Consider the following 57671-nt stretch of genomic DNA (forward strand, 5'->3'; position numbering starts at 1 on the left):
GCTGGCCGACCTGCTGGGCACGGCCTCGCTGCAGTTCGTGGCGGGCACGGCCGACCTGCACTACCGGGTCGACCTGCGCTATGACGACGGCCGGCAGCGCCAGGCAATGGTGTTCGCGCCCAATGCTCCGGCCAGCGCCGACGACGGCGCGACGCTGCTGTCGCCCACCGGATGGCTGCGCGTGCGCGACGCCGCGGGCGCATTGGCGGCTGACGCGGCGTGCGGCACGGAATACCAGGCGGCCTTCGATGCCGCCGTGCAGGCGGTGCGCAGCCACGACTGGGGCGCGCGGGCCCCGCATTTCCAGCGCCTGGATATCCGTGTCGACCTGCCCGGCATGGAATTCGACGCCGGCGGCGATGCCGGCCTGGTCAGCACCTATGAAGCCCTGCATGAAGACCTGTACTTCACCCTGATCGAATTCTTCCAGCGCCATGCCGGCCTGCCGCCGGGCGACCGCCGCCTGCAGCCGGGCCAGATCGTGCCCGACGTGCGGCCGGCCGAAGGCCCGGCGCGCGTACGGGTAGCCACCCGGGCGTTCGACGCGCCCGGGCCGGAACCCGCCGTGGCGCCCCTGCCGCTGGACAGTGTCGAGGCGCCGCTGGCGCCGGCCCAGATCGCCGCGCACCTGCAGGCGCTGGGCGGCGCGCCGCTGCACGCCACCTCGCGCCAGGGCCGGCCCGTGCCGGGCACCTATCTGGAAGGGCCCGGGCCGGCGGTGTTCATCTCGGGCGGCCAGCATGCGAACGAAACCTCGGGCGTGGTGGGCGCCCTGCGCGCGGCTCAGGCGCTGTGCGCGGCGGGCGGGGCGCATTTCGCGCTGGTGGCCTGCGAAAACCCCGATGGCTATGCCCTGCACCGCGAGCTGTGCGCGCACCACCCCTGCCACATGCATCATGCCGCGCGCTACAGCGCCCTGGGCGACGACGTGGCCTACCGCGCCGGCGCCCCGCTGCTCGAACAGCAGGCCCGCCGCACCGCGCTGGCCCGCAGCGGCGCGCGGCTGCATATCAACCTGCACGGCTATCCCGCGCACGAATGGACGCGCCCCCTGTCGGGCTACCTGCCGCGCCAGTTCGAATCCTGGACCCTGCCCAAGGGCTTTTTCCTGCTGCTGCGCCACCACCCCGGCTGGAGCCAGCCGGCGCGGCAGCTGATGGATGGCATCAGCGCGCGGCTGGCCCAGGTGCCCGGCCTGGCGGACTTCCATGCGCGGCAGGCCGCGCGCTACGAGGCGCATGCGCTGGAAAAAGGCTTCGACACGCAGCACGGCATTGCCTGCGTCGTGACCGAAAGCGACCAGGAAATGGCGCCGCTGTCGCTGATATCCGAGTTTCCCGACGAAACCGTCTACGGCGCCGCCTTCCGCTACGCGCACACGGTGCAAATGGAAACCGTGCTGGCGGCCGTGGCGGTGTATGCGGACCTGGTGCGCGCGCGCCCGGACCTGCTGGCGCCGTACGCCCGGTAACACCTGCGCAGCGCCGATCGCGCTATTTTTGAAGGCGCTTTTGCGTTCAGGAGCCCGCATGAAAACCATCGCGCCGCTTTATCTGCTGGCCGCCGCCGTGCTGGCCGGCTGCGCCGCCCCCCACGATCCGCCGCAGCCGCCCGCCAAAGAAGGCCCTGCCCTGACCGACGGGCACAATGCCCGCAATTCGCTGGACTGGGCCGGCGCCTACGAAGGCACCCTGCCCTGCGCCGACTGCCCCGGCATCCAGACCCGCCTGGTGCTGACGCCGCACGGCGGCTACGAACTGCAAACCCGCTACCTGGACCGCCAACCGCACCCCAATATCGTGCGCGGCACATTCAGCTGGCAGCCCGACGGCAGCACCATCCGCCTGGACAAGGCCGGCGACGAGCAGCGGTATTTCGTGGCCGAGGGCCGGCTGATCCAGCTGTACCAGGATGGCTCGCGCCCCAGCGGGCCGCTGGCGCCGCACTACGAACTGACGCAGGTGCGCTAGCCGGCGCGCGGCGGCGGCACGCCGTGTCGCGCCCGCCAGGCGCGCAATGCTTCGCGATAGCGGTCCATGGCCTCGTCGTACAAGTCGTAAACGCAGGGGATGCAGCCGCTTTGGCAGCAATCGCCCGGGGCGGGCGCCTCGGGCGGTACGGGTTCGGGGTCTGGCGCGGGCGGCGTGGCGGCAGTTTTTTCAGCGGTAGTCATTGACGCCATTATCGCGCCCCCGCCGCCAGTGGTAATCTGGCTGCCGGATTCTGTACACCCCGCCATCATGTCCGACACCCAGTTCTGGCGCGACGCGCAATTGCCCTACGCGGAAAGCCGCCGCGCCGTGCACAGCCGCGCCTGCTACGTTGCGCACACGCACGACACCGTGTCGATCGGCGCCGTGGATGGCGGAGCCAGCGTTTTCTGCAGCGGCGGCCGGCGCCATCGGCTGCGCCCCGGCAGCCTGGTCATGGTGCCGGCGCATTGCGCGCATGCCTGCAACCCCGACGCCGGCGCCGCCTGGAGCTACCAGATGCTGCACCTGGATGCCGGCTGGACCGCCGACCTGCTGCGCGAAACCGCCCCGGACGCCTGCCTTCCCGGCCAGGCCTGCATCAGCGATGCGCCATCGGCCTACCGCCGCTTCTGCCAATTGAACATGCTGCTGTTCTCCGATGCCGCGCCTGCCGACAAAGAAGCGGCGCTGGTGCTGTATATCGGCGGCCGTTCGTGGCTGGGCCGCCCGCCGCGCGCCCCGGGGCCGCGGCTGCCCGCGGCGCGGCTGCAGCACATCGTGGCCCTGCTGCGGCGGCCCGGCAGCCAGGCGCTGCCCCTGGCCGGGCTGGCCGCGGCGGCCGGCATGAGCCGCTATCAATTCATACGCGCCTGCCGCGATGCCACCGGCATGACACCGCATGCGTATCAACTGGACCTGCGCATCGTGCAGGCGCGCCGCCTGCTGCGCGGCGGCCACAGCCTGAGCCGCATCGCGCAGGACCTGGGCTTTGCCGACCAAAGCCACTTCCAGCGCGCGTTCAAGGAACGCGTGGCGGCCACCCCGGGCGCCTACCGGCGCGCGGGCGGCTGAAGCACAGGCCCGGGGGCCTGGGCCCGCACTTTTCTTCAATACTTGCCCACCGCAAGCCGCCAGAATGCCCTCGGCATTCAGAGAGGCGGCATGGCATTTTCCTGGCAGCAATTCATCCTGGTGGCGGGCGCGCATTTTCTGGCGCTGCTCAGCCCCGGTCCGGATTTTTTCCTGATCGTGCGCGGCGCGCTGCTGCACGGCTGGCGCAAGGCGGCCGCGCTGTGCCTGGGCATTGCCGCCGCCAACGGCGTATTCATTGCCCTGGCCATCGGCGGGTTTTCGGCGCTGCGTCCGCACAGCCCGCTGTTCTACGCGTTGCAGGCTGGCGGCTGTGTATACCTGGCCTGGCTGGGCGGGCTGCTGATCCGCCACGCCCGCCCGGTGGACACGGCCCTGCAGGCCGCGGGCGGCCCGGGCGCCGCCGACGCGCCCCCATGGCACAGGCGTTTCGCCACGGGCTTCGCCTCGGGCATCCTGAACCCTAAGAACGCCCTGTTCTACGCCAGCCTGTTCTCGCTGCTGGCCGGCGAACACACCACGGGCGGCGTACAGTTTGCTTACGGGCTGTGGATGTTCGGCGCGGTGCTGGGCTGGGACCTGCTGGTGGCGGCCGGCATCGGCCACCCCGCCGTGATGGCCTGTTTCGCCCGCTACAACGCCGCCATCGAACGGGTCACCGGCGCCGTGCTGCTGTTGATCGCGGCGGGCGGATTGTGGCTGCTGGCCGACGCGGGCATTGCCGGCTGGGCCGGCTCGGCCACCCAGTAACCGCTGACCAGCGCCGCCGGCGGCGCGCTGGCGCTGACCCGCGCCGACACTTCCCACGCATCCATGCGCACGCGCAGGCCGGCATACACCCCATGGCCCGGACCGGCCAGGATGCGCCCGCCGGATTCGATGCCCTCGCCCACCCGGATGGCGCCGTCGGCGATCACGTCGCCGCCCGCCTTGATGCCCCAGCCCGCCTCGAGGTGATCGCCGCACACAACTTCGCCGGCGGCCTGGATGCCGCGCGCCGCGGTGACTTCGGCCTGCGCGCGCAGGTCGCCGCCGGTTTTGATGCCCTGTCCGGCGCGCAGCGCTCCGCCGATATCCAGCCCCTGCCCGGCCAGCACCGCCCCGGCGGCATGCGCGTCCTGCCCGGTGCGGATGTCCCAGCCGGCCCGCAAGACGCCGCCGCAGTCCAGGCGGGCGCCGGCGCTGATGCCCCAGCCGGCCTGGATATCGCCGCCGGCGCGGATGGCGCCGTCGCTGACGATGCTGCCCTGCGCCTCGATGTTGCCGCCGGCCGCGATGACGCTGCCCGCCCGCACGCCCGCCCCGCTGACGATGCGCCCGCCCGCGCGCACCACGGTATCGACGCAGATGCCGCGGCGCGCCACCAGCGTGCCCGCGAACACGATGGCGGCGGCGTCGATGGATTCCACCACCAGCACGCTGTCGGTGGGCCCGAACTGGTCGAGCAGCCAGCAGGCGTCGTCGACGCGCCCGTCGGCCACCAGGGCATCCAGCACGGCCTGATAATCGCCCTGGCCGTTGTGGTCGCGCAGGAACCACTTGTATCCGCTGGCGCAGGGGTTCTTGGCTTTGACGAAGTTCTTGGTAAGTTGCATGGCACTACGCATCAAAAATGGCTGTGGGCCCGGTGCCGCGGCGATGCCGGCGGCAAAGTGGGCCAGGCCCGCGCGCGTGCGGCGTGCGGGCCTGGATGACCAGAAAACAGGGAATCGGAAAGGCGGCGGCCCGCTGGGCCGCGCCGATTAGCCGGGTTTGGCGCGTGCGTAGGCCGAGCGCACGGCCACGTCGTGCGAGCCCACCGGAGTGGGCCGTTGCGTGGCAACCGCTGCGCGCAGCGCGAAAGAGGAAGAGACAAGCCGGGTCATGACGCAGGCATCCTACCATTCGGGCGGCCCGCGTCAAGCGCCCCCGGCGTGTCGGCTACGTCAGCAGCCAGCGAAACGCGCGCCGCAGCTCCGCCGCGCCGTGATCGGTATACCAGCGGCCGTGCGCCAGGATGATGCGCCGCGGGTCCCAGTCGATCATCTGCTGCACCGCCGCGCGCAGTTCGGCGCGGCGGCGCGAAAAGGTCAGCCGCATGTCGCGCGGCATCTGGCCGTCGGGATCCTGCACGCCGCCCAGGCGGGTCAGCCAGCGGGCGAAGGCGGAGTCCAGCTTGGCCGGCTCGAAATTCTCGATCAGGTCGGTAAGAACCAGGGTGCGGCTGCGGTAGTGGAAGAATTCCACTTCGGTCAGGTAGCTGCCGTCGATGGGCAGCGTGGCCAGTTCGGCATCCCAGGGGTAGCCGGCCGCCTGACGCAAGGGCTGCACCGGAAAATCGATGCGCCCGCCGGCCTGTTCCAGCACGCGCGGCGCCACGTACACCGCGGCCTGGCCGAACGCGCGGTGCCAGTCGGGCACCCACCAATAGTGGATGCGGCTGGGGGCCACGATCCAGCGCGGCGCGCCCAGCCGCACGATGGCATTTTGCAGTTCGGGGGTAAGCGCCGTGGGCGAATGAATGAACAGGCCGCCGCCTTCCAGCCGCAGCACTGTCATGCGCGTGGGAAAGCGCATCTTGGGCCAGGGCGGCCCGTAGCGGATGGCCGGGCCGTCGACGATCCAGACCTCGTCGTCCACCGGCTTCAGTGTGTTGACCGGCGCGTACAGCAGGCGGTCGTCATCCATGGGCGGCTCCCGCCGCCCGCCCGGCGGGCCATGCCGCGCCGGGCGGGCGGACACCGTTTACACCACGGTCAGGGTCACGTCGATGTTGTTGCGCGTGGCATTCGAGTACGGGCACACGATGTGGGCGCGCTGCACCAGGTCTTCGGCCTGCTCGCGGGCCATGCCGGGCAGCGAGATCTTCAGCTCGACTTCGATGCCGAAACCGTTGGGGATGGGGCCGATGCCCACCGAGCCGTCCACCGACACATCCGACGGAATGGCAATCTTGTCGCGATTGGCCACGAACTTCATGGCCCCCAGGAAGCACGCCGAATAGCCGGCGGCAAACAGCTGCTCGGGGTTGGTGCCGTCGCCGCCGGCCCCGCCCAGTTCGCGCGGGGTGGTCAGCTTGACGTCGAGCACCTTGTCGGACGACACGGCACGGCCATCGCGGCCGCCGGTGGCCTTGGCATGAGCGCGGTAAGCGACTTTTTCGAGAGACATGGCAATTTCCTTTCAATAAAAGTTCAGGGACAGCGGCGATTCCACCAAAGTACGGCTCGCCGGGGCCGGATACAAGTTGCTAACGATTAAATAGTGCACTACATATTTGACAGCATGATGATTCAACACAATATTCAGCCATTCGCCATCAGGCGGCCGCGCAGGTGATCCAGCTGACCCTTCAGCGCGGCCAGGTCGTCGGGCGCGCATTCGGTGGCGCACAGCACCGACACCGGCACCTGCGCGGCCTTCTGCTTCAGTTCGCGCCCCGCCCGGGTCAGGCCCACAATGACCTGGCGCTCGTCTTGCTCGGCCCGCAGGCGCGTGACCAGGCCGGCGGCTTCCATGCGCTTGAGCAGCGGCGTCAGCGTGGCCGAATCCAGAAACAGCCGGCGGCCGATATCGGACAGCGTCAGCTGGTCTTGTTCCCACAGCACCATCATTACCAGGTACTGCGGATACGTCAGGCCCAGCGGGCGCAGCAGCTTGCGGTACACCTTGTTCATGGCCAGCACCGTGGAATGCAGGGCGAAGCAGAGCTGTTCGTCGAGCAGCAGCGACGGGGCGGTGGCGGGCAAGGAACGGCGGCGATTCATGATGGAATCCATAATACATAGTGCACTATTTAATCGCAAGTTATTTTTTACGCGGCAATGCGGCCGCCAGGCGCGGCCGCTTCAGGCCGGCGGCGTATCGAATGCCCGGTGGTATTGCACGGTGCCCTGCGCGCGCCCGCGCCAGGCCTGCATCATGAAATATTCGGCCGGCACGTCCGGCAGCACCAGCCCGGCATCGGCCCGGAAGCCGAAGCGGCCGTAGTACTGAGGCCGGCCCAGCACCACGCAGCCCGCCGCGCCGCGGCCGCGCAGGCGCGCCAGCCCTTCCATGACCAGCATCGACCCGATGCCGCGCCCCTGGCTGCCCGGCGCCACCGCGATCGGCCCCAGGCCGTACCAGCCCGCCGTGACGCCGGCCGGCCCCGCGATGCTGACCGGCGAGAACGCCACATGGCCCACTACCCTGCCCTGGTCTTCGGCCACCAGCGACAGGGCCAGCGCGCCCGCGGCGCGCAGGGTGTCGATGATCGGGCCTTCGGTGTGCTCGCTGTATGGTTCGTCGCGGAAGGCGTCCTGCGTGACGGAGAAAATGGCGGCAATGTCGGCGTCGGTTTCAGGGCGTAGCAGCATGGCCGGGACATTAACACGGCGCGGCAGTCCGTAGAATAGACGGCTCTACCGCTATCACAGGCACCGCATGGAAACCGAACTCGACGGCCGTTTGCTGGCCCTGCGCCAGACCGTGGCGCTGGCCCTGGCGCTGTCCACCCGCAGCAACCCGCAGGCCACCGAACTGGCGCTGGACATCCTGGCCGAGATGAAGGCCCACGTCGCGCCGGCGCCGGCCGACAGCCCTTTCGAGGCCCCGCCCTGGGCCGGCGGCGCACGCGCGGAACTGGACGATATCGACCGGCTGGTGCGCGCGTTCACACAACAGCCCGGCGACGATTCAGGCCAGTAGCGATTCGCGCGCCGCGCGGCGCAAGGCCTGCGGCGGCTGCCCGTAGCGCCGCACAAACGCGCGGCGCATGCGCTCGGCATCGGCGAACCCGGTGGCGCGGGCCACGGCGTCGATCGTCATGTTGCCCGCCTCGACGTGCGCGCGCGCGGCGTCGGCGCGGATGCGCTCGACCGCCTTGGCCGGCGTCTGGCCGGTTTCGGCCTTGAAGCTGCGGATGAACTGGCGCGGACTCAGGCAGGCCGCGGTGGCGAGCTCTTCGATACTGAGCGGCGCCGTAAGGTGCTGGCCGATGTAGCCCAGCACGCGGCGCATGCGCTCGCTTTGCGGGGCCAGGTCCTGCAGCGCCGAAAACTGCGACTGCCCGCCGGCGCGCCGGTGGTACACCACCATGTCGCGCGCGGCCTGCTGCGCGGCATCGGCGCCCAGGTCTTCTTCGACCATGGCCAGGGCCAGGTCGATGCCGGCGGTAATGCCGGCCGACGTCCACACCCGTTCGTCGCGCAGGTAGATCTTGTCGCTGTCGACCTTGATGCCCGGGTAGCGGCGCTGCAGCTCGGCCGCATGGCGCCAGTGGGTGGTGGCGCGCCGGCCGTCGAGCAGCCCGGCCGCTGCCAGCACGAACGCCCCGGTGCACACACTGGCCAGCCGCGCGCGCCGCGCCTGCGCGGCCAGCAGGAACGCGCGCGCGCCCGGCGTGGCGCCCGTCTGGCGCGGGCCTTCGCCACCCGGCACCAGCACGATATCGGGGCGCGCGTCGCGCCACGGCCGGGTGGCCACCTCGACGCCGGCCGAACTGGCCACCCGGTCGCCGCGCGCCGACACCAGCTGCGGCGCATAGGCCGGCCCGCGCGGGCCGGCCGCGGCTTCGCCGGCAATCTGGAACACCGACAGCGGGCCGGCCATGTCCAGCAGCTGGAATCCGGGAATCATCAGGAAGGCGACATTGATAGGCATGGCAATTTTCAAGGGAAATACGTCATTCACGCCATAGCATCCATCGCTACAGTGAGGCCTGTCAACCCTTGCCTGGTGTCTACATGAGCACGCTTGCCCGCCCGCATGCCGGCCGCCGCAATGCCCGCGTCCTGGCTGTTTGCCAGGGCCTGTACATTGCCGCCATTTCCATCGACCTGACCCTGACGGCGCTGACCGGCCACATGCTGGCGCCCGACAAGGCGCTGGCCACCCTGCCGTTCGCCCTGATCACGGTGGCCGGCGCGGCCGTGACCTGGTTCGCCTCGCTGCTGATGCAGCGCATCGGGCGCCGCGCCGGTTTCGCGCTGGGCGGGCTGGCCGGCATGCTGGGCGGCCTGCTGTCGGTATGGGCCGTATTCCATGCCGACTTCTGGCTGTTCTGCGCCGGCACTGCATTGGTGGGCGTGTTCCAGGCCTTTGCGCAGTATTACCGCCTGGCCGCGGCCGACGCCGTGGCAACGGCCGCCAAGGCGCGGGCGATTGCCGTAGTGATGGCCGGCGGCGTCATCGCCGCGGTGGCCGGCCCCGCGCTGGCGGCCTGGAGCCGCGACCTGTTCCCGCTGGCCACCTTCGCCGGCGCCTACCTGATGGTGGCCCTGCTGGGCGCGGCAACGGTCGCCCTGTTGCTGGCCGCCTATCGCGACCTGCCCGACGTGCCGGCCGAAGCCGCCGGCCCGCAGGAAGCGGCCGAGCCGGCGCGCCCCCTGCGCGTGGTGGCTCGCCAGCCCATCTTCGTGGCGGCGCTGGCCAACAATGTGGTCGGCTCGGTATCGATGATGTTCGTGATGACCGCCGCGCCGCTGGCCGCCGTGGCCTGCCACCACACCATCGACGACGGGGCCAACATCATGCAGTGGCACCTGATCGGCATGTACGGCCCGGCCTTCTTCGCCGGCGCGCTGATCAAGCGCTGGGGGCTGCCCGCCATGCTGGGCCTGGGCATGGCCATCAACCTGGCCTCGGCCATCGTGGCCATCAGCTCGACCAGCCTGCCCGCGTTCTATGCGGCGCTGTTTTTCCTGGGCGTGGGCTGGAATTTCATGTTCGTGGGCGGCACCACGCTGCTGGCGCAGTCGTACCGGCCCGCCGAGCGCGGCCGCGCCCAGGGCGCCGCCGAAATGCTGCGCTACGCCGCCACCGCCCTGGCTACGCTGGCCGCCGGCCCCGCGCTGGACCTGTACGGCTGGCAGGCCGTCAACATCGCCATGCTGCCCGTGGTGGGCCTGGCCGCGCTGATGACAGCCTGGTGGGTGCGCAGCGAACGCCGCGGCCGCGCCGGCCCGGCGCGCGCCACGGCGTGACGCCTGGGCCGGCGGCGCGCGCCGTGCAATCTGTAGTTTAGAATTGCAACATCATGCGCTTGTTCGCCCGCGCCCCATCGCCCATACGCTCGCGCGCCGCCATCTGGCTGGCGCTGTGCGTATTCGCGCTGAAAGCGCTGGTGCCGCAGGGCTTCATGCCCGGCACCGATCCGGGCGCCACGCTGATCCAGCTGTGCTCGGCGGCCGGCCCCATCTGGGTGGAAGGCCCGCACAAGGCCGACCACCACCAGGATGCCCAGCACGCCGAACAATCGGCGGTCTGCCCGGTGGGCGCGGCGCTGGCCGCGCTGCCGCTGCTGTCGTCGCCGGCGGCCGTCGTGCCGGTGGCCACCATTACCCTGCATATCGCCGCGCGCGACCCGCCCGCGCCGGCCGTACACACCCCGCCTGGCGCCCCGCTCGGGGCGCGCGCCCCTCCCATCCTGCTCGGTTAGCGCATGCCATCCCGTCGCCCGCGGCGACGGTCACGCCCTTCTACCGAGAGATTCCATGCCTACCCTTTCCGCCAGGACATCCGTCCTGTCGCGGCGCACGGCCGTTTCCACGGCGCTGGCCCTGTTGCTGGCGCCCGCGGCCGCGCGCGCCCAAGACGCCGGCGGTGCCCCCGTGGCCACCCTGCCCGCCGTTTCCGTATCCGGCGACACGCCGCCGCCCACCCTGCTCGACACCGCGGCCACCGGGTCGTTCCTGCAGCTGACACCGTTCGAAACGCCCGCCAGCCTGGACATCATCACCAACGAACAACTGCGCCAGCGCGGCGACGTGACCGTCATGGACGCCATCACGCAGGCGCCGGGCATCAGCGCGTTCCGCCATCCCGGCAACGGCGGCTCGTCGCTGTCGTCGCGCGGCTTCACCGATTCGAACTCGGTGGCCATTCTGTACAACGGCCTGCGGCAATACGGCGGCCTGGGCCAGACGTTCGTGTACGACCCCTGGTCGGTGGAGCGCATCGAAGTGCTGCGCGGGCCGGCCTCGGTGCTGTATGGCGAAGGCGCCATCGGCGGCGTGGTCAATGTCATTCCCAAGAAACCCACGCGCGGCCCGATCGAAAACGAGATCCAGGCCACCGTGGGCACGCACGACACGCAGCGCCTGGGCTTCGGCAGCGGCGGCGCGCTGGACGACCGCTGGTCGTACCGGCTGGACGTCAGCGGCAACCGCAGCAACGCCGACATGAGCCTGGGCGATTCGAAAAACGCCGCCATTACCGCGGCGCTGCGGCTGGATGTGTCGCCCGAGCTGAACTTCACGCTGACCCAGGCCTATGCCTGGCAAGAGCCCACCCGCTACTTCGGCACGCCGCTGATCGACGGCGAGATCGATTATTCGCTGCGCCACCAGAACTACAACGTGGCCGACAGCAAGATCATCTACCGCGACACCCGCAGCGAATTGCAGGCCGAATGGACGCCCAACGCGGCCACCACCGTGCGCGGCCGCGTGTATTACATCGGCAGCGACCGCGACTACCGCGATGCCGAAAACTACACCTGGCAGCCCGCCAGCGGCCTGATCGAGCGCAGCGCGTACACCGCCATCCAGCACGACCAGTCGCAGGTGGGCGCACGCGCCGACGCCGCCTTCAAGGGCAATCTGTTCGGCCTGCGCAACCAGGTGTCGGTGGGCGCCGAGCTCAACCGCAGCCAGCTCAAGCACACCAATAACTCGCCCTATGGCGGCACCTCGCTGGTCGACCCCTACGACTTCGAACACGGCGAATTCATCAACGAGGCCGGCACCACGCCGCGCTACCGCAACACCGCCAGGCAGTACGCCCTGTTCGCCGAAGACCGCCTGCTGCTGACCGAGCGCTGGTCGGTGCTGGGCGGCGTGCGCTACGACCACATCGACCTCGAGCGCGAGGACCTGGAGGCCAACACCACGGCCTACCGGCGCACTTACACGAATGTGGGCTGGCGTATCGGCACGGTGTACGACGTGCTGCCCACGCTGGCGGTGTACGGCCAGTATTCCGAAGCCGCCGACCCGGTCGGCAGCCTGCTGCTGCTGTCGCCCGCCAACAAAGACTTCGAGCTGTCGCAGGGCCGGCAGGTCGAGGTGGGGGTCAAGCAGACCTTCTGGGACGACAAGGGCGAATGGACGCTGGCGGCCTATCACATCCGCAAGAAAGACCTGGTGACGCGCAACCCCGACGATCCGTCGCTGCGCGAGCAGGTGGGCAGCCAGTCCAGCCGCGGGCTGGAACTGACCGTGGGCGTCGAACTGGCGCGCAATTGGCGGGTGGACTTCAACGGCGCCATCCTGGATGCCCGCTACGACGACTACACCGATACCTCGGGCGGCGGCGCCGTCTCGCGGCGCGGCAATGTGCCGCCCGACGTGCCCGAACGCCTGGCCAATCTGTGGGTCAGCTGGAAATTCGCGCCGCAATGGACCGCCAGCGCCGGCCTGCGCTACGTGGGCAAGCGATATGCGGACAGCGCCAACGAGCTTGAGATGGCGGCCTACACCACCACCAACCTGGCCCTGCAATGGGAAGCCCGGCGCGACCTGAGCCTGGCCCTGCGCGCCTACAACGTGTTCGACAAGCAGTACGCCGAAACCGCCTACTACAACCAGACGCAATGGCTGCTGGGCACGGGGCGGCGCGTCGAACTGTCGGCCAACTACCGGTTCTGACGGCCGGCCCGCAACGATCGAGACACCATGAGCCACGACAACACTTCCGAACCCGATACCGCAAGCCGCGCCGACGTGTACCGCGCCGTGTGGCGCTGGCATTTCTATGCCGGCCTGCTGGTACTGCCCTTCATGATCCTGCTGGCCGTCACGGGCGGCCTGTACCTGTTCCACAATGAAATCGAGAACGCGTGGTACCGCGGCCTGCGGCATGTGGAGCCGGCCGCCGCGCCCGCGCGGGCGCCCTCGGCGCTGGCCGCGGCCGCGCTGCGCGCCCATCCGGGCACGCTGGTCAAGTACCTGCCGCCCGCCGCCCCCGACGCGTCCGCGCAGGTGGTGGTCAAGCCGGCCGGCGGCGACAGCCTGAGCGTGTACGTCAACCCGTACAGCGGCCGGGTGCTGGGCGCGCTGCCCGAGCGCGGCACGCTGATGTGGACTGTCCGGCGGCTGCACAGCCTGGACTACTTCGGCCCCATCGCCAACGGCGCCATCGAGATCGCCGCCGGCTGGTCCATCCTGCTGGTGCTCACCGGCATTTACCTGTGGTGGCCGCGCGGGCGCAAGCAGGGCGTGGTCAGCGTGCGGGGCACGCCGCGCAAGCGCGTGTTCTGGCGCGACATCCACGCCGTGACGGGCGCCGCCGTGGGGCTGTTCATCCTGTTCCTGGCCGCAACCGGCATGCCGTGGTCGGTTGTGTGGGGCGCCAAGGTCAACCAGTGGGCCAACGGCAGCAACTTCGGCTATCCGCCCGGCGTGCGCGTGGCGCTGCCGATGTCGGACGAACACCTGGGCCACATGGGGCCCACCACCTGGTCTCTGGAACAGGCGCGCATGCCGGAATCGCCGCACATGCACACCATGGGCCAGCCCATCGGACTGGACGCGGCCGTGGCCGCCTTCAACCGCCTGGGCCTGGCGCCGGGCTACGCCATCAACGTGCCGCAGGGCGCGGCCGGCGTCTACACCGGCTCGGTGTACCCCAACGACCTGGCGCGCCAGCGCGTGGTGCACTTGGACCAGTACAGCGGCAAGCCGCTGCTGGACATGAGCTATGCCGACTACGGCCCGCTGGGCAAGACTCTGGAATGGGGCATCAACGTGCACATGGGGCAGGAATTCGGGCTGGCCAACCAACTGATCCTGCTGGCCGCCTGCCTGGGCATCGTGCTGCTCAGCGTGGCCGGCGGCGTCATGTGGTGGAAGCGGCGCCCCGCGGGCGGGCTGGGCGTCCCGCCCATGCCGGCGGCGCGCGGCGCCCTGCGCGGCGTACTGGCGCTGATGATCGTGGGCGGCATCATTTTCCCGCTGGTGGGCGCATCGCTGCTGGTGATGCTGCTGCTCGACCAGCTGGTGCTGCGCTGCGCGCGCGTTGACACCGCGTCCTGCCGCGTGTAATTTCTACACCCATCATGCATCGACGCGCACTCCGCCTTTCCAGCCATCGCGCCCCGGCTCCCGCCGGCGCCGCGCGCGCGTCGCGCCTCATCGCCACCCCCGTCGCCCCGCCAGCGGGCGTCGTCGCGGGCCGGGCGGCACCGCCGCCCCCCGCCGCCGTCCTGGGCTGATCCCAGCCCTTCTGGCGGTTCCAGCACTTTCGCATTGAATCAGGCCGTCCGGCGCCTTCGCGCGCCGGCCGCGGCCGCTGGAACCTGTGCGTTTCCCTGACGGGTGAAATCCGATGAATCATGCAAGAACGGCCTATACGGCCCATGGCGCCACGGCGCTTTTCGTGCTGCTGTGGAGCAGCGGCGCAATCTTCTCGAAATGGGGGCTGGCGTCCGCCACGCCTTTTGCATTCCTGCTGCTGCGCTTCGCGCTGGCGCTGGCCACCCTGCTGGCGCTGGCGTGCGCCGCCCGCCAGCCGTGGCTGCCGCCGCGCGGCGCGCGCGGGCGCGTCGCGGCCACCGGCCTGACGATGATAGGCGGCTATTCGATCTGCTACTTCCTGGCGCTGGACCACGGCATCACGCCGGGCGTGCTGGCCACCACGCTGGGCGCCCAGCCCCTGCTGACCCTGGTCTTGCTGGAACGCCGCTATGCGCTGCCGCGCGTGCTGGGGCTGGCGCTGGCCCTGGCCGGCCTGGCGCTGGTGATGTGGGACAGCATCGGCCTGGCGCGCTATTCAGCCGCCGGCATGCTGTATGCGCTGGGCGCGCTGCTGTGCATGACCGGCGGCGCGATTCTGCAGAAAAGCCTGCGCCAGCCGCCGCTGCGCGCCCTGCCGCTGCAATATGCCGTGGGCCTGCTGCTGTGCCTGGCCTGCCTGCCGCTGCAGCCCTGGCGCCTGTCCGGCGGCATAGGGTTGTGGGTACCGCTGCTGTGGCTGAGCCTGATGATTTCGGTGGGCGCCACGCTGCTGCTGTACCGGCTGATCCAGGCCGGCAACCTGGTCAACGTCACCAGCCTGTTTTACCTGGTGCCGGGCGTGACCGCGCTGCTGGACTACCTGCTGCTGGGCAACCGCCTGGCCCCGCTCAGCCTGGCGGGTATGGCGGCCATCCTGGCCGGCCTGGCGCTGGTGTTCCGGGCTGCGCCGCGCACGTAGGCGCGAAGCCGGCCCGTTTCAGGCGCGCGCGCCCCGGCCGGGGCGCGTCTTCGGCGATGCGGACTCCGGCACGCCGAGCAGCCGCAGGAACAGGCCAGACAACGGTCCGGCCAGCGCCGCGCCCTGGTGTACGCCGCGCGCGATGGCGTCGTCCACCGCGCCGTGCATGCTGCTGAACAGCACGATGGCGGTCAGGCGCGGGGCGGCCAGCTTCCAGTGGCCGCCCCGCTGCCCGTCCGCCAGGATGCGTTCCAGCTGATCCAGCACCTCGGTTTTCTCGCGCGCGCCGCGGTCGCCATGGCGGGCATCGTGGAACACCACATCGTGCAGCCGGTAGTTATCCAGGTACGCCGCCACGCCGGCCTGCGTCCAGGCGCGCACGCGGGCCGGGCCGTCGTTTGGTCCGCAAGCCTGCACCGCCGCGTCCACCTGGGCCAGGAAGCCCTGCGAAAACTTGGCGCGCAAGGCCAGCAGCATTTCGTGCTTGGACGCGAAGTAATGGTAGAACGTGCCCTTGGCCACGCCGGCGGCCTCGACGATGTCGCTGACGGTGGTGGCCTCGATGCCCTTGGCGATGAACAGCTGTTCGGCGGCCGCCATCAGCTCGTCCAGGCGCACCTCGGCCGGCTTGGTGCGCGGCGGCCGGGCGGGGCTGGCGGAAGCGGAAACGAGCAGGCGGCGGGCCGTGGGCATGGCGTGCGGGCAAAGCGTGGCGAAAGCCCGAGTGTAAAAGATGCCCGGCCAGCGGGCATCCGGCTCAGGTGTCTGACTCCCGCGGGGTGTCAGACACCGGCGTATGCGGAGGCTGTCTCGGCAATAAGGTGTCTCCGACACCCTGCGGGAGCCGGACACGTGCCGATCCAAGACCCGGCATCGCCGTATACCGCCGCGGCTTATATAAAAATGATTCTTAATTCAATTGACCGACGGTCGGTCGATATATAAAATCCAGGCCTTGTCCCCTTGCCCGGCCCACCCCATGCCCATCCGCCAAATCGCCCTGGTCGCCGCCGTCTGCCTGGGCACCTTCATCACGGTGCTGGATATCAGCATTGTCAACGTCGCCCTGCCCGCCCTGCAAACCGCGCTGGACATCGACATGGCCGGCCTGCAATGGGTGGTGGATGCCTACGCGCTGTGCCTGTCGGCTTTCATGCTGTCGGCCGGCCCGCTGGGCGACCGCTACGGCCGCCGGCGCGCCTGGCTGGCCGGCGTGGCCCTGTTCGCGGCGGGCTCGGCCATGTGCGCCGTCGCGGCGGGGCTGCCCATGCTGCTGGCCGGCCGCGCCGTGCAGGGCGTGGCCGGCGCCCTGCTGATTCCGGGCGCGCTGTCGATCCTGACGCAGGCGTTCACCGACCCCGCGCAGCGCGCCCACGTGATCGGCGCCTGGTCGTCGTTCACCGCCATTTCGCTGGTGCTGGGCCCCATGCTGGGCGGCGTGCTGGTCGCCCATGCGGGCTGGCAGGGCATCTTCCTGATCAACCTGCCGGTGGGCGTGCTGGCCATCGCGCTGGGCCTGTGGAGCATTCCCGAAAGCGCGCATCCCGATCATGCCGCGTTCGATCCCGCCGGCCAGGCGCTCAGCATCGCCTGGCTGGGCGCGCTGACCTACGGGCTGATCGCCGCCGGCGAACACGGCTGGGCCCATGCCGGCACGCGCTGGGCGCTGGTGCTGGCGGCCGCCGGCCTGTGCGCCTTCATCGCGGTAGAGCGGCGCGCGGCCCGCCCGGTGCTGTCGCTGGCGCTGTTCCGGCACAGCGGCTTCGCCGTCAACAACTTCGCGTCATTCGTGCTGGGCTTTTCGGGCTACAGCAGCCTGTTTTTCTTTTCGCTGTTCCTGCAGCAGGCGCAGGGCCTGTCGCCCACGGCCACCGGCTGGCAGCTGGCGCCGCAGTTCGTGGCCATGGGCATCCTGGCCATGCTGTTCGGCCGGCTCAGCGCGCGCATTGCGCTGCCGCGCCTGATGATCGCCGGCTACACGCTGACCGGCGTCGCCATGCTGGGCATGACGGCCTTCACGCCGCACAGCGGCGCGGCGCTGGTCAGCGCGCTGATGACCCTGCTGGGCATCGGCATGGGCCTGAGCGTGCCCGCCACCAGCATGGCCGTCATGGGCTCGGTGGCGCGCGAGCGCTCGGGCATGGCCTCGGCCACCATGAACGCGCTGCGGCAGACCGGCATGGCGGTGGGCATTGCATTGATGGGCGCCCTGATGAGCGCGCGCGCCGTGCAGTCGCTGGCCTGGCAGCTGGCCGGCGCGGGCGCGGACGATGCGGCCGCCGCGGCGCGCGCCGCCGTCACCCGGCACGTGCTGCAGCCCGGCCTGCGCGGCCCCTATGCCGACGCCATGGCCAGCGGCTTTCATGCCGCCATGGTCGTGGCGGGCGGCGCGGCGCTGCTGGCGGCCGCCCTGCTGGCGATACAACGCCTGCACACCCGCCAAACTGCACTCCGGCAAGAAACAAGACGCATCTGACGGAAAAAGCCGGCTTTTTCAGCGATCTGTACGCGGCATTGCGTTACCCTTCTGCACAGACACAACGCCGCGGCCCTTGCAAAAGCGCCGCGGCGTTGTGCTTGTTCCCCCCTCAACTCAACGGAGATCCCCCTCATGAAAAAGACGCTGCTCGCCACTGCCCTGCTGGCCGGTTTCGCAGGCGCTGCTCAGGCTGAGACGTCGGTCACTCTCTATGGTGTCATCGACACCGGCATCGGCTACAACAAAATCAAGGGCGATGGATACGACGGCAGCCGCATCGGCATGATCAACGGCATCCAGGCCGGCTCGCGCTGGGGCCTGCGCGGCTCGGAAGACCTGGGCGACGGCCTGCGCGCGGTGTTCCAGCTGGAAAGCGGCTTCGATTCGGGCAACGGCAATCGCGCGCAAGGCGGCCGCCTGTTCGGCCGGCAGGCCACCATCGGCCTGGCCAACGACAGCTGGGGCATCCTGGAATTCGGCCGCCAGACCAACATGGCCTCGAAATACCTGGCCGACATCGATCCCTTCTACACCAGCTACACGCAGTCCAATCTGGGCCTGGGCGCCAGTTCCGCCAACACCACCCGCTGGGACAACATGGTGATGTACCGCACGCCTTCGGTGGGCGGCTTCGAGTTTGGCGTGGGCTACTCATTCAACGTCGACGACAACAACGCCGACGAAACAGGCTTTCGCACCGCCGACAACACGCGCGGCATCACCGCCGGCCTGCGCTACCTGAACGGCCCGCTGAACCTCACCCTGACCTACGACCAGCTCAACGGCAGCAACGGCAGCACGCAAATCGACAACAACGCCACGCCCCGCCAATATGCAGCCGGCGTGTCGTACGACTTCGAAGTCGTGAAGCTGGCGGCCGCCTACGCGCGCACCACCGACGGCTGGTTCACCGGGCAGGACCTTCCGTCCGGCACGCCGTTCAGCAATGAATTCGGCACCAACCGCTTCGTGGACGGCTTCAAGGCCAACGCATACATGGTGGGCGGCACCGTGCCCGTCGGCGGCGCCAGCAGCGTATTCGCCTCGTGGCAGCGCGTCGACCCGTCCAACGACCGCCTGACCGGCGGCGATTCCACCATGAACGTCTGGAGCCTGGGCTACACCTACGACCTGTCCAAGCGCACCAACCTGTACGCCTACGGTTCGTACGGCAAAGACTACGCCTTCATCGACGGCCTGAAGAGCACAGCCGCCGGCGTCGGCATCCGCCACCGGTTCTAAGGCGGCATAGCGGCGGCGGGCCCGGCCCGCCGCTTCAGCAGCAACTTCCTCTTCACGCCCGGCAACTGTTAACGGGCAATCATTTGTCAATATGAGGCGAGCCTTGCAGCCGCCTTAATTATTGACAATGTTATTGACGATCAAAGCCGTGCAGGCGTAACCTCGCCCACATTCAATAACAAAGCGAGCCCGCCATGACGCAGCCCCCGGATATCCCGCCCGTCGACCACACCCTTTGCCTGGGCCCTCTGCCCGACATCGCCCCCGCCACGTTCCAGGTGCCGCGCGGCGCGTGCGACACGCACGCGCACGTCATCGGCGACGGCGTGCGCTACCCGTACGTGGAAAACCGCAGCTACACGCCGCCCCCCGCGCCCGAAGACAAGTACCTGGCCATGCTGGCCGGCTGCGGCATGACCCGCGGCGTGCTGGTGCAGGTCAGCGTGCACGGCACCGACAACCGCTACATGCTGGACGTGCTGGGCCGGCACCCCGACACCTTGCGCGGCGTGGCGGTAGTGGACGCCGGCGTCACCGACCGCGAACTGGAAAGCATGCATGCCGCCGGCGTGCGCGGCGTGCGCTTCAATGTGCTGTTCGGCGGCGGCGTCGGCCTGGATGCGCTGGACCAACTGGCCCCGCGCATCGCCCGGCTGGGCTGGCATGCGCAATTCCTGATGGACGTGCGCCACCTGCCCGGCCTGATGCCGCGCCTGGCCAGGCTGCCCGTGCCCTGCGTGTTCGACCACATGGGCCACATGCCCGTGGCCGAAGGCCAGCAGCATCCCGGCTTCCAGGCCCTGCTGCATGGCGTGAAGGAATACGGCTGGTGGGCCAAGTTGTCGGGCGCCTACCGCATCAGCGACCAGTTCGACCACTACGACGATGTCACGCCCTGGGCGCAGGCCCTGATCGAAGCCGCCCCCGACCGCATGGTGTGGGGCAGCGACTGGCCCCACGTCGCCATCAGCCGCATGCCCGACACCGGCGTGCTGCGCAACCTGCTGCCCAAATGGGCGCCCACCGAAGCCATGCGCCAGCGCATTCTGGTGGACAACCCGCAGGCCCTGTACGACTTCCCGGCCGTAGGCTGAATATTCTCAACGGAGACACGACATGAGCTGGTTCCGCGAGCTGACGCCTACGGGCAAACGCACTTTCTACGCATCATTCCTGGGCTGGACCATCGATGCCCTGGACTACATGGTGTTCACCTTCGTGATTTCCACGCTGGTGGCGCTGTGGGGCATCGACCGGGGCCAGGCAGGCATGCTGGGCACCGTGACGCTGCTGTTCTCGGCCATTGGCGGCTGGGGCGCGGGCATCCTGGCCGACCGCTACGGCCGGGTGCGCATCCTGCAGATCACCATTCTGTGGTTCTCGGTGTGCACGGTGGGCATCGGCTTTACCCAGAACTTCGAGCAGATCTTCATCCTGCGCGCGCTGCAGGGCCTGGGCTTTGGCGGCGAATGGGCGGTGGGTTCGGTGCTGATGGGCGAGATCATCAAGTCGCAGCACCGCGCCCGCGCCGTGGGCACCGTGCAAAGCGGCTGGGCGGTGGGCTGGGGCGTGGCCGCCCTGCTGTACACCATTGCCTTCACGCTGCTGCCCGAGCAATGGGCCTGGCGTTGCCTGTTCTGGGTGGGCGTGCTGCCCGCCCTGCTGGTGCTGTATATCCGCAAGCACGTGCCCGAACCCGAGATCTTCCAGCAGGCGCGCAAGCAGGCCACGGACCAGCCCAAGCTGTCGCCCTGGCTGATCTTCTCGCCCGCGCTGCTGAAAACCACGCTGCTGTCGGCCCTGCTGTGCACCGGCATCCAGGGCGGCTACTACGCGGTCACCACCTGGCTGCCCACCTACCTGAAAGTGGAGCGCCACCTGTCGGTGCTGAACACCGGCGGCTACCTGCTGGTGATCATCCTGGGCTCGTTCTGCGGCTACATCGCCGGCGCGCACATGGCCGACCGCCTGGGGCGCCGCATCAACTTCATCATTTATTCGGTGCTGTCGGGCGTGTGCGTGTATGTGTACACCCAGGTGCCGCTGACCGATGAACAGATGCTGTTCCTGGGCTTTCCGCTGGGCTTTGCCGCCTCGGGCATCTTCGGCGGCCTGGGCGCCTACCTGACCGAGCTGTTTCCGTCGGAAATCCGCGCCAACGGCCAGGGCTTCGCCTACAACTTCGGCCGCGGCATCGGCGCGCTGTTTCCCAGCCTGGTGGGCTACCTGAGCAACAGCATGGGCCTGGCCATGGCCATCGGCATCTTCGCCGGCGGCGCCTACACCGTGGTGCTGATCGCCACCCTGCTGCTGCCCGAGACCCGCGGCCGCGAGCTGCCGAGCCTGGGCACGGCCGGCTAGCGGCCCGCCGGGCGGCCCGCGCGGCGCGTCAGCCGCGCGGGTACAGGTGGCGGTTCAGCGCCAGGTAGGCATCGCGCGACGGCGCCAGGTGCTCGCGGCACAGGCGGATCAGTTCGTCGCGCCGCCCCGCTTCCAGGGCCGCGATCATGGCCCAGTGCTCTTGCCGCGCGCGCTCGCGGTACGAGGCGTCCACCAGCGAACTGAAGCGGATGGGGTGCGTCTGGCGCGCGTATTCCTGGATGGCTTTCTGCAGCACGCCGTTTTCGCAAAAGCCGAACAGCGCCTGGTGAAAGCGCTGGTTGGTATGGAACACCGCGCGCGGGTCTGCGGCCGCCACGGCGCGGTCGTGCTCGCGCTGGATGTCGGTGAGCTGGCGCAGCGCCGGCGCCGGCAGGGGGCACGGCAGCGTACGCGCGGCCTCGGCTTCGAGCAATTCGCGCAGCTGGTAGAGTTCGGCCACTTCTTGCGGCTCGAAGGCCCGCACTTCGCTGCCGAAATTCTTGCGGCGTTCGACCAGGCCGCGCCGCGCCAGCTCGGCCAGCACCTCGCGCGCCGCATGGCGCTTGAAGCCGAAGCGGCGGATCAGGTCGTCTTCGATCAGGCGTTCGCGCGGATGCAGGCTGCCCAGCACGATGTCTTCTTCGAGCACGCGCACGGCATCCGAAATGCCGGACGCTTCAGCGGGCACAGTGGGCTGCGGATCTGACAAAACCTGGGACATCGACGGCAAACAGAGTGGCTGGCCCACGCGGGCAGAAGCAACCACTATATCAACAATCGATTCAGCGTTGGGCCATGGCCGCGGCGCCCGGCGCCGGCGCGGCGGCGCGGTCGTCGATGGGAAAATGCAGCAGTGCCGCCACCAGGCCCGCCAGCGCCGTGGCCGCCCACACCGGGGTGTACGAGCCGGTCAGGTCGAACACCAGCCCGCCCAGCCAGGCCCCCAGGAACGAGCCCACCTGGTGGCTGAGAAAACACACGCCGAACAAGGTGCCCAAGTGGCGCGTGCCGAACACCTTGGCCACCAGCCCGCTGGTCAGCGGCACCGTGCCCAGCCAGGTCAGGCCCATTACCGCCGCGAACAGCACCACCGACAGCGTGCTCTTGGGCAGCAGGAAAAACGCCGCGATGGCCGCGCCGCGTATCAGGTACAGCCAGCCCAGCACAACTTGCTGGCGATACTGCCCGCCCAGCCAGCCGCAAGCCCAGCTGCCGGCCATGTTGAACAGCCCGATCAGCGCCAGCGCCGTGGCGCCCAGCCCCGCCGGCATGTGGCACAGCAGCAGGTAGCCGGGTAAATGCGTGGCAATGAACGCCAGCTGGAAGCCGCAGGTAAAGAAACCCAGGGTCAGCAGGCAATAACCGCGATGCCGGCAGGCATGCAGCACGGCCTGCTTCAGCGGCAGCGCCGGTGCTTCGGCGGCCGCCGCCGCGCCGCGCGCCGCGGGCCGGTCCAGCAGCATGCCCAGCGGCGCCACCAGCAGCATCAGCGCCGCCAGGGCCAGCAGCGAAGCCGACACGCCGGCGCTTTCGCGCAGCACCTGGGCGAACGGCACCAGCGCCACCTGCCCCACCGAGCCGCCAGCGCTGGCCAGGCCCAGCGCCATGCTGCGCCGCTGCGGCGAGGCGGCCCGCCCCACCGAAGCCAGCACCACGCCAAAGCTGGTGCAGCTGATGCCGATGCCCACCAGCACGCCCATGCCCAATATCAGCAGCACCGGCGAATGCGCCGCCGTGGCCAATGCCAGCCCGGCCGCGAAGGCGGCCGCGCCGAACGCCACCACCGGCGCCGAGCCATAACGGTCGGCCGCCGCCCCGGCGAACGGCTGCGCCACCCCCCACCCCAGGTTGTGCACGGCAATGGCAAAGGCGATCTGCGTGACCGGCAGGCCGCGGTCGAACGAGAACGGATTGATGAACAGTCCGAAGGTCTGCCGCACGCCCATCGCGGCACTGAGTATCAGCGCCGCCGCGACGATCACCCCGATCACGGGGCTGGCCAGCGGATGCGCGCGGTCTGCGGTTTGCATGATGATGCGATCTCCTTTGCCGGCATGGTGGCAGCGCACGCACGCGCCGGCAAAGGAAAAGATTTTGATGGCGGATGAAAATGCTTCATCCGCGCGCTGTCCGGCCTATCCCGCCAGCGCCTGCGCCTCGCCGACCACCCAGTCGCGGAAGGCCAGCAGCTCGCTGCGCCGCGCCACGCTTTCCGACCCCACCAGCCAGTACGCCGTTTCGGCCTGCATGACCGGCAGGTCCAGCGTCACCAGCGTGCCGGCCGCCAGGTCGCGATCCACCAGCGGCCGCCGGCCCAGCGCCACGCCCAGGCCCGCGGCGGCGGCCTCGAACGCCAGCTGGATGGTGTCGAAGCGCAGGCCGCCCGCCAGGCCGACGTCGTCCGCGGCCTCGATGCCTGCGGCGTCCAGCCAGGCCTGCCAGTCTTCGCTGGCCAGGTCGACGTGGATCAGGGTGGCCTGCCGCAGGTCGGCCCGCCCGTCCACCATGGGCAGGCGGGTCCGGTACGCCGCGCTGCACACCGGCACCAGCTGCTCGCCGAACAGGCGCGTCCAGCTTGCCGCCGACACCACGCCGCGGCCCATGCGGATGGCGAAGTCGAAGCCGTCTACCGGAAAGCCCACATGCCGCTGCGAGGTATCGACGGTGATGTGCACGCCCGGCCATTGCGCCCGGAACCCATGCAGGCGCGGCAGCAGCCAGCGCGAGGCCAGCGTGGGCGCGCAACTGATGGCGATGCCGCGGCCGGCTGGCCCGACTGGCAGGCGCTGCGTGGCCGTGGCGATCAGCGACAGCGCTTCGGACACATACAGCAGGTAATCGGCCCCTTCCGGCGTCAGCGACAGCCCGCGCGGCCCGCGCACGAACAAGTCCACGCCCAGCGCCTGCTCCAGCCCCACAATGCCGTGGCTGACCGCGCTGGGCGTCACGCTGAGCTCGGCCGCGGCCAGCTTGAAACTGCACAGCCGGCCGGCGGCCTCGAAAAAGCGCAGGGCGGGCAAGGGGGGAAGACGGCGCGGCATGGCGGGGTGCCTTTAAGCAGAGCCGGCGGCGCTGCCCGGCGATGGCGCTTAATGTAGCGGACACGGGCGCCCGGCGGGTATCGGGCGCGCCTGCCCGCCTCAGTAGCTGACCCCCGCCGCCCGCAGCTGCGACGCGGTATGCCGCAGTTCCGGCAGGAATTCGCGCAGCGCCGTGGCTTCGTCGAACGTGCCCGCCGGCAGGCTGACGTTGATGGCGGCCACGATGGCGCCGTCTTTGTCGCGCACCGGCACGCCCAGCCCGGCAATGGACTCGTCCAGTTCGCCGTCGATCCAGGCATAGCCCTGTTCGCGCACCTGCTCGATAGCGGCCCGCAGGCGCGCCGGGTCCACCACGGTGGCGCTGGTCAGCTTCTTCAGCGTGGCGGTTTGCAGGTAGGCATCCAGCGCCGCGTCGTTCAGGCCCGACAACAGCACGCGCCCCATCGACACCGCGTGCGCGGGCAGCCGGCTGCCCAGCGACGGGCTCATGGGCAGGATGCGCCGGGTATGCAGGCGCTGCACGTACACGATGTCTTCTTCATCCAGCACCGACACCGCGCACGACTGCCCGATGCGCGCGCACAGCTCTTCCAGCGCCAGCTGGGCCTGGCGCCAGTAGGGCAGCGAATACAGGTACGACAGGCCCAGGCGCAGCACCTTGGGCGTCAGCCAGTAGTACTTGCCGTCGGTTTTCACGAACGACAAATCGATCAGGGTAAGCAGGAACCGCCGCACCGCGGTGCGCGGCAAGTCCACCGCTTCGGCCACGTCGCCCAGGGTTTGCCGGGCCGCGCCCTGCCCCATGGCTTCGATGATTTTCAGCCCGCGCGCAAAGGTGCGAACGAACGATTCGCTTTCTGGAGTTGCCATGCCATCCCCCGCCATGTGCTTGACACGGCAAAATTCGGCCCGCAGAATGACCGTAAAGCGGATTCAATTATCCGCTAAGCGGTCATTGTAGCACGATGCCCAGGCCGATCAACCGTTTTTCACCTTAGCCCCGCAGCCATGACAGAACCCACCTTCGAAACCGATTTCTGGAAAGACGCGCAGTCGCGCAAGATCTGGGACGACATCGTCCCCGGCCAGCCGCGCAAAACCATCCCCTACACCCTGACGCTGGAAGCCATCCAGAAATACTGCCGCGTGGTGGGCGACATGCACCCGCTGTACTTCGACGAGGAATACGCCCGCAATTCGCCCTACCAGGGCCTGATCGCCCCGCCGGCCATCCACATCCTGCTAATGTTCGCGTGCACCCCCACCGACGACTGGATGCGCAGCCCCGGCACCGTCAACGCCGGCCAGTCCTGGAGCTACAACATCCCGGCCCGGCCCGGCGACGTCATCCGCCTGCAGGCCCGCGCGCTGGACAAGTTCATCAAGAAAGACCGCCTGTTCGCCGTGCACGACAACGTGTTCTTCAACCAGCACGACGAAGTGATCTGCTCTGGCCGCGGCTGGACCATCCGCCCCCTGTAACCCCGCCGCGCCCCAAGGAACCGCATTCATGACCCACGCATTCGACACCCTGAAAACCGGCCAGCAGATCGACGGCACGCCGTTTTCGCCCACCCGCGAATCCATCCGCGAGTTCTGCGAAGCCTCGCTGGATTTCAACCCCCTGCACCTGGACGACAACTACATGCAGGGCAGCTTCGGCAAGACCCACTTCGGCGGCATCATCATGCACGGCATGAACAACTTCGGCGTCATCGCCAAGATGCTGACCGACTGGCTGTACCCGCAGGGCGGCGTGCAGCGCCGCCTGGAAACCCGCTGGAAAGCGCCGGTGAAGCCGGGCGACACCATTACCCCCCGCGCCACCATCACCGCCACCCGCAAGACCGAAAAAAGCCAGTGGGCCACGCTGGACGTGCAGGTTACCAACCAGCGCGGCGAAACCGTGGCCACCGGCGAAGCCATGGTCGAGTTCCCCGCCTGACCGCTCTTCGCCAGGCGTGGCCAGGTGTCAGGCTCCCGCAGGGTGCCTGACACCGAACACCAAAGATTCACCGAACGCCTGACACCGCCCCCCCCCCAAGATTGCCGACAACAACAAGCACCGGAGACAAATCATGAAAGCATGGACCCAGGCGGCCGCGGCCNACTGCCCGGGGTCGCATTATCCGTGCCGCCGGCTTCCACGGCGGCGCCCGTGTCGTCCTGCGCCACGGGCGCGTCATCGGCTCCGGACAACGTAATGACCAGGCGAGCCGAGCTGGTGACGCCCGCGGCGTCGCGCATGGTGTAGGTGAAGACCTCGGTCAAGGTATCGCCGGCGGTGCGCAGGGCCTGAACTTGCGGATTGCCGTTATCAACCACATAGCCATAATCGCCGCTGGCGGTCAATACCAGCGTACCGTACTGGCCCACCGTACTGCCACCCACCGTGCCGGCCTCGCCAGAGGCCTCTACCGCTACGACTGCCTGCGTGTCGCCGCCATCGACATCGCTGTCGTTGTCCAGCACATTGCCGCTTGGGTTGGCGCCTGGATCGGCATTGCCTGTCCCGCCGGCTTCGACCGCGTCGGCCAGATCATCAGTGGCCACCGGCGCGTCGTTCTGGCCTGTAATCACAATCGCAAGGGTGGCCTGGTCCTGCACGCCGCCATCGTCCAATATCGTGTAAGTGAATACATCCGTCAACGTGTCAGATGCCAAACGCAAGGCATCCACTTCTGGCAGACTGTTGTCCAGCACGTAGGTGTAGGTGCCATCGGCATTGACCAGCAAATCGCCGTAGCGGCCCCGCAAACTCGCCCCGATCGTGCCTGCAGAACCGCCGCCGCCTTCCGGTCCGGTGCGGATTCCCACCACGGTCAAGGGCTGGCCTTCGGCATCCACGTTGCGCTGCGTCAAGTCGCCGCTGGGATCGCGCCCTGGGTTGCCAACGCCCTGTTCGACGGCAATGCCGACGACCGGCGTCGCCACGGGTGGATCATTGGCGCCGTTGATGGTGATCTGCAGTTCGGCCTGGTCGGTCAGTCCGCCGCCATCGATGACGCGGTAAGTGAACACGTCCTGCAGTTGCTCGCCAACGGCCAGCGCCGCGACCGCTGCATTGGTCTCGTCGGCGTGGTAGGTATAGGTGCCATCGGCGGCGATATCCAGCCAGCCGTACAGGCCATTGATGTGTTGGGTTCCATCGCTGTCCATCTCGGTAAAGCCATCGCTTCCCGAACCGGCGCGGATGCCGTCGACCGCCTGGGTGTCGCCCGCGTCCACATCGGTATCGTTGGCCAGCACCGAGCCCGTGGCATCGACCGCCGGCGAGATCGCCGTGGCCGGCGTGGCCGCGTCCGTATCGTCCTGCGCCTGCGGCGCGTCGTAGCTGCCGGCGATGGTGATGGTCNCATCAATGGGGCCAACGATATCCCGACAGCCAACGATGATGCCGCCGATGCGGTCGAAGCCGGCGGCGTGAACAACACCGACCGGGGCGTCAATCCCGCGGGCAACCTGCTCGACAACGACAGCGATGTCGACCACGGCGACACAAAGACAGTCGTGGCCGTTGAAACCGCCGGCGAGGCAGGCACGGTGGGCGGCGGCACGACGGGACAGTACGGCAGGCTGGTGCTGACCGCCGGCGGCGCCTATGAATATATCGTCGACAACAACAATCCGCAGGTCCAGGCCTTGCGCACCGCTGGTGAAACGCTGACCGAAGTCTTCACCTACACCATGCGCGACGCGGCCGGCGTGACTGCCCAGGCGCGCCTGGTGGTCACCATTGCGGGCCGAGACGACACGCCTGTCGCCAGGGACGACAGCAATAGCGTCAATGACGTGGATGGGCCGCCAACCACCGAAGGCAATGTGCTGGACAACGACAGCGACGTGGACGGCGGCGATGAGCTCGAAGTTTCGGGAATCCGGGCGGAGCAGGGGGATCAGCAGGCGGGGGCTGGCGAACGGCTGGCTGGTCGCTATGGCTATATCGTCATGAATGCCGACGGCAGCTACCGCTATGAGATCGACCTGAGCAATGCCGATGTCGAGGCTGCACGGGGACGAGGCCCGATCCTGAGCGACGTGTTCGTCTACACCGTCACCGATCTTGCCGGCCAGCAGTCGCAGGCGCGGCTGACCATTGTGCTGGACCTGGATGCCGCATATGTGGACCGCGGCGATCCGCATGGGCTGTTTGGCGCGCAGGACCTGCAGCAGCGCCTTGTCCACGATCTGAATGTGGACCCCGTGGTTTTTGTGACGCCGGCCGTGCGCGACAGTCTTATCTTGCAGCGCTGGCTGCAGGCCAGCATACGCGGCCAACAGCCCGGGCTCGACCTGCCGCCTGAAATCACCATCGAGTCGCTGGCCGCCGGCCTGCTGGAACAGGACCACGATACGCCGCTTACCCCCACCATACAGGCCCTGCAATGGCTGGCCCGTTATGAGGACGCCTTGATGCAGACACGTTATTCAAGGGTGTTCTTGTCCGCCGACGGGCTGCTGCGCGACGACTCAGCCTTTGCTTACCGCGAACTGCGGATGCAGCCCGGGTCCGAGCGGGAACGGGAAAACGAACGCGCGAAAGAACCCGGGCAGAACGGCGTGGCGCCCCGGGCCGGGTCTTTCAGCGAACAGATCCGCGCCAGCGCCGGCCGTCCCGTGCTGCGCGAGGCCTGGCGGCCTGATGGGGAAATCAGCAAAACGAGAGGAGCGTGACATGAAGGCATACCGGGAGTTCCGTCTCAGCTTGCTTGCGCTGGCCATCGTGGGATTGACAGCCTGCTCATCCACCCAGCTGGCTGCCCCATATACGAAAGATGAGATCGAGCAGCGTATCGAACAAGACCGCAAGATGATGTATGCGGACCAGGAGCCGGTGACGCATCCGATCACTTTCTACGAAGCCGCGGCGCGCGCGTTGAAATACAACCTGGACTACCGGCTCAAGCTCATGGAAAGCGCGCTGGCGCGCAATCTGGTGGACGTGACACGGCATGAAATGCTGCCCAAGCTGATTGCGTCGGCGGGCTACACCAGCCGTTCCAACGAATCGGGCGGAACCTCGGTCGGCATCGATGATGGCGAAGTCAGTCTGCGGCCGTCTACGTCAGAACAGCGCTACCATCGGCTGGCCGACCTGGAACTGACCTGGAGCACGCTGGATTTCGTGGTCGCCTATGAGCGGTCGCAGCAGAAGATGGACCAGGTCTTGATGGCCGAGGAAAGACGCCGCAAAGTCGTGCAGAACGTGCTTCAGGACGTGCGCAATGCGTATTGGCGCGCGGTGGGCGCCCAGCGCCTGATTGCGCGCGTGGACGAACTGATGGAACGCGTGAACGACGGCCTGGCGTCGGCGCGCGAAGCCGAAAAGCGCGGCCTGCTGCCGCGCCAGCAGGCATTGGCCTACCAGCGGGCCCTGCTGGACGCCGTCGGCCTGCTGTCGACGCGCCGCCAGGACCTGGAACTGGCGCGGTCCGAGCTGGCCGCGCTGATGTCGCTGCCTCCGGGCACGGAGTTCCGCGTGGCCGACGAAGCCGAACCTGCCATTCCGATGCCGAATTTCGATGTCCAGACGCTCGAACACCTGGCGCTGGAGAACCGGCCGGAGATCATGGAAGAGTGGTATCGCAAGCGTGTCACAGAGAACGACATCAAGATTGCCAAGGCCGAACTGTGGCCGCATATTACCTTTACCGCGGGCGCGCACTATGACTCCAACAAATATCTGTACAACAACAGCTGGAATGCCATAGGCATACGGGTGTCCTGGAATCTCCTGAATCTGCTCAGCATGCCCGCCCTGGACGCCGCCGGGAAGAACCAGGACAAGGTCGCCGATCTGCGCCGCATGGCCCTGTCGATGGCGGTGCTGACCCAGGTGCGGGTGGCGGCGCAGCGCTATTACCTGGCCCGGGAACAGTTCAATTTCGCCGAGCAAAGCATGGAAGTCGACAGCCGCTTGCGCGACTATGCCAAGGCCAGCGCCAGCATCTCGGCCGACTCGAAGCTGGAATACATCCGGGCCGATGCGCGCTGGCTGTTGTCGCGATACCAGCGATTCGCGGCCTATTCCGACGCGCAGGCGGCCTGGGGCCGGCTGTATAACTCAGTGGGGCTGGACGTGATGCCGGATGTGATCCAAAGCCACGATATCGCCACCTTGGCCAAGGAAATCCAGAAAACCATGGAAAACTGGGAGCACTCGACCCTGCTGGCCCAAAGCGAGGTCGAATGACGGTCAGAATAGCGCGCATCTTTGTTGCTCAGGCGGCGCTGGCCAGCGCGATCTGCTGTCTGCCGGCCTGGGCTCAGACAGATCCCCTGGCTGCGGTAAGCGACCCCAACGCCATCCGCGTCCTGCTGACCGCCAACCCGGAAAGTACACTGGCGGCCCCGATGGCCGGGCGCCTGGACGTCATGGACGCGCGGCTCGGCAAACACGTAGAAGAAGGCGACGTACTGTTTCGGCTGGAATGCGCCGAGCCGCAGGCGCGCCTGCGCATGGCGGCCGCTGAACTGGCCGGCGCCAAGGAAACGCTGCGCGCCAAGGTCGGGCTGCGCAAGCTGGATGCGGCCGGCGATACTGAAGTAGCGCTGGCCCGCGCGGCAACTGACCGCGCCGCCGCCGCCCAGGAACTGGCTCAGGCCCAGGTCGACTACTGCACGGTAGCCGCGCCTTATTCGGGGCGCGTCGCCAAGCTTTACGTACGCCCTCACGAAAGTGTAAGCGTCGGCACGCCGCTGGCTGACCTGGTCAGCGATGGCCCGGTGAAACTGCGCTTGAACCTGCCGTCGCGCGAATTGCGCCATGTGGAGGTCGGCACGCCGTTCCAGATCGACGTCATCGAAACCGGCAAGCGCTACAGTGCCGTTGTCACGGCGATCAACGCCCGGGTCGACGCGGTGGCCCAGTCCATTGAACTGGAAGGGAAGGCAGAGGACCCGCAGCAGGAACTGATGCCGGGCATGAGTGGAATAGCAGACTTCCAACTATCCAAATAAGCTGATGCAGGAAGATATCCTCCTGTTGCTTCAATTGGCGGAGGTCGAGGGCCTGGCGCGCCAGGCCGACGATATCCAGCAGTTGAGTTTCCATATCGCCAATGACGCGCACCCTTTACTGAATTATCGCCAGGCGCTGGTATTCGAAGAGCAGGGCGATAAGTGGCGCCTGCTGAATATTTCCGGCCTGGTGTCGACCGACCAGGAATCGCCTTACCTGGTGTGGCTGGAGCGCACCCGCAAATGGTTGCGCGAGCAGGTGGCCGACGGCAAAGACCTCTGGCTGACGGCGCCGCCCGAAGAGGGCGCCACGACGCTTACCGCCCAGGGATGGAACGAGTGGTGGACCGAGGGCGTATGGCTGTGGCCGCTGAAGTCCCGCGCGGGCAAGCCGCTGGGCTGGGTCGTGTATCTGCTGGACCAATCCCCGACTCCCGGGCAGCGGGCCGTGATGGCGCGCCTGGGCCAGGCCTGGGCCTACAGCTGGGAACTGCTGGCGCGGCGCAGCAGGCCGATCCGAAGCTGGCGCAAGGGCCGGCTGGCCAAACTGGTGCTGCTGTTGTTGGTGGCTTTGTGCTTTCTTCCAGTGCACCAGCGGGCGCTGGCCCCGGGCGAAGTCACTTCGCTGGACCTGGAAGTGGTCAGTGCGCCGCTGGATGGTGTCATCAAGGCCGTTCACGTCCGTCCCAACCAAACGGTCCAGGCTGGGCAGCTTTTGTTTTCGCTGGATGACACGACATTGAGCCATCGCCTCGCAGTCGCGGCCCGGGCTGTAGCGGTGGCCGACGCAGAGTACCTCGCGGCCAGCCAGACCGCCTTTCGCAATGAAGACAGCAGGGCGCGGCTGACGGTGCTGCAAAGCCGCGCGGAAGAACGGCGCGCCGAGCTGGCGTCCATCAAGTCCCAGCTGCAGCGGCTGGAACAGCGGGCGCCGCGGGCCGGCGTGGCCGTGTTTGCCGACGTCAACGACTGGATCGGCAAGCCGGTTGTCACAGGTGAGCGCATCATGCAACTGGCCGATCCCGCCAGGCCCGCAATGCTGATACAACTGCCCGCGTCCGACGCCATCTCGCTGGATGTCGGGGCGCCGGTCGATTTCTATCTGACGGTGCGGCCCTTGAAGCCGCTGCATGGCCGTATCATCGAGACCAGCTACGAGGCGGCCCTGACACCCGAAGGCGTGCCCAGCTACCGCCTGCGCGCCAGTATCGACGAAGGCGAGGGCGCCCGCATCGGCCTGAAGGGCACCGCCAGAATTTCCGGAGGCAGGTCGGTGCTGGGTTTCGAGATCATCCGCCGGCCGCTGGCCGCGCTGCGGGCTTTCACGGGGTTCTGAACCATGCCGGCCGCGCGATCCTTGCCCGGGCTGCGTGAAGATCTGCGCATTTTCGGCGCTTCGCCGCAAATCGACGGCAGCCCGGCCTGGATCATTGAAGACCCTGTGCGCAACCGCCATTTTCGCATCGGCTGGCTGGAATTCGAGTTTCTGGCGCGCTGGAAGATGAAGCCTGATGAGCTGCTCGCCGACATTGCCCAAGCCACCCCTTTGCAGCCCGACGGTGCCCAGCTGGGGGAATTCGCCGAGTTCTTGCGCAGCAATCAATTATTGCGCGCAGCGCCATCGCAAAGCCAGGCCATGGCAGCGGCTGAGCCTCGGCGTCCGTGGATGCAGCTGAAATGGTGGCTGCACAATTACCTGTTCTTCCGCATTCCGCTCATCCACCCCACGTACTGGCTGTCGCGCCTGTATCGCCGCCTGCGCTTTCTGTTCCACCCCCTGACTGCCTGGCTGGTGGCCGCATTGAGCCTGTCCGGCGTGTTCCTGACCTTGCGGCAGTGGGACACATTCCAGCATACCCTGTTCGAATCGGTGTCCTGGAAAGGCGCGCTCGGATTCGCGCTGGCGCTGGCCGTGGCCAAGACCCTGCACGAGTTCGGCCATGCCCTGGTGGCGACGCATTTCAAGGTTAGGGTCGGGCACATGGGCGTGGCTTTTCTGGTCATGTGGCCCATGCTGTACACCGATACCAGCGAGTCGTGGCGCCTGACCGAGCCGCGCCAGCGGCTGATGATCGCCGCGGCCGGGATCACCACCGAATTGATCATCGCCGGCCTGTCTACGCTGCTGTGGGCGGTGCTGCCGCCTGGGGTGATGCGCCAGGCCTGTTTTTATCTGGCCACCACCAGCTGGGTGCTGTCGCTGGCGCTCAATGCCAGTCCGTTCATGCGCTTCGACGGCTATTTCATCCTGTCTGACTGGCTGGATCTGCCCAACCTGCATGAACGCGCTGCGGCCCTGGCGCGCACGGCGCTGCGGCGCCTCGTCCTGGGTGGGAACGACCCCTGGCCCGAATCTTTTCCGCCGCGCCAGCGACGCAGGCTGATTCTGTTTGCGTGGGTGACCTGGCTCTATCGGCTGGTGATCTATCTGGGAATCGCGTTGGCGGTGTATCACTTTTTTTTCAAGGCGCTGGGCGTGGTGCTGCTTGCGGTGGAGCTCGGTTATTTCATCGTGCGGCCCTGCTGGCGCGAGCTGAAAGTCTGGTCGCAGCGCCGGCGGCATATCCGGCGAGCACGGCGCACAGTACTGTGGCTGGTGTTGCTGCTGTTTATTCTGTGGCTGGCGATACCGCTTCCGACCTCTATCCGGGCGCCTGCCCTGGCACGGGCTGCTCAGCAATGGGCCGCCTTTACCCCGACACCGGCGCGCGTGACCGAGTTGGCCAGGGCAGGGCAGGTCACTCGCGGAACGGTATTGCTAAGCCTCGAGAACCCCGACTTGAGCAGCCAGGCCCAGGCCGCTCTGGCCGGCATCCGCGGGGGTGCGGCGCGCCTGTCGGGCCTGCTGGACCAGTCCAGCGGCCTGGAGCAGCAGGCCGCCACGATGGAATCGCTGGCCATGAGCCTGGCCAACGCGCAATCGGTCGCCGCCGAACGTGAAAAACTGATTCTGCGCGCGCCATTCGATGGCACCTGGCTGGATGTGCCGCCCGAGCTCCGGCCGGGCAGCTGGGTTGGCCAGCAGCAGAGCCTGGGCCGGCTGGTCGATCCTTCGCGCTGGATTGCCGAGGCTTATGTCAGCGAAGAAGACATCCAGTCGCTAAGCCCTGGCAGCCAAGGCTGCTTCTATCTGGAAAGCGATCCGGTGCGCCAGTGCGGCAGCATTGAAACCATCGCGCCGGCACGGTTGCAGCGATTGCCGTCGCCCTTGCTCGCCACGGTGCATGACGGTCCCATTCCTGCGTATCAAAAGCAAGAGGCCTTGATCCCGGAACAGGCGTTGTACACGGTGCGCCTGCAGCTGGATGAGCCGCTGCCGCTGCTGCGCGAGCAACGCGGGAAGGTCTATTTTGAGGGCGTCAGGCGCAGCCGGCTGATGACAATATTGAGATATTTCGCCAGCCTGGCCATCCGGGAAAGCGGTTTCTGATTACGATCAGACCTGTAAGCCGGACGACGTGGTGAAGGTCAAGTAGGGCAGTTCGCCGGTTTTTCCGCGATCCTGCCTGGCCTGCGGCGCCGGGCGTGCTCGTAACTTTACATAATATACATTATGCGTAATTCAAACGCCGCTGGAGGCCAGGCGTTCGGCCATGGAATATCTGTCGATGTAGTCTCTGAAATGCTTCAGGAACGCCTTTTCCGCGGCAGCCGGCTGCGCGTCCCGGTGCCACAGCAGATGAAGATCCACGGTGCATACGCCTTCGCCCGGCGGCAGGCGCCACAGGCGCCCTTGTTCGATATCCGCCTGCACGCTGTGCTCAGGCAGGCAGCCAATGCCGAAACCGGCGATCAGCAGCCGCTTGACCTCGTCATGCTGCGTCGACGCTGCCACCACCCGGCCGGAAAAGCCCCGCTGGTCGCGAAAAATGGTTAACGGCGACAGGCTGTCGCCAAGCGCGTCGCTGGCGAACGAAACGAAGTTCTCGCCCAGCAGTTCTTCGATGCGGACGTCCTGTTTGCCGAACAGCGCATGGTTGCGGCCGCAGAACAGCGCATAGCGCTGCTGCAGGAAAACTTTGCTTTCAAGGCGCCGGGGCATCTGCCGGCACAAGGCGATGCCGGCCGTGGCGGCCCGCTGCTGTATCAGGGTGACGATCTCGCTGCTCGGCAGCACGTCCATCTGCACCTCGATCCGTGGATGCTGGCTGTGGAAATCGGCCCAGAAATCGTCGTACACCGCGGAATGGATCCGGCTGGCGACCAGCAGGCGGATACGCCCCGTGGCTTCCGCTTCCGCCTGCGAGACATCCGCCAATAGCTGCGACACATTGCCCTGGATCGCCTCGACCGCCCTGCACGCTTCTTCGCCCGCATTTGTAACCGTAAAAGCCACGTTGTGCCGTTCGATCAGCCGCCGCCCGAGCTGATCTTCCAGGCGCTTGAGCGCCTGGCTGACTGCCGATTGGGTCAGGTGCAGCTTGGCGGCGGCGCCGCTGATGCTTCGTTCCTGAACAATGACCAGAAAGGTCCGCAGCAGATTCCAGTCCAGGCGGTCGCTGGAGCGAGGGTCTTGCAGGATGGGAATTTGCATGGGGAAACGCGGGCAACTGGCGGGGTTGGCCTCACAAGGCAGCAGAAAGCCGGCAGAAAACCGGGAATGGCCACAAGATGGCGCGTCATTATTGTTGCTTAAGTTTCTTATTAGAAAGCATAAATTGACGTTATGTCCAGCGCGGAGCGATAACGCTTCTTCGCACAACGACATCCATCCAAGAGGAAAACCATGGCCGCTCCTGCCAGCCCATCCACGGCGCGCCAGCCCGTCCGGGCCGCAACCGCCGCCTTCATCGGCACCACCATCGAGTGGTATGACTTCTACATCTACGCCACCGCCGCCGCGCTGGTGTTCGGCAAGGTGTTCTTTCCCACCGCCGACCCCTTCGTCAGTACCATGGCCTCGTTCGGCACCTTCGCCGCCGGCTTTCTGGCGCGCCCCCTGGGCGGCGTCATTTTCGGCCACCTGGGCGACCGGGTCGGCCGCAAGAAGGCGCTGATGGCAACCCTGGTCATCATGGGAACGGCAACGGTCGGCATCGGCCTGCTGCCCAGCTATGCGGCCGCCGGCCTGTGGGCCCCCGCCCTGCTGTTGCTGCTGCGCCTGGCGCAAGGCCTCGCCGTCGGCGGCGAATGGGGCGGCGCCGTGCTGATGGCGGGCGAACACGCCTCGCAGCGCCGCCGTACCTTTGCCGCCTCTTTCGCGCAATTGGGCAGTCCCGCGGGGCTGATCCTGTCGCTGCTCGCATTCCGCCTGCTGGCGATGCTGGATGAAGCGGATTTCGTCAGCTGGGGCTGGCGGGTGCCGTTCCTGGTCAGCGCCGTACTGCTGTTCGTGGGTTATTTCATTCGCGTTGGCGTCAATGAATCACCCGACTTCACGCAAGTCCTGGAGCGCCAGGAGCGCGCCGAAGTTCCGGCCCGGGAGGTGCTGCGCACCGCCTGGCGCACTGTCCTGCTGTGCATGGGTGTCTGCACCGTGGCGATCGGCGGCATCTATTTCACCAACACGTTCATGCTGTCCTACACCACCCAGACGCTGGGCCTGAGCCGCGCGCTGATTCTGGACTGCCTGTTCGCCGTCGCCATCATCCAGTTCCTGGTCCAGCCCCTGGCCGCCTGGCTGGCCGACGCGCTCGGCCCCGTCCGGGTATTGATCACGGCGGCGTTCTGCTCGGTGCTGGCGCCCTACCCTATGTTCATGCTCGTCACGCAGGGCACCGCCCTGGGCATCATCGCCGGCATTGCCATCGTGCTGGTCTTCATGGCGACGATCTATTCGGCGATGGCCGGGTACATCAGCCAGGCTTTTGCCCCGCATGTGCGCTACTCGGGCATCTCGCTGTCGTACCAGTTGTGCGGCGCGATCGCGGGGGGCATGACGCCGCTGGTCGGCACCTGGCTGACCTACCGCTATCCGGGCCAGTGGATGCCCCTGGCGATCTTCTATTCGGTCCTTTCCGCCATCACGCTGCTCTCGATCTGGGCGCTGGCCGGACACAAGCGCCGCCGCGGGCTGGACGCGCCGCGCGCCGCCGGCACCACGGCCGCCTGATCCGATATCCATTCATTGCCGAAGGAACCCAGCATGACGCAAAACAGTACTCCCCGCGCGCTCACCGAAGAGCAGACACGGCGCATTCTCCAGGCGGTCGATGCGCATTTCGACGCGCAGCTCGCCTTCACCCAGGACCTGGTGCGTTTTCCGTCGCTGCGCGAGCAGGAACACACCGCTCAGGATTTTCTTTACGAAGCGATGCGCAAGCGCGGTTTCACGATGGACCGCTGGCAGATCGATGTGAAAGATATCGAATCGCATCCCGGCTTCGGCCCGGTGACCGTTTCCTATGAAAACGCCTTCAATGTGGTGGGCACCTATCGCCCGGCACAGCAGGCCGGCCGCTCTCTCATTCTCAATGGACACATCGATGTGGTGCCGACGGGCCCGGCGGCCATGTGGAGCCGTTCGCCATGGGATCCGGCCATTATCGACGGCTGGATGTATGGCCGCGGCGCGGCCGACATGAAAGCCGGGCTGGCCGCCAACCTGTTCGCCTACGATGCCGTGCGCGCGGCCGGCTACGAGCCGGCCGCTCCGATTCATTTCCAGTCGGTGGTGGAAGAAGAATGCACCGGCAACGGCGCGCTGGCCGCGCTGCTGCGCGGCTACCGGGCCGACGCCGTCATTATTCCCGAACCCGAAGAGAACATGCTGGTGCGCGCCAATGTCGGCGTGCTCTGGTTCAAGGTACGCGTGCAGGGCCGGCCCATGCATACGCGAGAAATGGCAAACGGCTTCAACGCCATCGACGCGGCCTATGCGGCAATCGAGGCGCTGCGCCGCATCGAAACGAAATGGAACGGCCAGCACCATTGCCACCGCCACTTCGAACATCTCGACCACCCCATCAATTTCAATATCGGGAAAATCGAAGGCGGGGACTGGCCTTCGACCGTCCCGCCCTGGTGTGAATTCGATGTGCGGGCAGCCATCTACCCAGGCACCACGGCCGACCAGGCGCGCGCCGAGATCGACGCCTGCCTGCGCGACGCGGCCTCCGACCCAAGACTGGGCGGCACGCCGCCGCAGGTTACCTACACGGGCTTCTATGCCGAAGGCTATGTGCTGGAAGAAGGCAGCGATGCCGAAAATACACTGCAGGAATGCCACAAGCTGGGCTTCCAGAGCGATCTTCAGAGCTTCACGACTCCGGGCTATCTCGACGCCCGGGTGTTCGTGATCTACGGCAATATGCCCACCCTGGTATACGGTCCCAGATCGCTCGATATCCATGGCTTCGACGAGCGCGTGCACATCGAATCGCTGCGCCTGATCACCAAGACCATCGCCCTTTTCATTGGGCAATGGTGCGGTATCAGCCCGGCGGCCTCCCGGGCCTGAATCCCGCGCCCGTGGCGCGCCTGCCTACGCGGCCTGCTGCGAGGAACTGTTCAGACGCGCTTCCGCCTTGCGCGCCGCCAGCGTCAGGCCTAGCCGGCGGCTTTCGGCGACGGCCGTCTGCCAGTATTCGCGCGCCTTGGCGTGCTGGCCTTGCTGGGCGGCCACGTTGCCCAACAGGCAAAGATAATCGCCGCGCATGAACAGGCTGCCGAACCGGTCGATGGCCTCGGCTGCCCGATGGACGGCCCGCGAGGCCCGCTCGGGCTGGTCCTGCTCCAGAGAGGCGCCGGCCAGCAGCAATTCCAGGCCGGACTGCAGCACCGGCATGCCGGTGCGCGAGGCATCGATGGCGCGCTGTATTTCGTCCAGCGCGCCTTTTTCGCCACGGCGCGCCCGCACCCAGCCCGCCAGGCCGTCGGCCAGGCCATACCAAAGCGCGAAATCGCCGCTGTGCGCCGCGGCGCGCACGGTTTCGGCGGCGCGCAGGGCTTCGTCGTCATCGCCGCGCTGGCGGTGGATTTCGCCCAGCATGGCCAGGCAAAGGACCCGGCTGGCCAGGTGGTCGAGCCGGTCGGCGTCGGCCAGGCCGGACTGCGCGGATTTCAGGCCTTCATCCTCGCGGCCTTGCAGGGTCAGCGCCCAGCCCAGCACGGCCTTTGCCGCACAGACGCCATCCGCGCCCCAGCGGGCGAAGCGCATGGAGTGGTCGGGATGCCCGCCCAGGCTTTGTATGCTGGTGCGCAGCCAGCGTTCGGCGGCCACCATGTCGCCGGTCAGCAAGTAGCTGAAGCCGCAGGCATACTGCGCCCGGCCCTGCAAGGCGCTGTCGCCGGTCTGGTCGGCATAGCGGCAAAGTCGGTCGGCCTGCTGCAGGGTTTCGGTATGCGTGCGGGTGCTCACCGCCACGGTCCAGGCCCCCCATAGCAACAGGAACTGCGTATTCGGATCGTCGTTGCTCTGCTGCAGTTCGGCGGTGCGCGCGTATGCCTGCGAGGTCTCGGCCGCCCCGCCGCCCTTGAGCGCGGTGAACACGGAACCGCGCAGCAGCTGCACATCCAGTTCGATCTTGCGGCGCATCGGGACATCGGCAATGTAGCGCAGCGCCAGCAAGGCGCGCTCGGTCAGCGCATGCGCTTCGGTCATCCCGGACTGCGCCAGCGCGTCCCGCGCCGCCAGGCACCACCAGTGCGACGCGTTGGCATGCTGGGCCATTTCGAGATGGCGGGCGATGTAGGCCGACTCGACCGGCTCGGCGCGCGGCCCCAGGTCGATCAGGTAGTTGGCCACGTTCTCGTGCTGCATGCGCCGCTGGCCCGGGCTGAGCGTGTGATAAATCGCGTCGCGAACCAGCGCGTGGCGGAAATTGGCGGGCATGCCCTCTTCTATCAGGCCGCGCTGGCGCAGTTCGCGCAAGACTTCAGGCATGCCCTCGGGCGGAACGCCGAACTCCTGCGCCGCGCGCGACATCAGCGCCTCGTCCACCTGCCCCGCCACCGCGGCAAACTGCGCCAGCCTGCGCGTGGCCGGCTCCAGGTCCGACAGGCGCGCGGCGATCAGGTCCGCGACAATGGGCGTGACGCCGATATCGGCGCCCAGCATGACCTGGCGGACCATTTCCTCGGCATAAAGAGGAATGCCGTCGGCGTCGTCCACGATGCGCGCGCGCAGCTTCGGCGACAGGCGCTGCCCCTTGGCCCGGTGAGCCACCAATTCCGCGATGGCCTGGCGTTCCAGCGGCTTGAGCGCCAGTTCATGGGCGGGCCAGGCGCAATTGAATTCTTCCCGCGCGGTCATCAGCATCATGGTGGGCGCGGACTGCCCCTGCTGGGCCAGCAGTTCGATCAGCGCCAGGCTGGAATGATCCGCCCAGTGCAGGTCTTCCCAGACCAGCAGCAAGGGGCGATGCTGCTGGCCGCGATGGGTCAGGATGGCGGCCAGGGCCTGCATCAGGGTAGACCGCGACAGATCGTTCAACGCGGCGCGTTCGCGTTCCGGAAACAGCACCCGGCGCAGGCTGCCGCGCACCGATGCGTCCAGGCCCACGCGCTGGCAAACCGTGTCGACCAGCTGCCCCTGGTACTCGGGCGAATCCAGCGCGCCGTTGACGCCGCCCCACTCCAGCGACAGCCGCCGCATGATGTATTCGCGCACGGCGTAGAACGGCGTGTGGTCATGGCCTTCGTGGCAGGCCAGCAGGCAGACGTCGCCGCCGGTGTGGCGCACATACTCCGCCATGACTCCCGTCAGCAGCGACTTGCCGATGCCGGCCTCGCCGCGCACCATCATGACGGTGGGCGCCTGGGCCACCGGCAGGTGCGCCCACAGGCGGACCAGGCTGTCGAATTCACGCACGCGGCCGAACATGCGCCGCACGACCTTGGCCTCGAGCGGGAACTCCAGCAGGCACAGATTCCGCCCATGGCGTTTTTCGGCGTGCGTGGCGAATTCGCCCGCCAGGCGGTCGCGGGCCGGCGCGCTGATCAGGACTTCGCCGGCATCGGCCAGGTAGGCCAGCCGCATGGCGCGCTGGCTTACCAGCGCGCCGGCGTCCGGCCGGGAAGTCGATTGCACCAGAGCGATATCGGCGTGTATGCCCATGCCCACCCGCACGCCGCTTGGCAGGGACAGGGCGCGGATGGCGCAGGCCAGCTTGCCGGCCGCATGGGCCGGGCGTTCGGTCAGCTTGGGGTATCCGAAAACGATCGCCAGGCTGCTGTCCGCGCCGACCAGCACGTTGGCGCCTTCGCTGCGCGCCAGTTCCAGCAGGTGCTTGCGCGCGGTTTGCAGGCTTTGCAGGGACTGCTCGGGATAATCGTCGGACTCGTCCAGCGACAAGGCCACGGCCAGCACCGCCAGGGGCTGGTACTGGCGCTGCTCGATGGGCCGCAGCGAATCCAGGTCGGCCGTGGGCAGCACGGTCTCGACCAGGGTGCGCGTCTGTTCGGACGGCTCGCTGTCGAAGCGCTCGCGCATGATCCCCACGCAATGCTGGTAAGCCAGCATGGCTGCTTCGCGATTGCCGCCATCGAGCAACAGGCGGATCAGGTGGCGGTGGGCGCCCTCGTCTTCCGGGTGTATGTGCACCCACTTCTTGGCCGTATCCAGCGCCTGTTCATTCAGGCCCGCTTCCGCCAGCCGCGCCAGCAGCGCGCTGCGGCATTCCGAAACGTCGCGCTCGATGCGCGCCTGCCAGCTGGTCTTCCAGGCGGTGAACGACCCGCTTTCGGGCAGGTCGGTGTATTCCAGAAAGTTGCCGCGGTCGTAGTCCAGGCGCTGCTCCAGCGTCAATGACTCGTAGCCGGTCGCGCCGATGATGGCCAGCACGTCGACCATGATCACATCGGGGTTCAGCGCCAGGGTGCTGGCCGTGGAGATCCAGGCGTCGGGCACCGGCTCGAACAGGCGGCGCAGCACGAACAGCGCGTGGCGCAGATTGGCGCGCCCGTCTTTCAGGTCGGCCGGCCACAGGATATTGGCCAGCTCGGCGCGGGAATAGGGTTTTCCTTGTGCCAGCGCCAACATCGCCAGCAACAGTTTGGGCTTGGTATAGCTGAGCGCGCGTCGGCCATTGACGTTGGCCACGGCGATATCGAATTCTCCGAGCAGTCGAAGATGAATGGGCCGAATCAGACTTGGGTGCATAGGCAGATAGGTGGCGAGAACCTTGCGACCCGCCAGGCCGACGCTGCCCGTAGGCACACCCATTCGCCCTGCTTTATGCCGTCTTGGGTCTCTGTTCTTCTCAGTTGATATCGATTCGATACATAAGACACGTTGTAGCGCAAAAACCGTTGAACAAACGTTAAATCGATTGCAGGCGATGACGAAATTTTTGCGATTTGCATCAACGGTTGTTAAACGGTGGGTTCCTAAGATGCATCAACGCTCACTGAAAAGCGAGTTTCTTCGCCGAACAGGATCCTACAAAAGTATGCAAATTGATTCACGCCAACTGTCACACGATTTGTAAAGGATAAGCCATCGTGTCAACTGCAGGGTTCGATCGTAATCTGGGCGCCAGCCCCATCCGCGCCGGCCAGCCGGCGGGTGAAAACCCGCGCGACGGCGAAGCGTATGCGGCCATGCGCGTGCAGATCGACCAGTTGACCGACATCCATGCCAGCGCCGTGGTGGACTGGAACGCAGTGGCGCGCCTGGGCACGCAAATCCTCAACGACGAAGGCAAGGACTTGTCGGTGGGAGCATGGCTGGCCCTGGCGCTGCTGCATACCCGCGCATTGGCCGGGCTGGCCGACGGCGTGCACGTGCTGCGCGATCTGGTGACCACGTATTGGGACGAGATGTCTCCCCCCGCGGCACGGCTGCGCGGGCGCCGCAACCAGATGCAATGGCTGCTGGATCAATTAGGAGACTGCATCCAGGATCCGCAGGCCGAATTCGCCGCGCTGCAGCCCGACGTGCACAGCGAATTGCTGGCCGACTGGGAAGCGCTGGATGCGGCATGGCAGCAGCACGACAACGAAGCGCCGGCGTTCTACGGCTTGCGCGCGGCATTGACGAACCTGCCGGTGGAACGGCCGGCCGAGCCGGCTCCTGAAGCGGCCGCGTCCGGCTCGGCATCCGCCGGCCCCGCTTCGGCGCCGGTGGCCGCTGCCGCCGCGCCCGCGGCCGGCAGCGACCCGGAAGCCGTCGCCGAAGCGGGGCTGGCCAGCCTGCGACCGCTGATCGATTGGTATCTGGAGGAACACCCCACCCTGCCCTTGCTGTTCAGGCTGAACCGCATCTGCGCCTGGGCGGCGCTGGAGCAGGCGCCGCCCGCGCAGAACGGCGCGACGCGCCTGCCGCCGCCGCCCGACCAGGTCATGGTGGGCTTCGAGAAGATCGCGCAAGGCGGCGACCCGCAAGCCGTGATTCATTTTGCCGAGTCGCGCCTGATCGGGCACCGCTACTGGCTGGACTTGAACCGCGCCAGCCATGCCGCGCTGAGCCGGCTGGGCGCCAAGGACGCGGCGCTGTCCGTGGCCTTTGAAACCGGCCGCCTGCTGTCGCGCCTGCCGCAGCTGGCCGACATGAAATTCAGCGACGGCCGCCCGTTCGCCGATCCCGACACGCAGGCCTGGCTGGAGGCGCTGGGCAGCGACGCGCCGCGCGCGGCCGGCGGCGCCGCCGGCGCGGACCCGGTGGCCGAGCTGGCTGCCGCCGCCGATGCCGACGCGGTGGCGGGCAAGCTGAATGAGGCGCTGGACAACCTGCAATCCGCCGCGCGCCACGCCGGCAGCCAGCGCGACAACTTCCGCCTGCGCCTGGCGCAGTGCGCCCTGCTGCAACGTTTTGATGCGCGTGCCGACATGCGTCCGCTGCTGGCCACGCTGATTGAAGAACTCGACGCCCACCGCCTGGCCACTTGGGAACCCGATCTGGCGCGGCAAGCCCTGAAATTGGCGGCGGCCGTCGAACTGCGATACGGCGCGTCCGGCGCCGGGCCCAATGAATCCATGCTGGCCCGCCTGGCCAGCCTGGACCTGCGGGCCGCCTGGCAACTTTCGCAGTCCACCGCCGCCGCCTAATCCATCCGCTACCTAGGAGAACTGCAATGGCCAATGATGGATCCGTAGCCCCGAAGGAACGTGTCAACATCGTCTACAAGCCGGCCACCGGCGACGCGCAGGAGCAGGTTGAACTGCCGTTGAAGCAATTGGTGCTGGGTGATTTCACGCTGCAGGAATCAGATACGCCGCTCGACGAGCGCAAGCCCATCCAGGTCGACAAGGACAACTTCAACGATGTGCTCAAGGCCCAGGGCCTGAGCGTGACGATGGCCGTGCCCAACCGCCTGTCCGAGGGCGAAAGCGATGAGTCGCTGCCGGTCACGCTGAAGTTCGAGAACATCCGCGACTTCGAGCCCGACGCCCTGGTCGAGCAAGTGCCCGAACTGCGCCAGCTGATCGAGCTGCGCGAGGCGTTGAAATCCCTGAAAGGCCCGCTGGGCAATCTTCCCGACTTCCGCAAGAAGCTGCAGGCGCTCATTCAGGATGAAGGCGCGCGCGAACGCTTGCTGGCTGAACTGGGTGTGCAATCGGCCGGCCCCGAGTCCGACCAGTCCAAGGAGTAATCGATGAGCCAGGAATCTCCCCAGCAACAGGGCGCGGCGCAGGCCGCGGAACAGGCCGGCGGGTCGCTGATCGACCAGCTGATCGAATCGACCCGCGTCAAGCCCGGCGACGATGCGTATTCGATTACCCGCCAGGGGCTGGAAGCCTTCGTGGCGGAGCTGCTCGAACCCAACCGCGCGAAAGAGAAAGTCAGCCAGGGCCTGATCGACGAGATGATCGCCGGCCTGGACCGCAAGCTGTGCCGGCAGGTCGACGCGATCATGCACCAGGAACAGTTCCAGAAGCTGGAATCGGCCTGGCGGTCGCTGAAGTTCCTGGTCGACAGGACCGATTTCCGCGAAAACAACCGCATCGAAATCCTGAACGTGTCCAAGCAGGCGCTGCTGGAAGATTTCGAAGATGCTTCGGACATCACGCGCTCGGGCTTGTACAAGGCCGTGTATACGGCCGAGTTCGGCCAGTTCGGCGGCGAACCGTTCGGCACCATTATCGGCAACTATGAGTTCGGCCCCGGCGGGCAGGACATCAAGCTGCTGCAATCCGTGGCCAGCGTCGCCGCCATGGCGCACACGCCGTTCATCGCTTCGGCCGGGCCGCAGTTCTTCGGCATGGACGCCTATGCCGGCCTGCCGAACCTGAAAGACCTGGCCGCGGTATTCGAAGGCCCGCAGTACGCGAAGTGGAATGCCTTCCGGCAGACCGAGGACGCGCGCTTCGTGGGGCTGACCCTGCCCAACTTCCTGCTGCGCGTGCCGTACGGCGACGATACCGTGCCGACCAAGCAGTTCCGCTACAACGAGGACGTGTCAGGCGGCAGCAAGGAGTTCCTGTGGGGCAACGCGGCCTTCGCGTTCGCCAGCCGCCTGTCGGAAAGCTTCGCCCAGTACCGCTGGTGCGCCAACATCATCGGCCCGCAAGGCGGCGGCACGGTCGGCGACCTGCCGGTCTACAACTATGAGGCCATGGGCGAGACGCAGACCAAGATCCCCACCGAGGTGCTGATCTCGGAGCGGCGCGAATTCGAACTGGCCGAACAGGGCTTCATTGCGCTGACCATGCGCAAGAACACCGACAACGCCGCGTTCTTTTCCGCCAATTCGGTGCAGAAGCCCAAGTTCTTCGGCAACAACAAGGAAGGCAAGGAAGCGGAGCTGAACTACAAGCTCGGCACGCAACTGCCCTACATCTTCGTCGTGAGCCGGCTGGCGCATTACATCAAGGTGATCCAGCGCGAGAACATCGGGACGTGGAAGGAGCGCACCGACCTGGAATCGGAGCTGAACAACTGGATCCGCCAGTACGTCGCGGATATGGACAACCCGGCGGCCGGCGTGCGCAGCCGCCGCCCGTTGCGCCAGGCCGAAATTACCGTGTCGGATGTGGAAGGTGATCCGGGATGGTACCGAGTGGGCCTGAAAGTGCGACCCCATTTCAAGTACATGGGTGCGTCTTTCACGCTTTCCCTGGTGGGCAAGCTCGACAAGAGCTGACCCATTGTCAACCCGGCAATGGCGTGCCGGCTGCCACCGGCACGCCGCCGGACCTGCATTCAACGCAGATACTTTTTTCAACTGCAAGGAGTAATTTACCATGGCTATGCCGTGCTACCTGACCCTCGAAGGGCAAAACCAAGGCAAGATCGAAGGGTCGTGCGAAGTCAGCGGACACGAGGGCAAGATCCTCGTCCAGGCCGTCGACCATTCCATCGAACTGCCCAAGAACCCGCAAACCGGACTGCCTTCGGGCAAGCGCCAGCACCTGGGCATCACCCTGGTGAAGGAAATCGACAAGTCGTCTCCCAAGCTGTACCAGGCGCTGTGCTCGGGCGAGCAGCTGAAGTCGGTGCTGCTGGAGTTCTACCGTATCAGCCCCAAGGGTACGGAAGAAAAGTACTACACCATCAAGCTCGAAAAGGCGGTGATCGTGGCCACGCACCTGTGGGTGCCCAACTGCCTGCAGCCCGACAATCGCCAGCTGGGCCACATGGAAGACATCGGCATGACCTACGAGAAGATCGTATGGACGTGGGAGCCGGACGGCATCGAATCGGAAGATTCGTGGCTGGCGCCGAAGTAACTGCGTGAGAACGCGGGCCCTTTGGGGCCCGCCACTGCCCCATGAGAGAACTTCGATTGCTGGAACGCGTGGCCGGCCTGGGTGGCGACATGCAGCGTTCGCACATTACCCGCGCAGAGATCCTGGTCGAGTCGATCCTGAACCATCTCAGGCGCATTCTCAACACGCGCCAGGGCAGCGTGCCCATCGACCCGTCGTTCGGCGTGCCGGATTTCACCAACCTGGCGGGGTCGTTTGCCACCGGCACCACCGGCCAGATGATCGAAGACATGAACCGCATGATCCAGCGCTACGAGCCGCGGCTGCGCCAGCCGCGGATCACCTTCGCCGAGTCCCAGGACGAGGTGCTGTCGCTGGCGTTTTCCATCTCTGGCCTGATCGCCGTGGATGACCACGAAATACCCGTACGTCTGACCTCGCACGTGGCCGCCAACGGCCATGTGTCCTTGAAAAGGCAATAGGCCATGCTGAATCGCTACTACGAACAGGAACTGGGCTACCTGCGCACGCTCGCGGCTGAATTCGCCGCCAGCAATCCCGCGCTGGCCCCGCTTCTGGGCGCAGGCAGCGCCAGCGACCCCGATGTGGAACGCCTGCTGGAAGGCGTCGCCTTCATGACGGGGCTGATGCGGCACCGGCTGGACGACGATTTTCCCGAATTCATCCAGAACCTGGCGCAACTGCTGTTTCCGCACATGCTGCGGCCCCTGCCCTGCATGACCATCATGCGCTACCGGCCCCGCGCCGCGCTGGAGGGGCCGGTGACCATCCCGGCGGGCACCGAGTTCGCCTCTGTGCCGGTGGACGGCCTGCGGGCCATATTCCGGGCTTCGTTCCCGGTCACCCTCGAGCCCGTGGCGCTGTCGAGCGCCCAGTGGGAAGGCGGCGGCACCCAGGCGCGGTCGCTGCGGCTGCAATTCCGCCTGGCCGGCCTGCCGGGCGCGCCCTGGGCCGGCGACAGCCTGCGGTTCTTCCTGGGCGACGCGCACGCCGACGCGGCGCGCCTGTATCTGCTGCTGCTGCGCCATGTGCGCGAAGTGCGCATCAGCGCCGAGGGCGGCCCGCTGACCGTGCTGCCCGCCAGCGCCATCCAGCCGGCCGGCCTGCACCCCGACCTGGAACTGCTGCCGTGGCCGCGCGGCGCGCACCCGGCCTGGCGCGTGCTGTACGAGTACTTCGCGCTGCCCGAAAAACTGCTGTTCCTGGACATCTCCGGCTTTTCCCGCTGGACCTCGCGCGGCACGGGCGACCGGTTCTCGGTGCAGATCATGTTCGACCAGGTGCCCGACTGGGCGCCCGCCGTCGGCGCGTCGAGCTTCATTCTGAACGCGACGCCGGCGGTCAACCTGTTCAAGCACGACGCGCATCCGATCCGGATCGACCATTTGCAGCCTGATTACCGCATCCGGCCGATCGCGCGCGGCAACCGGTCGGTGGAGCAGATTTTTTCCGTGGACAGCGTGCAGGCGCGCACCCCCGACGGCCGCGAGCAGGAATACCATGCTTTCTCGGCCATGCAGGGCGAGGATGCCGCCTCGTACAACCTCAGCATCCGCGCCTCGGCCCTGCACCGCGGCCATGACCATTTCCTGAGCCTGCCTTATGTCGGCGGCGAGACGCCGCAGGCCCTGACCCTGTCGACGCGGCTGACCTGCACGCATGGCGCGCTGCCGCAAGGCTTGCGGCTGGGCGATGTGTGCGAGCCCACCGACAGCTCGCCGGCGCGGGTGGAATTCAGCAACATCCACGGCATTACGTCGTACAGCCCGCCCGTGATCGACAGCGCCCTGCTATGGCGCGTGCTGTCCCATTTGAACGCCAACCATCTGGCGCTTGCCAACGAGGGGCAGCTGCGCGACCTGCTGTCGCTGTACGTGCCGGCCCGCCAGGCCGATGCGCAACGCCATGCCGCCGCGCGCCGCAGCATCGAGTCGATCGGCCAGGTCACTGTCGAGCCGGTGCGCCGCATTGTGCACGGCATGCCGGTGCAGGGCAATGAGGTGCGCATTGAATGCCGGGGCGACCACTTTCCCGGCCGCGGCAGCCTGTTCCTGTTCGGCACGGTGCTGGACGAATTCCTGGCCGGCACGACCGCCATCAACACCTTCAGCGCCCTGACGCTGGTGGACATCGTCAACGGAGAGACTCTGGAATGGCCAGCGAAGATCGGTCGCTATCGCCTGCTGTGACGTCCGCCGGGGCCGACCCGCTGCTGGCGCAAGGGCATCGCTACGCTTTTTTCCAGGCGTTGCGGCTGCTGCGCCTGCGCAGCGCCGACGCGCAGGAATTCTCGCAGAACGTGCGCGTGCGCCCTGCCGCCACGCTGTCGTTCCCGGATCGCGACATCGAAGAGATCCAGCTCGACGAGGCCGGCAAGTACCGGATCACCGCCAACTTCTTCGGCCTGTACGGCGTTACCTCGCCCCTGCCGACGTTTTATACCGAAGACCTGATCGAAGAGCAGCTGCAGGGCAGTTCGACGGCGCGCGATTTCATCGACATTCTGCACGCCGCTCTGTATCCGCTGCTGTTCCGCGCCTGGGAAAAAAACCGCACCTGGCTGGCGGTGGCCGAGCGGCAGGATGCCAATCGCCTGGACCATCTGTATGCGCTGGTGGGCATGGGCGGCGGCGCCGGCACGCATCACCCGGGAGTGCGCGGCCTGCTGCCGCACGCAGGCAATTTCAACCAGTTTCCCCGCTCCGCGTTGGGCCTGCAGTCGTTGGCGGCAGGCCTGCTGGATGAACTGCCCGTGGACGTGGAGCCATGCGTGCCCGAAATCGTCTCGATTCCCGAGCCGGCGCGCTGCCTGCTGGCGGAGCAGGCCTGCGAGCTGGGCGAGAACGCCATGCTGGGCAGCCGGATCGCCGAGCGGGCGGGCGGCCTGATCGTGCATATCGGCCCGATTCCGGCCCACCGGCTGCAAGACCTGCTGCCCGGCGCGGCGCTGCACGAGCGCCTGGTGCACGCCATTACGCTGTACCTGCGCGCGCCGCTGCGCTGTGTGCTGGGCCTGCGGGTCGAGCCGCGGCAGCGGCAAGGCGCCCGCCTGGGCGAAGGCTGGTGCCAGCTTGGCCTGGACACCTGGCTGCCCGAAAACATGCCGGGGGATGCCGAGAGCCCGTGGCCCCGTTACGACGAAGTCTTCCTGTCCATCGACACCGATCCGACACGAATTTCCAAAGAGGTCCTGCAATGATGCTGGTAGAACTGAAGCCCCTGTTCGCGCGCCTGAACCCTCACTGCTCGGCCGCCCTGGAGGGCGCCGCCGGCCTGACGCTGGCCCGCAATCATTACGAGATCGCGGTCGAGCACATGCTGCGCCGCCTGATCGAGGCGCCGGACGGCGACGCGGCGCGCATCCTCGCGCATTTCGATATTGATGCGCTGCGCCTGACCGCCCAGCTGGATGACGCGCTGGGGCAGTTGAAGAACGGCAATCCGGGGCGGCCCGTCTTTGCCGGGCTGCTTACCGAATGGGTGCAGGAATCGTGGCTGGCGGCCTCGATCACGCTGGGCCAGAGCCGCGTGCGCAGCGGCGCCATGTTGCTGGCGCTGGTTTCGCGCCTGAGCTATTACGGAGCCGGCACGCGCTACGCGGAAACATTGCGAGCGATCTCGCGCGAGCAGCTGGCGGCCGAATTCGACAGCATTGTCGATGGATCCAGTGAAACCGACATGCGCATCGCCGACGGCGCGGCGGGTGCGGCAGATAGTGCCGCGGCGGGCGCGGGCGCGGGGGAAGCGGCCATCGGACGCTTCTGCGAGGACTTCACCGCCAAGGCCCGCGCCGGCAAGATCGACCCGGTGTTCGGCCGCGACAATGAAATCCGGCAGATGATCGACATTCTGGCGCGCCGCCGCAAGAACAATCCCATTTGCGTGGGCGAGCCGGGGGTGGGCAAGACCGCGGTGGTCGAGGGCCTGGCCCTGCGCATCGTCAATGGCGATGTGCCCGACTTCCTGCGCGATACGCGCCTGCTGGGGCTGGACCTGGGCCTGCTGGAAGCGGGGGCCAGCGTCAAGGGCGAATTCGAGAACCGGCTGCGCGGCGTCATCGACGAGATCAAGGGCTCGGTCAAGCCGATCATCCTGTTCATCGACGAGGCGCACATGCTGATCGGCGCCGGCGGCCAGAGCGGCGGCTCGGATGCCGCCAATCTGCTCAAGCCCGCCCTGGCGCGCGGTGAACTGCGCACGGTGGCGGCCACCACCTGGTCCGAATACAAAAAGTACTTCGAGAAAGACCCCGCCCTGGCGCGCCGCTTTCAATTGGTGAAGCTGGACGAGCCCGATGTGCTGACGGCCGTGCAGATCCTGCGCGGCCTGAAAGACCGTTATGAAGCGGCCCATGGCGTCACGGTGCGCGACGACGCCATCGTGGCGGCCGCCGAATTGTCGGATCGCTACATTACGGGGCGGCTGCTGCCCGACAAGGCCGTCGACCTGCTGGACACGGCGGCGGCGCGGGTGCGCATCGGCCTGGGCGTGAAGCCGGCCGAGCTGGAAAGCCTGGAAAGCCGCCTGGCCGGCCTGGAACGCGAGCGCGCGGCGCTGGCGCGCGACCTGCAGTTCCAGCCCGGCAGCTACAGCGACAGGCTGGGCGAGATCGAAACGGAACGCGTGGACCTGCAGGCGCAGCGCGATGCGCTGGAAACCCGCTGGAAGATTGAAAAGGAAGCGGCAGAGGCCGTGTTGGCGCTGCGGCGCCAGTTGGGAGCGGCGCAGGACACCGCCACCGAACTCCCGATCGAAACCCCGTCGGAAAACACTGAAGCGCCTGCTGCCGCGCCGGGCGCCGGGCCGGCGGCAGCGCCGGAAGACGAGCCGGCCGCGGATGCCGCCGCGGCGCCGCCGGCCACGCCGCAAGCCCTGTCCGGGCAGCTGGATGCGGCCCGCGACAAACTGAAGAGCCTGCAGGGTGATTCACCCCTGGTGTTCATCGAAACCGACCCCGACGCCGTGGCGCGCGTGGTATCCGACTGGACCGGCGTGCCCCTGGGCAAGATGCAGCGCGACGCCGTCAGCGGCGTGCTGGCGCTGGCCGACCGCATCAAGGAACGCATACGCGGCCAGGACCATGCGGTCGACCAGATCGCGGCCACGGTCAAGGCGGCCCAATCGGGCCTGCGCGACCCGCAGCAGCCCCTGGGTGTGTTCTTGCTGGTGGGCCCGTCCGGCGTGGGCAAGACCGAAACCGGCCTGGCCGTGGCCGACCAGCTGTTCGGCGGCGAGCATGCGCTGGTGTCCGTCAATATGAGCGAGTTCCAGGAAAAGCATACCGTCAGCCGCCTGGTCGGCTCCCCGCCGGGCTACGTGGGCTACGGCGAAGGCGGCGTGCTGACCGAGGCCGTGCGTAAGCGCCCCTATTCGGTGGTGCTGCTGGACGAAGTGGAAAAAGCCCATCTGGACGTCGTCAACCTGTTCTATCAAGTGTTCGACAAGGGCACGCTGGCCGACGGCGAAGGCCGCGTGATCGACTTCAGCAACACGGTGGTGTTTCTGACCAGCAACCTGGCTACCGAGGAAATCGTGCGGCTGACGCGCGACGGCCGGCCCGACACCGAGGCGCTGACAACGGCCATACACCCTGTGCTGGCCAAGCATTTCAAGCCTGCGCTGCTGGCGCGCATGACCGTCGTGCCCTACTACACCTTGCCGCCGTCCGAGCTGGCCGGCATTGTCGACCTGAAACTGAACAAGCTGGCGCAGCGGCTGGCGGCGGCCAACCGCATCCAGCTCAGTTTCGACGCCGCGGTGCGCGACACCATTGCCGCCCGCTGCACCGAAGTCGACAGCGGCGCCCGCAACATTGACTTTATTTTGCGCAAGAGCCTGATGCCCTTGCTGTCGGATACGGTGCTGTCGGCCTTGGCCGAAGGCCGTACCCTGAGCGCCCTGCACGTGGCGCCGGACGATAACAGCGGCTGGACCATCGCCGCCACAGAGACCTGAACCCATGACCAGCCCTTACGACTACCGCCTGGACTGCCGCGCCCTGTACGACCTGGTGCCGGGCCAGACCATCAACGTCACGCACTGGCGCGGCACCGAGGCGGTTTCGCGCCCCTACCGCTTCGAAATCACTTTCGCGGTGCGCCAGGCTGACCTGGCTTTGGAAAAACTGCTGAACCAGCCGGCAACCCTGTCCGCCCACAAACCGGACGGCAGCGTGCTGCGCTGGCACGGCATTGTGACGCAAGGCGCGCAGCGGGGCGCCGATGAGACTTATGACTACTACCAAGTGGTTCTGGAGCCCCGGATGGTGCGGCTGCGCCACCTGAAATGGTCGGACATCTACCTGAACCAGCAGCTCGACGACATTATCCGGCAGCTGCTGCGCCTGGCCGATCTCGACGAACCTTACAGCAGCGCCGATGCGCCTTACGATTACCGCATCGCGGCCAGCCAGCTGGCCGCCACCCGGACGCCGTTCGCCTGCCAGTTCGAGGAAACCTGCCTGGACTTCCTGATGCGCAAGCTGGAGTTCTACGGCGTGTACTTCTGGTTCGAGCAAGGCGAGAGCCAGGAATCGGTGGTGTTTGCCAACAACGTCGACCAGCAGCCTTCCGACGCGGACAGCGTGGTGTACTACCCCAAGGGAGTGATCGATCCCGATGCGCGGGAAGTCGCGCTGACGCGGCTGAACCGGCGCGTCAGCCTGCATCCCGGCACCGTGACGCTGCACGATTCGAACGATCTGGGCAACACCACCCTGTCATTGGCCAGCAGCGCCAGCGTGCCGGCCCCCACGGCCGGCTTTGGCGAAGTGCATCTTGCCGAAGATCATTTCGAGACGCTGCAGGACGAGAACAGCGTCGCGGGGGCCACGCTGGCGATCTGGCGCGGCCAGGAGCTGGCGTGCGAACGCCTGCGGATCGACGGCGAGGCGCGCACGCCCGGCGTCTGCGCGGGCCGCATCATCGAGGTATCGGAATATCTGCGCGGCACGGATCCCGGCCAGTACTACGTGATCGAGATTACGCACGAGGGTACCCAGACACTGGAAACCGCACCCGAAACCGATGCGCCCGCCTACGTGGCGCGCTTCATGGCGCTGCCGCGCTGGCAGGACATTGGCGATTCGGATCGGCAGCCACTGCAATTCCGGCCTGCACGCGTGACTGCCGTGCCGATCATATCGCGCCTGGTCAACGGGTTTGTGGATATCGACACGCCCAACGAACCGAAACAATATGCGCAGCCCGACGACGACGGCCGCTACAAGGTGCGGTTCTCGTTTCCGCGCCAGCGCTACGCCGGCAACCAGAATTCAGCCTGGCTGCGCATGGCCACGCCATATGCGGGCGGCGCCGCGACATCGGGCCTGGGCAGCGCAGGCATGCATTTTCCGCTGCGCGAAGGCACCGAAGTGTTGATTGCATTCCTGAACGGCAATCCGGACCGGCCGGTGATCATGTCGACATTGCCCAATGTGGAATCCCCCAGCGTGGTCAATGCGCAGAATTCGGCCGACCATGTGATCCGCACCCCTTCCGGCAATGTGCTGGCCATGACCGATGCGTCCCAGAGCGCATCGAGCGACGGCGAGAACACCGGCCTGCCGGGCATTTATCTGGGCACCAACACCGCCTCGACATCCCTGAACCTGGGCGCGGCGCATGACAGCAGCATGCAGTCCGGTTTCAACCTGACCACAAGCGCCTCGGGCCATATCAACGCGGACGGCGGCATGGTGATCGAGGTGCCGGGACATTTGAAGATAGCCGCGGGCAGCTCCGGAGCAAAGGGGGTCCTCTCCAAGACAGTCCAGGGGTTGCCGTCTGGCATTTCCGTAGGGGAAAACATGGGCATCGTCGTCCAGAACTTTCTGGGCGTCAGGATCATAGGAGTCGAAGGAATTTCCGTCAACAACCATTTTGGCGGCAAACTCGACATGATGGAATTGTTTTCCTTCCTGGTGACATTAGGCGTTGGGAAGCAGATTCATTTACTGCAGAAAAAAGTGGTGAACCCCAACTCAAACTACGCCACTGCCGCACTGCATTGGGTCGCGGGCCAGTGGAAAAACGTTCTGCTGAATAAGCAGGAGAAAGCGGGGAACATTACCGTTCTGGGGCTGGAATCGATCAAATCGGTTACCCCGGACTATTCGGTCAAAGCGGGGTCGAACCAGTTGTCGATGACGCCTATCAAGACGTCCTTGTCTGGCGCCAAAGTCGAGCTCAACGCACGCTACGTTAATGTCCAAGGGCTGGATGTGGCGATAAAGTCCGAAATGGATCTGCAACTGAAGGCTGACGACGTTTATACGAACGCCCTGGGGATAAGCATGACCGCAGTACAGAATGTACGAGTCAATGCTGCCAAGACCATCATCATGGGCGAGATCATCCAGCTGGGCTGATGCTGCCATGAAAATCACCAAACCCGACGATGTGATACTGCTTCTGGGGCGCCAGTCTCATGGCGGCCAGCCAAGCCTGGCTATCACCGTGGGATATGCCTGCGGGACTGACGGCGTCCGGTTGACCGAGCAGCAGGCCTGGGCCTGGCTTGCCCCCATGTTCGACAAAGAGCCGTTCGACCTGGGCGAGAAGAAGCTGCGCGGCGGCTATGCGGTGGCGGGCAGCGCGTGCGCGCCGGCCGGCGAGTCCGTGAACGGCCTTACCGTGCGCGCCGGCGTCGGCAGGCTGGAAAAAAGCCTGCTGGTGCAGGGCGACCGATATTGGACCAGAGGCGTGGCCGGCTGGCAGGCGAGCGCGCCGCGGACGTTCGCGCGCATGCCGCTGGGGCTGGCGCGCGCCTATGGCGGCGGCGGCTGGGCGCACAACCCTCAAGGGCGGGGCCACTGTGCCGACCCGGACCAGGCCGAAGGCACCGCGCTGCCGAATGTCGAGCACCCCGATCATCCGGTGCTCAAGCCATCCGATGTGCCTCCGCTGGCGACGCTGGGCCCCCTGCCGCAAGGCAGCCCGGCGCGCGCGCGCTGGCTGGGAACGCTGGACGCGGCATGGCAGCGCCGCCGGCTGCCTTGGCTGCCCGACGATACCGACCCGCGCTGGTTCGACAGAATGGAACAGGATCAATGCCAGGACGATTACTGGCGCGGCGACGAGACTTGGTTCGCCGAGCACATGCATCCTGGCCACACCGTCCTGCGCGGCAAGCTGCCGGGCCTGCGCCCGCGCCTGCTGCTGCGCAGCGATCGCACGCCCGAGCAGCGCAGCGAAGCGCGGCTGGATCTGGATACGGTGTGGCTGTTTCCCACCGATGAGCGCGTGGTGGTGCTGTATCGTTCCAGCGTGGCGGTCAGGCGCGAAGACGCTGAAGACATGCTGGGGCTGGCCGTCTTCACCGAGGCAATGGATGAGCAGGCACAGCCGCTCGAACATTGGGCCGCCGTGTGGCGGCAACAGGAAGAAGCCGCGGCCGCACCCGCCGAGCCTGTCGTGCCTGCCGCGGTCGCCGCGGCCAGAGAGGCCGATCAAGCCGCCGGCATGGCGGAAATAGAAGCGGCGGCCCAGGAGGCACAGGCGCACGAAAAGGCCGTGCTTAAAGAGCTCGGCGACGAACAGCAAGCAGCCATCGACGAAATCGACCGCTACAGGAAGGCGGCGGGCCTGTCGCCTGCCAGCGAGGTGCTCCAGAGAGCCAAGGCACAGTATGGACATCTGGAAGAGTCGCCGCCCGATATGGACGATTGGCCCGACGATCCGGTGGCATTTGCCCGGGCCGTGCAGAGCTATCTGGATCACGAGCTGGCCCAGGCCGAGGACGAGGCGCGCACCTACTTGAAAGCGCAAGGCCGGGACTTTGACAAAGTCATGGCCAGGGCCAAGGCCGAAGCCCCTCTTCACGACAGCCACGATCTGGCCAAGACACTGGCCGCCATGCCCATGGCGCCCGAGAAAAAGCAGGCCCTGTTAGAGAAATACCAGGTATTCACGAAAAAAATGGATGCCCTGGAGGCAGAGACGGACGAGCTGGAACGGGCCGCCGATGCCATGGCGGCAGAGGCCGCCGAGCCGCCTGCACCCGGCAACGATGAATCGCTGCCGCCCGGACAACGCACGGCGCTGGACCGCGAAACACTGCTGGCGCGGCATGCGGCGGGCCAGTCGTGCGCCTGGGCATTGCTGCAAGACCTGGACCTGTCGGATGTGCCGCTGCACGGCGTGGATCTTTCGAACGCGCAGATCGAGCGCTGCGTTCTGCGCCGCGCCGGCCTGGAGAACGCCAGGTTCCATGAAGCCGAGCTGCGGCAGTGCGATCTGGCGGGCGCCGGGCTGCAAGGTTCAAGTTTCAACCTGGCTCTGCTGACCGACTGCAAACTTGACGGCGTGTCGGCGCAAGGGGCCGATTTCTCGCAGGCGCGCCTGAAGACGGTCAGTCTGGCCAGGGCCGGCCTGGGCGCAACGCAATGGGTGCAAGCGCAGGTGGACGAATGCGGATTTGAACAGGCCGCCATGGACGCGGCTCAGGCAGGCCACGCGCAATTCACGGGCTGCCGCCTGTCGGGCCTGGATGCCGGGCGGGCCGATTTTTCCCGCGCCACGTTCGACCAATGCGTACTGACTGACGCGGTGTTCAACGAGGCCGCCCTGCCCCATGCCACGCTGACCGCCTGCCAGGCCGCCGGCGCCACGTTCGCCGGCGCCCGCATGCCTGGCCTGCGCACCCTGAAGAACAGCGATTTCAGCCGCGCCCGCCTGGACCGCGCACGCATGGAGGACGCCAGCCTGCAAGACACCTGCCTGGCCGGAGCCATTCTGCGCGAAGCGCGGCTGGATCGGAGCCTGGTCAAGAACTGCGATCTGGCCGGCACGGATGCCTGGCACGTGACGGCGCGGGCGGCCAATT

At 67.3% G+C, this 57671-nt stretch carries 49 protein-coding genes (2 of these 49 only partly in view); 33 read left to right on the plus strand and 16 right to left on the minus strand.

Features of this window, described 5'->3' with window-relative positions:
* Window positions 1-1471: the 3' portion of a peptidase M14 gene (locus J2P76_RS12660; protein ID WP_207407964.1), read on the plus strand. Its footprint begins 299 nt before the window's first position; the window shows 1471 of its 1770 coding nt (coding positions 300-1770); the start codon falls outside the window, past its left edge; the stop codon is at window positions 1469-1471.
* 58 nt (window positions 1472-1529) lie between these two features.
* Window positions 1530-1970 (plus strand): copper resistance protein NlpE, encoded by a 441-nt coding sequence (locus J2P76_RS12665; protein ID WP_207407965.1) that lies wholly within the window; start codon window positions 1530-1532, stop codon window positions 1968-1970.
* Here the strand turns inward: J2P76_RS12665 and J2P76_RS12670 are convergent.
* Entirely contained in the window at window positions 1967-2173 is a 207-nt protein-coding gene (locus J2P76_RS12670; RefSeq protein ID WP_207407966.1) for an oxidoreductase-like domain-containing protein, read from the minus strand. The genes J2P76_RS12665 and J2P76_RS12670 overlap by 4 nt on opposite strands.
* A 67-nt stretch (window positions 2174-2240) precedes the next feature.
* On the opposite strand from J2P76_RS12670, the gene J2P76_RS12675 reads away from it, so the two are divergent.
* Together J2P76_RS12675 and J2P76_RS12680 are read left to right on the plus strand one after the other, a co-directional pair.
* Window positions 2241-3044, plus strand: coding sequence for an AraC family transcriptional regulator (locus J2P76_RS12675; protein WP_207407967.1), 804 nt, complete (start codon window positions 2241-2243; stop codon window positions 3042-3044).
* Window positions 3045-3134: 90 nt separating this feature from the next.
* On the plus strand, window positions 3135-3812 hold the full coding sequence (locus J2P76_RS12680) for a LysE family translocator (protein ID WP_207407968.1): 678 nt from the start codon (window positions 3135-3137) through the stop codon (window positions 3810-3812).
* On the opposite strand, the gene J2P76_RS12685 is transcribed toward J2P76_RS12680, so the two are convergent.
* The 6 genes from J2P76_RS12685 to J2P76_RS12705 form a co-directional block, all read right to left on the minus strand.
* On the minus strand, window positions 3695-4657 hold the full coding sequence (locus tag J2P76_RS12685) for a hypothetical protein (protein WP_207407970.1): 963 nt from the start codon (window positions 4655-4657) through the stop codon (window positions 3695-3697). The genes J2P76_RS12680 and J2P76_RS12685 overlap by 118 nt on opposite strands.
* A 147-nt stretch (window positions 4658-4804) precedes the next feature.
* Window positions 4805-4927, minus strand: coding sequence for a hypothetical protein (locus tag J2P76_RS23750; RefSeq protein WP_278253113.1), 123 nt, complete (start codon window positions 4925-4927; stop codon window positions 4805-4807).
* A 55-nt stretch (window positions 4928-4982) separates the two neighbouring features.
* Window positions 4983-5729: a DUF4336 domain-containing protein gene (locus J2P76_RS12690; RefSeq protein WP_207407972.1), complete on the minus strand. Its 747-nt coding sequence runs from the start codon at window positions 5727-5729 to the stop codon at window positions 4983-4985.
* Between the two features lie 57 nt (window positions 5730-5786).
* Window positions 5787-6212: an organic hydroperoxide resistance protein gene (locus tag J2P76_RS12695; RefSeq protein ID WP_207407974.1), complete on the minus strand. Its 426-nt coding sequence runs from the start codon at window positions 6210-6212 to the stop codon at window positions 5787-5789.
* A 134-nt stretch (window positions 6213-6346) separates the two neighbouring features.
* The gene (locus tag J2P76_RS12700; protein ID WP_207407977.1) at window positions 6347-6808 is read right to left on the minus strand and encodes a MarR family winged helix-turn-helix transcriptional regulator; all 462 of its coding nucleotides are present in this window, start codon (window positions 6806-6808) and stop codon (window positions 6347-6349) included.
* A gap of 81 nt (window positions 6809-6889) precedes the next feature.
* Window positions 6890-7399: a GNAT family N-acetyltransferase gene (locus J2P76_RS12705; protein ID WP_207407978.1), complete on the minus strand. Its 510-nt coding sequence runs from the start codon at window positions 7397-7399 to the stop codon at window positions 6890-6892.
* Between the two features lie 67 nt (window positions 7400-7466).
* Between J2P76_RS12705 and J2P76_RS12710 the strand changes: the two genes are divergently transcribed.
* Complete coding sequence (locus J2P76_RS12710; protein WP_207407980.1) at window positions 7467-7730, plus strand: hypothetical protein; 264 nt, start codon at window positions 7467-7469, stop codon at window positions 7728-7730.
* Here the strand turns inward: J2P76_RS12710 and J2P76_RS12715 are convergent.
* A complete protein-coding gene (locus J2P76_RS12715; RefSeq protein WP_207407982.1) occupies window positions 7719-8684 on the minus strand; it encodes a GlxA family transcriptional regulator in 966 nt (321 codons plus the stop codon). The two genes, J2P76_RS12710 and J2P76_RS12715, sit on opposite strands and share 12 nt — an antisense overlap.
* Window positions 8685-8767: 83 nt before the next feature.
* On the opposite strand from J2P76_RS12715, the gene J2P76_RS12720 reads away from it, so the two are divergent.
* The 5 genes from J2P76_RS12720 (at window position 8768) to J2P76_RS12740 (ending at window position 15215) form a co-directional block, all read left to right on the plus strand.
* Window positions 8768-10006, plus strand: coding sequence for an MFS transporter (locus J2P76_RS12720; RefSeq protein ID WP_207407984.1), 1239 nt, complete (start codon window positions 8768-8770; stop codon window positions 10004-10006).
* A gap of 53 nt (window positions 10007-10059) precedes the next feature.
* Window positions 10060-10461, plus strand: a complete 402-nt coding sequence (locus J2P76_RS12725; protein WP_207407986.1) for a DUF2946 family protein — start codon at window positions 10060-10062, stop codon at window positions 10459-10461.
* Between the two features lie 55 nt (window positions 10462-10516).
* Window positions 10517-12670: a TonB-dependent receptor gene (locus J2P76_RS12730; protein WP_207407988.1), complete on the plus strand. Its 2154-nt coding sequence runs from the start codon at window positions 10517-10519 to the stop codon at window positions 12668-12670.
* A 27-nt stretch (window positions 12671-12697) separates the two neighbouring features.
* Window positions 12698-14065 carry a PepSY-associated TM helix domain-containing protein gene (locus J2P76_RS12735; protein ID WP_207407990.1) on the plus strand — a complete coding sequence of 456 codons (1368 nt, stop codon included), beginning with the start codon at window positions 12698-12700 and terminating at the stop codon, window positions 14063-14065.
* Window positions 14066-14348: 283 nt separating this feature from the next.
* Window positions 14349-15215: a DMT family transporter gene (locus tag J2P76_RS12740; RefSeq protein WP_207407992.1), complete on the plus strand. Its 867-nt coding sequence runs from the start codon at window positions 14349-14351 to the stop codon at window positions 15213-15215.
* A gap of 18 nt (window positions 15216-15233) precedes the next feature.
* Here the strand turns inward: J2P76_RS12740 and J2P76_RS12745 are convergent, their stop codons facing one another.
* The gene (locus J2P76_RS12745; protein ID WP_207407993.1) at window positions 15234-15908 is read right to left on the minus strand and encodes a TetR/AcrR family transcriptional regulator; all 675 of its coding nucleotides are present in this window, start codon (window positions 15906-15908) and stop codon (window positions 15234-15236) included.
* Window positions 15909-16194: 286 nt separating this feature from the next.
* On the opposite strand from J2P76_RS12745, the gene J2P76_RS12750 reads away from it, so the two are divergent.
* From J2P76_RS12750 to J2P76_RS12765, 4 genes are all read left to right on the plus strand, one after another.
* Window positions 16195-17691 (plus strand): MFS transporter, encoded by a 1497-nt coding sequence (locus J2P76_RS12750; RefSeq protein WP_207407995.1) that lies wholly within the window; start codon window positions 16195-16197, stop codon window positions 17689-17691.
* A 135-nt stretch (window positions 17692-17826) separates the two neighbouring features.
* A complete protein-coding gene (locus J2P76_RS12755; RefSeq protein WP_207407997.1) occupies window positions 17827-18936 on the plus strand; it encodes a porin in 1110 nt (369 codons plus the stop codon).
* Window positions 18937-19130: 194 nt separating this feature from the next.
* Entirely contained in the window at window positions 19131-20030 is a 900-nt protein-coding gene (locus J2P76_RS12760) for an amidohydrolase family protein (protein ID WP_207407998.1), read from the plus strand.
* A 22-nt stretch (window positions 20031-20052) separates the two neighbouring features.
* Window positions 20053-21297: an MFS transporter gene (locus J2P76_RS12765; RefSeq protein WP_207408000.1), complete on the plus strand. Its 1245-nt coding sequence runs from the start codon at window positions 20053-20055 to the stop codon at window positions 21295-21297.
* 28 nt (window positions 21298-21325) lie between these two features.
* On the opposite strand, the gene J2P76_RS12770 is transcribed toward J2P76_RS12765, so the two are convergent.
* The 4 genes from J2P76_RS12770 to J2P76_RS12785 all read right to left on the minus strand — a co-directional run bounded on the left by J2P76_RS12770 (window position 21326) and on the right by J2P76_RS12785 (window position 25208).
* Window positions 21326-22018, minus strand: a complete 693-nt coding sequence (locus tag J2P76_RS12770) for a GntR family transcriptional regulator (protein WP_207408002.1) — start codon at window positions 22016-22018, stop codon at window positions 21326-21328.
* Window positions 22019-22079: 61 nt separating this feature from the next.
* A complete protein-coding gene (locus tag J2P76_RS12775; protein WP_207408004.1) occupies window positions 22080-23327 on the minus strand; it encodes an MFS transporter in 1248 nt (415 codons plus the stop codon).
* 105 nt (window positions 23328-23432) lie between these two features.
* Window positions 23433-24338 (minus strand): LysR substrate-binding domain-containing protein, encoded by a 906-nt coding sequence (locus tag J2P76_RS12780; protein WP_207408006.1) that lies wholly within the window; start codon window positions 24336-24338, stop codon window positions 23433-23435.
* A 99-nt stretch (window positions 24339-24437) separates the two neighbouring features.
* Window positions 24438-25208 (minus strand): IclR family transcriptional regulator domain-containing protein, encoded by a 771-nt coding sequence (locus J2P76_RS12785; protein WP_207408008.1) that lies wholly within the window; start codon window positions 25206-25208, stop codon window positions 24438-24440.
* A gap of 138 nt (window positions 25209-25346) precedes the next feature.
* On the opposite strand from J2P76_RS12785, the gene J2P76_RS12790 reads away from it, so the two are divergent.
* Together J2P76_RS12790 and J2P76_RS12795 are read left to right on the plus strand one after the other, a co-directional pair.
* On the plus strand, window positions 25347-25820 hold the full coding sequence (locus J2P76_RS12790) for a MaoC family dehydratase (protein ID WP_207408010.1): 474 nt from the start codon (window positions 25347-25349) through the stop codon (window positions 25818-25820).
* A 28-nt stretch (window positions 25821-25848) separates the two neighbouring features.
* Window positions 25849-26283 (plus strand): MaoC family dehydratase, encoded by a 435-nt coding sequence (locus J2P76_RS12795; protein WP_207408012.1) that lies wholly within the window; start codon window positions 25849-25851, stop codon window positions 26281-26283.
* A 131-nt stretch (window positions 26284-26414) separates the two neighbouring features.
* Here J2P76_RS12795 and J2P76_RS23755 read toward each other — a convergent pair whose 3' ends face one another.
* A complete protein-coding gene (locus J2P76_RS23755; RefSeq protein ID WP_347565308.1) occupies window positions 26415-27830 on the minus strand; it encodes a VCBS domain-containing protein in 1416 nt (471 codons plus the stop codon).
* Here J2P76_RS23755 and J2P76_RS12805 point away from each other — a divergent pair.
* Genes J2P76_RS12805 through J2P76_RS12825 form a run of 5 tightly spaced genes read left to right on the plus strand, consistent with a single transcriptional unit; the run spans window position 27714 to window position 34728 of the window.
* Window positions 27714-29012: a VCBS domain-containing protein gene (locus tag J2P76_RS12805; RefSeq protein ID WP_347565338.1), complete on the plus strand. Its 1299-nt coding sequence runs from the start codon at window positions 27714-27716 to the stop codon at window positions 29010-29012. The two genes, J2P76_RS23755 and J2P76_RS12805, sit on opposite strands and share 117 nt — an antisense overlap.
* Before the next feature lies 1 nt (window position 29013).
* The gene (locus J2P76_RS12810; RefSeq protein ID WP_207408013.1) at window positions 29014-30531 is read left to right on the plus strand and encodes a TolC family protein; all 1518 of its coding nucleotides are present in this window, start codon (window positions 29014-29016) and stop codon (window positions 30529-30531) included.
* The gene (locus J2P76_RS12815) at window positions 30528-31298 is read left to right on the plus strand and encodes an efflux RND transporter periplasmic adaptor subunit (protein WP_207408015.1); all 771 of its coding nucleotides are present in this window, start codon (window positions 30528-30530) and stop codon (window positions 31296-31298) included. Before J2P76_RS12810 ends, J2P76_RS12815 begins: the two co-directional genes overlap by 4 nt.
* A 4-nt stretch (window positions 31299-31302) precedes the next feature.
* On the plus strand, window positions 31303-32634 hold the full coding sequence (locus J2P76_RS12820; protein WP_207408017.1) for an HlyD family efflux transporter periplasmic adaptor subunit: 1332 nt from the start codon (window positions 31303-31305) through the stop codon (window positions 32632-32634).
* Window positions 32635-32637: 3 nt separating this feature from the next.
* Window positions 32638-34728: an HlyD family efflux transporter periplasmic adaptor subunit gene (locus J2P76_RS12825; RefSeq protein ID WP_207408019.1), complete on the plus strand. Its 2091-nt coding sequence runs from the start codon at window positions 32638-32640 to the stop codon at window positions 34726-34728.
* A 132-nt stretch (window positions 34729-34860) separates the two neighbouring features.
* Here J2P76_RS12825 and J2P76_RS12830 read toward each other — a convergent pair whose 3' ends face one another.
* A complete protein-coding gene (locus J2P76_RS12830; protein WP_207409200.1) occupies window positions 34861-35832 on the minus strand; it encodes a LysR family transcriptional regulator in 972 nt (323 codons plus the stop codon).
* Window positions 35833-36024: 192 nt separating this feature from the next.
* Here J2P76_RS12830 and J2P76_RS12835 point away from each other — a divergent pair, with 192 nt between their 5' ends.
* Both J2P76_RS12835 and J2P76_RS12840 read left to right on the plus strand, forming a co-directional pair.
* Window positions 36025-37350 (plus strand): MFS transporter, encoded by a 1326-nt coding sequence (locus tag J2P76_RS12835; RefSeq protein ID WP_207408021.1) that lies wholly within the window; start codon window positions 36025-36027, stop codon window positions 37348-37350.
* Window positions 37351-37383: 33 nt separating this feature from the next.
* A complete protein-coding gene (locus tag J2P76_RS12840; RefSeq protein WP_207408022.1) occupies window positions 37384-38697 on the plus strand; it encodes an ArgE/DapE family deacylase in 1314 nt (437 codons plus the stop codon).
* Window positions 38698-38721: 24 nt separating this feature from the next.
* Here the strand turns inward: J2P76_RS12840 and J2P76_RS12845 are convergent, their stop codons facing one another.
* The gene (locus tag J2P76_RS12845) at window positions 38722-42279 is read right to left on the minus strand and encodes an AAA family ATPase (RefSeq protein ID WP_207408024.1); all 3558 of its coding nucleotides are present in this window, start codon (window positions 42277-42279) and stop codon (window positions 38722-38724) included.
* Window positions 42280-42680: 401 nt separating this feature from the next.
* Between J2P76_RS12845 and tssA the strand changes: the two genes are divergently transcribed.
* From tssA to J2P76_RS12895, 10 genes are all read left to right on the plus strand, one after another.
* Window positions 42681-44225 carry a type VI secretion system protein TssA gene (gene tssA, locus J2P76_RS12850; RefSeq protein ID WP_207408033.1) on the plus strand — a complete coding sequence of 515 codons (1545 nt, stop codon included), beginning with the start codon at window positions 42681-42683 and terminating at the stop codon, window positions 44223-44225.
* Window positions 44226-44251: 26 nt separating this feature from the next.
* Window positions 44252-44770 (plus strand): type VI secretion system contractile sheath small subunit, encoded by a 519-nt coding sequence (gene tssB, locus J2P76_RS12855; RefSeq protein WP_207408036.1) that lies wholly within the window; start codon window positions 44252-44254, stop codon window positions 44768-44770.
* Window positions 44771-44773: 3 nt separating this feature from the next.
* On the plus strand, window positions 44774-46261 hold the full coding sequence (tssC, locus tag J2P76_RS12860; protein WP_207408043.1) for a type VI secretion system contractile sheath large subunit: 1488 nt from the start codon (window positions 44774-44776) through the stop codon (window positions 46259-46261).
* Between the two features lie 100 nt (window positions 46262-46361).
* Window positions 46362-46847 carry an Hcp family type VI secretion system effector gene (locus tag J2P76_RS12865; protein ID WP_207408045.1) on the plus strand — a complete coding sequence of 162 codons (486 nt, stop codon included), beginning with the start codon at window positions 46362-46364 and terminating at the stop codon, window positions 46845-46847.
* Between the two features lie 41 nt (window positions 46848-46888).
* Complete coding sequence (gene tssE, locus J2P76_RS12870) at window positions 46889-47308, plus strand: type VI secretion system baseplate subunit TssE (protein ID WP_207408052.1); 420 nt, start codon at window positions 46889-46891, stop codon at window positions 47306-47308.
* Window positions 47309-47311: 3 nt separating this feature from the next.
* The gene (gene tssF / locus J2P76_RS12875; protein WP_207408057.1) at window positions 47312-49036 is read left to right on the plus strand and encodes a type VI secretion system baseplate subunit TssF; all 1725 of its coding nucleotides are present in this window, start codon (window positions 47312-47314) and stop codon (window positions 49034-49036) included.
* On the plus strand, window positions 49000-50046 hold the full coding sequence (gene tssG / locus J2P76_RS12880; RefSeq protein ID WP_207408059.1) for a type VI secretion system baseplate subunit TssG: 1047 nt from the start codon (window positions 49000-49002) through the stop codon (window positions 50044-50046). Before tssF ends, tssG begins: the two co-directional genes overlap by 37 nt.
* A complete protein-coding gene (gene tssH, locus J2P76_RS12885) occupies window positions 50043-52802 on the plus strand; it encodes a type VI secretion system ATPase TssH (RefSeq protein WP_207408061.1) in 2760 nt (919 codons plus the stop codon). The genes tssG and tssH overlap by 4 nt, the downstream gene beginning before the upstream one ends.
* Before the next feature lie 4 nt (window positions 52803-52806).
* Window positions 52807-55215: a type VI secretion system Vgr family protein gene (locus tag J2P76_RS12890; protein WP_207408063.1), complete on the plus strand. Its 2409-nt coding sequence runs from the start codon at window positions 52807-52809 to the stop codon at window positions 55213-55215.
* A 7-nt stretch (window positions 55216-55222) separates the two neighbouring features.
* Window positions 55223-57671, plus strand: the 5' portion of a protein-coding gene (locus J2P76_RS12895; RefSeq protein WP_207408065.1) for a DUF2169 family type VI secretion system accessory protein. It continues 206 nt past the right edge of the window; 2449 of the gene's 2655 nt are visible here — the first part of the coding sequence; the start codon lies at window positions 55223-55225; its stop codon lies beyond the right edge, outside the window.

Origin of the sequence: Bordetella petrii (assembly GCF_017356245.1) — a bacterium.
Lineage (GTDB): Bacteria > Pseudomonadota > Gammaproteobacteria > Burkholderiales > Burkholderiaceae_B > Bordetella_A > Bordetella_A petrii_D.

Excerpts from the sequence above, each read along its gene's own strand:
- J2P76_RS12665 (WP_207407965.1), top strand. The coding sequence starts at position 1,530 with ATGAAAACCATCGCGCCGCTTTATCTGCTGGCCGCCGCCGTGCTGGCC.
- J2P76_RS12670 (WP_207407966.1), bottom strand. The coding sequence starts at position 2,173 with ATGACTACCGCTGAAAAAACTGCCGCCACGCCGCCCGCGCCAGACCCC.
- J2P76_RS12675 (WP_207407967.1), top strand. The coding sequence starts at position 2,241 with ATGTCCGACACCCAGTTCTGGCGCGACGCGCAATTGCCCTACGCGGAA.
- J2P76_RS12680 (WP_207407968.1), top strand. The coding sequence starts at position 3,135 with ATGGCATTTTCCTGGCAGCAATTCATCCTGGTGGCGGGCGCGCATTTT.
- J2P76_RS12685 (WP_207407970.1), bottom strand. The coding sequence starts at position 4,657 with ATGCAACTTACCAAGAACTTCGTCAAAGCCAAGAACCCCTGCGCCAGC.
- J2P76_RS23750 (WP_278253113.1), bottom strand. The coding sequence starts at position 4,927 with ATGACCCGGCTTGTCTCTTCCTCTTTCGCGCTGCGCGCAGCGGTTGCC.
- J2P76_RS12690 (WP_207407972.1), bottom strand. The coding sequence starts at position 5,729 with ATGGATGACGACCGCCTGCTGTACGCGCCGGTCAACACACTGAAGCCG.
- J2P76_RS12695 (WP_207407974.1), bottom strand. The coding sequence starts at position 6,212 with ATGTCTCTCGAAAAAGTCGCTTACCGCGCTCATGCCAAGGCCACCGGC.
- J2P76_RS12700 (WP_207407977.1), bottom strand. The coding sequence starts at position 6,808 with ATGAATCGCCGCCGTTCCTTGCCCGCCACCGCCCCGTCGCTGCTGCTC.
- J2P76_RS12705 (WP_207407978.1), bottom strand. The coding sequence starts at position 7,399 with ATGCTGCTACGCCCTGAAACCGACGCCGACATTGCCGCCATTTTCTCC.
- J2P76_RS12710 (WP_207407980.1), top strand. The coding sequence starts at position 7,467 with ATGGAAACCGAACTCGACGGCCGTTTGCTGGCCCTGCGCCAGACCGTG.
- J2P76_RS12715 (WP_207407982.1), bottom strand. The coding sequence starts at position 8,684 with ATGCCTATCAATGTCGCCTTCCTGATGATTCCCGGATTCCAGCTGCTG.
- J2P76_RS12720 (WP_207407984.1), top strand. The coding sequence starts at position 8,768 with ATGAGCACGCTTGCCCGCCCGCATGCCGGCCGCCGCAATGCCCGCGTC.
- J2P76_RS12725 (WP_207407986.1), top strand. The coding sequence starts at position 10,060 with ATGCGCTTGTTCGCCCGCGCCCCATCGCCCATACGCTCGCGCGCCGCC.
- J2P76_RS12730 (WP_207407988.1), top strand. The coding sequence starts at position 10,517 with ATGCCTACCCTTTCCGCCAGGACATCCGTCCTGTCGCGGCGCACGGCC.
- J2P76_RS12735 (WP_207407990.1), top strand. The coding sequence starts at position 12,698 with ATGAGCCACGACAACACTTCCGAACCCGATACCGCAAGCCGCGCCGAC.
- J2P76_RS12740 (WP_207407992.1), top strand. The coding sequence starts at position 14,349 with ATGAATCATGCAAGAACGGCCTATACGGCCCATGGCGCCACGGCGCTT.
- J2P76_RS12745 (WP_207407993.1), bottom strand. The coding sequence starts at position 15,908 with ATGCCCACGGCCCGCCGCCTGCTCGTTTCCGCTTCCGCCAGCCCCGCC.
- J2P76_RS12750 (WP_207407995.1), top strand. The coding sequence starts at position 16,195 with ATGCCCATCCGCCAAATCGCCCTGGTCGCCGCCGTCTGCCTGGGCACC.
- J2P76_RS12755 (WP_207407997.1), top strand. The coding sequence starts at position 17,827 with ATGAAAAAGACGCTGCTCGCCACTGCCCTGCTGGCCGGTTTCGCAGGC.
- J2P76_RS12760 (WP_207407998.1), top strand. The coding sequence starts at position 19,131 with ATGACGCAGCCCCCGGATATCCCGCCCGTCGACCACACCCTTTGCCTG.
- J2P76_RS12765 (WP_207408000.1), top strand. The coding sequence starts at position 20,053 with ATGAGCTGGTTCCGCGAGCTGACGCCTACGGGCAAACGCACTTTCTAC.
- J2P76_RS12770 (WP_207408002.1), bottom strand. The coding sequence starts at position 22,018 with ATGTCCCAGGTTTTGTCAGATCCGCAGCCCACTGTGCCCGCTGAAGCG.
- J2P76_RS12775 (WP_207408004.1), bottom strand. The coding sequence starts at position 23,327 with ATGCAAACCGCAGACCGCGCGCATCCGCTGGCCAGCCCCGTGATCGGG.
- J2P76_RS12780 (WP_207408006.1), bottom strand. The coding sequence starts at position 24,338 with ATGCCGCGCCGTCTTCCCCCCTTGCCCGCCCTGCGCTTTTTCGAGGCC.
- J2P76_RS12785 (WP_207408008.1), bottom strand. The coding sequence starts at position 25,208 with ATGGCAACTCCAGAAAGCGAATCGTTCGTTCGCACCTTTGCGCGCGGG.
- J2P76_RS12790 (WP_207408010.1), top strand. The coding sequence starts at position 25,347 with ATGACAGAACCCACCTTCGAAACCGATTTCTGGAAAGACGCGCAGTCG.
- J2P76_RS12795 (WP_207408012.1), top strand. The coding sequence starts at position 25,849 with ATGACCCACGCATTCGACACCCTGAAAACCGGCCAGCAGATCGACGGC.
- J2P76_RS12810 (WP_207408013.1), top strand. The coding sequence starts at position 29,014 with ATGAAGGCATACCGGGAGTTCCGTCTCAGCTTGCTTGCGCTGGCCATC.
- J2P76_RS12815 (WP_207408015.1), top strand. The coding sequence starts at position 30,528 with ATGACGGTCAGAATAGCGCGCATCTTTGTTGCTCAGGCGGCGCTGGCC.
- J2P76_RS12820 (WP_207408017.1), top strand. The coding sequence starts at position 31,303 with ATGCAGGAAGATATCCTCCTGTTGCTTCAATTGGCGGAGGTCGAGGGC.
- J2P76_RS12825 (WP_207408019.1), top strand. The coding sequence starts at position 32,638 with ATGCCGGCCGCGCGATCCTTGCCCGGGCTGCGTGAAGATCTGCGCATT.
- J2P76_RS12830 (WP_207409200.1), bottom strand. The coding sequence starts at position 35,832 with ATGCAAATTCCCATCCTGCAAGACCCTCGCTCCAGCGACCGCCTGGAC.
- J2P76_RS12835 (WP_207408021.1), top strand. The coding sequence starts at position 36,025 with ATGGCCGCTCCTGCCAGCCCATCCACGGCGCGCCAGCCCGTCCGGGCC.
- J2P76_RS12840 (WP_207408022.1), top strand. The coding sequence starts at position 37,384 with ATGACGCAAAACAGTACTCCCCGCGCGCTCACCGAAGAGCAGACACGG.
- tssB (WP_207408036.1), top strand. The coding sequence starts at position 44,252 with ATGGCCAATGATGGATCCGTAGCCCCGAAGGAACGTGTCAACATCGTC.
- tssC (WP_207408043.1), top strand. The coding sequence starts at position 44,774 with ATGAGCCAGGAATCTCCCCAGCAACAGGGCGCGGCGCAGGCCGCGGAA.
- J2P76_RS12865 (WP_207408045.1), top strand. The coding sequence starts at position 46,362 with ATGGCTATGCCGTGCTACCTGACCCTCGAAGGGCAAAACCAAGGCAAG.
- tssE (WP_207408052.1), top strand. The coding sequence starts at position 46,889 with ATGAGAGAACTTCGATTGCTGGAACGCGTGGCCGGCCTGGGTGGCGAC.
- tssF (WP_207408057.1), top strand. The coding sequence starts at position 47,312 with ATGCTGAATCGCTACTACGAACAGGAACTGGGCTACCTGCGCACGCTC.
- tssG (WP_207408059.1), top strand. The coding sequence starts at position 49,000 with ATGGCCAGCGAAGATCGGTCGCTATCGCCTGCTGTGACGTCCGCCGGG.
- tssH (WP_207408061.1), top strand. The coding sequence starts at position 50,043 with ATGATGCTGGTAGAACTGAAGCCCCTGTTCGCGCGCCTGAACCCTCAC.
- J2P76_RS12890 (WP_207408063.1), top strand. The coding sequence starts at position 52,807 with ATGACCAGCCCTTACGACTACCGCCTGGACTGCCGCGCCCTGTACGAC.